Source organism: uncultured Sutterella sp. (assembly GCF_937923675.1).
In the GTDB taxonomy this organism is placed as follows: domain Bacteria; phylum Pseudomonadota; class Gammaproteobacteria; order Burkholderiales; family Burkholderiaceae_F; genus Sutterella.
In genome coordinates this window covers 1-57,289 of the sequence record NZ_CALDXB010000045.1, presented here as the reverse complement: position 1 = coordinate 57,289, position 57,289 = coordinate 1, and the positions used below count along the sequence as shown (strand labels likewise).

General features: G+C 60.0%; 46 protein-coding genes and 1 pseudogene (1 of these 47 cut by a window edge). 19 read left to right on the top strand and 28 right to left on the bottom strand.

Annotated elements, in window-relative coordinates; translation table 11 throughout:
- Together Q0106_RS05735 and Q0106_RS05730 are read right to left on the bottom strand one after the other, a co-directional pair.
- Nucleotides 1-710: the 5' portion of an efflux RND transporter periplasmic adaptor subunit gene (locus Q0106_RS05735; protein WP_297610117.1), read on the bottom strand. It extends 502 nt beyond the left edge of the window; only the first 710 of its 1,212 coding nucleotides appear in the window; the start codon lies at nt 708-710; its stop codon lies off the left edge, out of view.
- On the bottom strand, nt 707-1,384 hold the full coding sequence (locus Q0106_RS05730; RefSeq protein ID WP_297610115.1) for a TetR/AcrR family transcriptional regulator: 678 nt from the start codon (nt 1,382-1,384) through the stop codon (nt 707-709). Before Q0106_RS05730 ends, Q0106_RS05735 begins: the two co-directional genes overlap by 4 nt.
- A gap of 227 nt (nt 1,385-1,611) precedes the next feature.
- Here Q0106_RS05730 and Q0106_RS05725 point away from each other — a divergent pair, with 227 nt between their 5' ends.
- Nucleotides 1,612-2,190, top strand: coding sequence for a GNAT family N-acetyltransferase (locus Q0106_RS05725; protein ID WP_297610110.1), 579 nt, complete (start codon nt 1,612-1,614; stop codon nt 2,188-2,190).
- 151 nt (nt 2,191-2,341) lie between these two features.
- Nucleotides 2,342-2,554: a molybdopterin-binding protein gene (locus tag Q0106_RS05720; RefSeq protein WP_139687121.1), complete on the top strand. Its 213-nt coding sequence runs from the start codon at nt 2,342-2,344 to the stop codon at nt 2,552-2,554.
- 122 nt (nt 2,555-2,676) lie between these two features.
- Here Q0106_RS05720 and Q0106_RS05715 read toward each other — a convergent pair whose 3' ends face one another.
- Both Q0106_RS05715 and Q0106_RS05710 read right to left on the bottom strand, forming a co-directional pair.
- A complete protein-coding gene (locus Q0106_RS05715; protein ID WP_297610107.1) occupies nt 2,677-3,159 on the bottom strand; it encodes a S24 family peptidase in 483 nt (160 codons plus the stop codon).
- Nucleotides 3,160-3,220: 61 nt separating this feature from the next.
- On the bottom strand, nt 3,221-3,871 hold the full coding sequence (locus Q0106_RS05710) for a S24 family peptidase (protein ID WP_297610104.1): 651 nt from the start codon (nt 3,869-3,871) through the stop codon (nt 3,221-3,223).
- Nucleotides 3,872-3,940: 69 nt separating this feature from the next.
- Between Q0106_RS05710 and Q0106_RS05705 the strand changes: the two genes are divergently transcribed.
- Nucleotides 3,941-5,380: a Y-family DNA polymerase gene (locus Q0106_RS05705; protein ID WP_297610101.1), complete on the top strand. Its 1,440-nt coding sequence runs from the start codon at nt 3,941-3,943 to the stop codon at nt 5,378-5,380.
- A gap of 126 nt (nt 5,381-5,506) precedes the next feature.
- Here Q0106_RS05705 and Q0106_RS05700 read toward each other — a convergent pair whose 3' ends face one another.
- From Q0106_RS05700 to Q0106_RS05675, 6 genes are all read right to left on the bottom strand, one after another.
- Complete coding sequence (locus tag Q0106_RS05700) at nt 5,507-6,034, bottom strand: phosphate-starvation-inducible PsiE family protein (protein ID WP_297610099.1); 528 nt, start codon at nt 6,032-6,034, stop codon at nt 5,507-5,509.
- Nucleotides 6,035-6,415: 381 nt separating this feature from the next.
- Nucleotides 6,416-7,909 carry an ATP-binding protein gene (locus tag Q0106_RS05695; RefSeq protein WP_297610096.1) on the bottom strand — a complete coding sequence of 498 codons (1,494 nt, stop codon included), beginning with the start codon at nt 7,907-7,909 and terminating at the stop codon, nt 6,416-6,418.
- 47 nt (nt 7,910-7,956) lie between these two features.
- Entirely contained in the window at nt 7,957-8,634 is a 678-nt protein-coding gene (locus Q0106_RS05690) for a response regulator transcription factor (RefSeq protein WP_297610093.1), read from the bottom strand.
- A gap of 195 nt (nt 8,635-8,829) precedes the next feature.
- On the bottom strand, nt 8,830-9,999 hold the full coding sequence (locus Q0106_RS05685; protein ID WP_297610090.1) for a porin: 1,170 nt from the start codon (nt 9,997-9,999) through the stop codon (nt 8,830-8,832).
- 606 nt (nt 10,000-10,605) lie between these two features.
- A complete protein-coding gene (locus tag Q0106_RS05680) occupies nt 10,606-11,790 on the bottom strand; it encodes a porin (RefSeq protein WP_297610087.1) in 1,185 nt (394 codons plus the stop codon).
- A 250-nt stretch (nt 11,791-12,040) separates the two neighbouring features.
- The gene (locus Q0106_RS05675; RefSeq protein WP_297610084.1) at nt 12,041-15,499 is read right to left on the bottom strand and encodes a hypothetical protein; all 3,459 of its coding nucleotides are present in this window, start codon (nt 15,497-15,499) and stop codon (nt 12,041-12,043) included.
- Between the two features lie 297 nt (nt 15,500-15,796).
- On the opposite strand from Q0106_RS05675, the gene Q0106_RS05670 reads away from it, so the two are divergent.
- Together Q0106_RS05670 and Q0106_RS05665 are read left to right on the top strand one after the other, a co-directional pair.
- Nucleotides 15,797-16,609 (top strand): hypothetical protein, encoded by an 813-nt coding sequence (locus Q0106_RS05670; RefSeq protein WP_297610081.1) that lies wholly within the window; start codon nt 15,797-15,799, stop codon nt 16,607-16,609.
- A gap of 238 nt (nt 16,610-16,847) precedes the next feature.
- Nucleotides 16,848-17,876 carry an alpha/beta hydrolase gene (locus tag Q0106_RS05665; protein WP_297610078.1) on the top strand — a complete coding sequence of 343 codons (1,029 nt, stop codon included), beginning with the start codon at nt 16,848-16,850 and terminating at the stop codon, nt 17,874-17,876.
- 120 nt (nt 17,877-17,996) lie between these two features.
- Here the strand turns inward: Q0106_RS05665 and Q0106_RS05660 are convergent, their stop codons facing one another.
- The 3 genes from Q0106_RS05660 to Q0106_RS05650 form a co-directional block, all read right to left on the bottom strand.
- Nucleotides 17,997-19,673 (bottom strand): putative transporter, encoded by a 1,677-nt coding sequence (locus Q0106_RS05660; RefSeq protein WP_297610075.1) that lies wholly within the window; start codon nt 19,671-19,673, stop codon nt 17,997-17,999.
- Nucleotides 19,674-19,927: 254 nt separating this feature from the next.
- Complete coding sequence (locus Q0106_RS05655; RefSeq protein WP_297610072.1) at nt 19,928-21,289, bottom strand: shikimate kinase; 1,362 nt, start codon at nt 21,287-21,289, stop codon at nt 19,928-19,930.
- Between the two features lie 259 nt (nt 21,290-21,548).
- Nucleotides 21,549-22,133 carry a hypothetical protein gene (locus Q0106_RS05650; protein ID WP_297610070.1) on the bottom strand — a complete coding sequence of 195 codons (585 nt, stop codon included), beginning with the start codon at nt 22,131-22,133 and terminating at the stop codon, nt 21,549-21,551.
- 165 nt (nt 22,134-22,298) lie between these two features.
- Here Q0106_RS05650 and hydE point away from each other — a divergent pair, with 165 nt between their 5' ends.
- Complete coding sequence (gene hydE / locus Q0106_RS05645; protein WP_297610067.1) at nt 22,299-23,498, top strand: [FeFe] hydrogenase H-cluster radical SAM maturase HydE; 1,200 nt, start codon at nt 22,299-22,301, stop codon at nt 23,496-23,498.
- On the opposite strand, the gene Q0106_RS05640 is transcribed toward hydE, so the two are convergent.
- The gene (locus tag Q0106_RS05640; RefSeq protein WP_297610064.1) at nt 23,491-24,453 is read right to left on the bottom strand and encodes an AEC family transporter; all 963 of its coding nucleotides are present in this window, start codon (nt 24,451-24,453) and stop codon (nt 23,491-23,493) included. The two genes, hydE and Q0106_RS05640, sit on opposite strands and share 8 nt — an antisense overlap.
- 108 nt (nt 24,454-24,561) lie before the next feature.
- Here Q0106_RS05640 and Q0106_RS05635 point away from each other — a divergent pair, with 108 nt between their 5' ends.
- On the top strand, nt 24,562-25,722 hold the full coding sequence (locus tag Q0106_RS05635) for an AAA family ATPase (RefSeq protein ID WP_297610061.1): 1,161 nt from the start codon (nt 24,562-24,564) through the stop codon (nt 25,720-25,722).
- Between the two features lie 3 nt (nt 25,723-25,725).
- Here the strand turns inward: Q0106_RS05635 and Q0106_RS05630 are convergent, their stop codons facing one another.
- The 6 genes from Q0106_RS05630 to Q0106_RS05605 all read right to left on the bottom strand — a co-directional run bounded on the left by Q0106_RS05630 (nt 25,726) and on the right by Q0106_RS05605 (nt 32,800).
- The gene (locus Q0106_RS05630; protein WP_297610058.1) at nt 25,726-26,826 is read right to left on the bottom strand and encodes an AMP-binding protein; all 1,101 of its coding nucleotides are present in this window, start codon (nt 26,824-26,826) and stop codon (nt 25,726-25,728) included.
- Nucleotides 26,827-26,860: 34 nt separating this feature from the next.
- Nucleotides 26,861-27,685 (bottom strand): 1,4-dihydroxy-2-naphthoyl-CoA synthase, encoded by an 825-nt coding sequence (menB, locus tag Q0106_RS05625; protein ID WP_139687141.1) that lies wholly within the window; start codon nt 27,683-27,685, stop codon nt 26,861-26,863.
- Between the two features lie 207 nt (nt 27,686-27,892).
- On the bottom strand, nt 27,893-29,995 hold the full coding sequence (locus tag Q0106_RS05620) for a dipeptide ABC transporter ATP-binding protein (protein ID WP_297610055.1): 2,103 nt from the start codon (nt 29,993-29,995) through the stop codon (nt 27,893-27,895).
- 15 nt (nt 29,996-30,010) lie between these two features.
- The gene (locus Q0106_RS05615) at nt 30,011-30,943 is read right to left on the bottom strand and encodes an ABC transporter permease (RefSeq protein WP_297610052.1); all 933 of its coding nucleotides are present in this window, start codon (nt 30,941-30,943) and stop codon (nt 30,011-30,013) included.
- Nucleotides 30,944-30,990: 47 nt separating this feature from the next.
- Entirely contained in the window at nt 30,991-31,968 is a 978-nt protein-coding gene (locus Q0106_RS05610; RefSeq protein WP_297610049.1) for an ABC transporter permease, read from the bottom strand.
- Nucleotides 31,969-32,200: 232 nt separating this feature from the next.
- Nucleotides 32,201-32,800: a Crp/Fnr family transcriptional regulator gene (locus Q0106_RS05605; RefSeq protein WP_297610046.1), complete on the bottom strand. Its 600-nt coding sequence runs from the start codon at nt 32,798-32,800 to the stop codon at nt 32,201-32,203.
- Between the two features lie 105 nt (nt 32,801-32,905).
- On the opposite strand from Q0106_RS05605, the gene Q0106_RS05600 reads away from it, so the two are divergent.
- Nucleotides 32,906-33,277 (top strand): TIGR04076 family protein, encoded by a 372-nt coding sequence (locus Q0106_RS05600; protein WP_297610043.1) that lies wholly within the window; start codon nt 32,906-32,908, stop codon nt 33,275-33,277.
- Between the two features lie 119 nt (nt 33,278-33,396).
- Here Q0106_RS05600 and Q0106_RS05595 read toward each other — a convergent pair whose 3' ends face one another.
- A complete protein-coding gene (locus Q0106_RS05595) occupies nt 33,397-35,223 on the bottom strand; it encodes an aryl-sulfate sulfotransferase (RefSeq protein ID WP_297610040.1) in 1,827 nt (608 codons plus the stop codon).
- A gap of 157 nt (nt 35,224-35,380) precedes the next feature.
- On the opposite strand from Q0106_RS05595, the gene Q0106_RS05590 reads away from it, so the two are divergent.
- Nucleotides 35,381-36,322, top strand: a complete 942-nt coding sequence (locus Q0106_RS05590; RefSeq protein WP_297610037.1) for a LysR family transcriptional regulator — start codon at nt 35,381-35,383, stop codon at nt 36,320-36,322.
- 87 nt (nt 36,323-36,409) lie between these two features.
- On the opposite strand, the gene Q0106_RS05585 is transcribed toward Q0106_RS05590, so the two are convergent.
- From Q0106_RS05585 to Q0106_RS05575, 3 genes are all read right to left on the bottom strand, one after another.
- Nucleotides 36,410-38,017 carry an ABC transporter substrate-binding protein gene (locus Q0106_RS05585; RefSeq protein WP_297610035.1) on the bottom strand — a complete coding sequence of 536 codons (1,608 nt, stop codon included), beginning with the start codon at nt 38,015-38,017 and terminating at the stop codon, nt 36,410-36,412.
- A gap of 309 nt (nt 38,018-38,326) precedes the next feature.
- Nucleotides 38,327-39,100 (bottom strand): basic amino acid ABC transporter substrate-binding protein, encoded by a 774-nt coding sequence (locus Q0106_RS05580; protein ID WP_297610032.1) that lies wholly within the window; start codon nt 39,098-39,100, stop codon nt 38,327-38,329.
- Between the two features lie 186 nt (nt 39,101-39,286).
- Nucleotides 39,287-40,057 carry a basic amino acid ABC transporter substrate-binding protein gene (locus Q0106_RS05575; protein WP_297610030.1) on the bottom strand — a complete coding sequence of 257 codons (771 nt, stop codon included), beginning with the start codon at nt 40,055-40,057 and terminating at the stop codon, nt 39,287-39,289.
- Between the two features lie 372 nt (nt 40,058-40,429).
- Here Q0106_RS05575 and nikR point away from each other — a divergent pair, with 372 nt between their 5' ends.
- A complete protein-coding gene (gene nikR / locus Q0106_RS05570) occupies nt 40,430-40,906 on the top strand; it encodes a nickel-responsive transcriptional regulator NikR (protein WP_297610027.1) in 477 nt (158 codons plus the stop codon).
- Nucleotides 40,907-41,367: 461 nt separating this feature from the next.
- Nucleotides 41,368-42,996: an amidohydrolase gene (locus Q0106_RS05565; protein ID WP_297610024.1), complete on the top strand. Its 1,629-nt coding sequence runs from the start codon at nt 41,368-41,370 to the stop codon at nt 42,994-42,996.
- A 99-nt stretch (nt 42,997-43,095) separates the two neighbouring features.
- Here Q0106_RS05565 and Q0106_RS05560 read toward each other — a convergent pair whose 3' ends face one another.
- Together Q0106_RS05560 and Q0106_RS05555 are read right to left on the bottom strand one after the other, a co-directional pair.
- Nucleotides 43,096-43,701, bottom strand: coding sequence for a hypothetical protein (locus tag Q0106_RS05560; protein WP_297610021.1), 606 nt, complete (start codon nt 43,699-43,701; stop codon nt 43,096-43,098).
- Between the two features lie 267 nt (nt 43,702-43,968).
- On the bottom strand, nt 43,969-45,585 hold the full coding sequence (locus Q0106_RS05555; protein WP_297610020.1) for an ABC transporter substrate-binding protein: 1,617 nt from the start codon (nt 45,583-45,585) through the stop codon (nt 43,969-43,971).
- A 287-nt stretch (nt 45,586-45,872) separates the two neighbouring features.
- Here Q0106_RS05555 and Q0106_RS05550 point away from each other — a divergent pair, with 287 nt between their 5' ends.
- From Q0106_RS05550 to Q0106_RS05520, 7 genes are all read left to right on the top strand, one after another.
- On the top strand, nt 45,873-46,925 hold the full coding sequence (locus tag Q0106_RS05550; protein WP_297610017.1) for an AAA family ATPase: 1,053 nt from the start codon (nt 45,873-45,875) through the stop codon (nt 46,923-46,925).
- Nucleotides 46,918-48,990 carry a hypothetical protein gene (locus Q0106_RS05545; protein ID WP_297610014.1) on the top strand — a complete coding sequence of 691 codons (2,073 nt, stop codon included), beginning with the start codon at nt 46,918-46,920 and terminating at the stop codon, nt 48,988-48,990. Before Q0106_RS05550 ends, Q0106_RS05545 begins: the two co-directional genes overlap by 8 nt.
- Nucleotides 48,991-49,231: 241 nt before the next feature.
- A complete protein-coding gene (locus Q0106_RS05540) occupies nt 49,232-50,917 on the top strand; it encodes a hypothetical protein (protein WP_297610011.1) in 1,686 nt (561 codons plus the stop codon).
- A gap of 20 nt (nt 50,918-50,937) precedes the next feature.
- Nucleotides 50,938-53,061: a conjugative transfer system coupling protein TraD gene (traD, locus tag Q0106_RS05535; RefSeq protein WP_297610007.1), complete on the top strand. Its 2,124-nt coding sequence runs from the start codon at nt 50,938-50,940 to the stop codon at nt 53,059-53,061.
- The gene (locus tag Q0106_RS05530) at nt 53,058-53,690 is read left to right on the top strand and encodes a hypothetical protein (protein ID WP_297610004.1); all 633 of its coding nucleotides are present in this window, start codon (nt 53,058-53,060) and stop codon (nt 53,688-53,690) included. Before traD ends, Q0106_RS05530 begins: the two co-directional genes overlap by 4 nt.
- A gap of 165 nt (nt 53,691-53,855) precedes the next feature.
- Nucleotides 53,856-54,980: a 5-methyltetrahydropteroyltriglutamate--homocysteine S-methyltransferase gene (locus Q0106_RS05525; protein ID WP_297610002.1), complete on the top strand. Its 1,125-nt coding sequence runs from the start codon at nt 53,856-53,858 to the stop codon at nt 54,978-54,980.
- 248 nt (nt 54,981-55,228) lie between these two features.
- The gene (locus Q0106_RS05520) at nt 55,229-55,966 is read left to right on the top strand and encodes an HAD-IB family hydrolase (protein WP_297609999.1); all 738 of its coding nucleotides are present in this window, start codon (nt 55,229-55,231) and stop codon (nt 55,964-55,966) included.
- 114 nt (nt 55,967-56,080) lie between these two features.
- On the opposite strand, the pseudogene Q0106_RS05515 reads toward Q0106_RS05520, so the two are convergent.
- Nucleotides 56,081-56,551, bottom strand: a pseudogene (locus tag Q0106_RS05515) (aryl-sulfate sulfotransferase); the annotation flags it as partial.
- A 72-nt stretch (nt 56,552-56,623) separates the two neighbouring features.
- Between Q0106_RS05515 and Q0106_RS05510 the strand changes: the two are divergent.
- Complete coding sequence (locus tag Q0106_RS05510; protein ID WP_297609997.1) at nt 56,624-56,797, top strand: hypothetical protein; 174 nt, start codon at nt 56,624-56,626, stop codon at nt 56,795-56,797.
- A 149-nt stretch (nt 56,798-56,946) separates the two neighbouring features.
- Here the strand turns inward: Q0106_RS05510 and Q0106_RS05505 are convergent.
- Nucleotides 56,947-57,289: zinc ribbon domain-containing protein (locus tag Q0106_RS05505; RefSeq protein WP_297609994.1), on the bottom strand; the 343-nt coding region annotated here is incomplete at its 5' end.

The following is a 57,289-nucleotide window of genomic DNA, read 5'->3' as shown; positions in this document are numbered from 1 at the left end:
CGCTGGTTCTGCGGGATTGAAAATTCCACCTTGGGGTTCGTTTCCGAATCAACGACGACAATGGGAAGACCGGGAAGCGCAAGATCGCCCTCGCGCTTCAGAACCCGGGCGACCCGGCCGTCGATGGGCGAACGCACGGTGGTGTAGGCGAGCTGCGCCTTCGCGGCAGCGAGCATGGCCTCAGCCTGACGTTTGTCGCTCTGGGCGGCTTCATTTTTGAGCGTGATCTTCCGCCAGTCGTTTTCCGATACGAGGCCTTCTTTGTAGAGCGCGGAGAATTTCTCATGGTCGAGCGCCGCATCCCTGGCGGCTGCTGCAGCCGCCGACACTTTCGCGGCGGCTGTCCGCACGCCTGCCTCCACATCCCGGGAGTCGAGCCGGGCCACCACGTCGCCCGCCTTCACGAGGTCGCCTTCCTTTTTCGGAATGGCCTCGATGTAGGCCGAGAGGCGGCTCGCGGCTTCCACGCGGTGGTCGGGAACAACTTCGCCGAGCGCGGTGATCGACTGAGGGACGCTCAGGGGCGCAATGATCTCAACGGCTTCGACGGGGAGCTCCGTTTGAGGTTTTTGAAGAGGCGCATCAGCCTTCCCGCAGCCGGAGAGGGCAAGAGAGAAGGCGAGTGAAATAGCGAGGGGTATGGCGAGGGAGCGGCTCAAAGCGGAAATCGGGCTCAGAGAGTTTGAAGCGGAGAACTGCATGCGGCTCATCTGGATTCTCCCGGTTCGGACGTTTTGCTTGATCGGCAATTCGTTTGCGACTCCCCGGGCGGCGTGCATGAAAAGCCTTCAGGGAAAAGGATTCTGAGGATGCTTCGCTTGATCCGATCGGGCGTGAAGTTTCCTTCCTCAGCTCCGGGAAGCCACTCGAGGGTTTTTCTCGCTTCAAAGGGCATGAGGCACATGCCGGCGACGAGAAGCGCCCAGTGCTGGCGGTCCTCCGTGATGCCGAGTTTCCCTGCAAGGTCGTAAAGGATCCGGAAGGTTTCGCGATAGGCAATGTCCGAGCATTTCCGGGAGCGCTCCTCGTCCGGATCGAGGATGGAGCGCTGAATGAGAAGCGACAGGTTCGGGTTTTCAAAGAACCGGTCGACGAGAAAGCTCACGAAACGCTTCAGCTTCTCCCGCGGATCGGGGATGCCCGCCACCGCTTCCGTGAGTCCCGTGATGTGGATCCGGGCGAGTCTCTCGCAGACCGCAAGCCAGAGGGCGTCTTTGCCGGGGAAGTGGTAGTAGAGCGCCGCCTTGGTGATGCCGACGTCTTCGGCAATCTCCCGCATGGAGACGCCGTCAATGCCCGCTGCGGCAAAGCGGGTTTCCGCGGCATTGAGGATGGCTTCCCGCGAGTCGCCCTGGTGAGACTCTCTGGATTCGTGTGCTTCCATGACGCTTTCTTTTCTTTCTTGAAGACTTTCTGCCGGCGCTATTGACTAACCGGTCGGTAAGTGAATTCTAGCCAGTGGAGAAACCCTGATATCGACAAAGAGCCAATACTCTCTGACAGGCGTCAAAGCTCTTCTTTACGCGGAGCGGGAAAGCCCTGCCGCGAAGAACCGGCGGCCTATCATGAGCTTTCGTTTTTCTGAGACCCTTTCTCTGAACGAGGTCATTCATGCGCTTTCGCACTGCCCGTCCTGCCGACGCTCCGAAGCTCCTTGAGATTTACCGCGAATACATCGATACGACGATTACGTTCGAGTACGCGCTTCCGTCCGTTGAGGAATTTGCGGGACGCATCCGTTCGATTACCGAATTCTTTCCCTATCTCGTGCTTGAGGACGATGCGGGAACAATCGTGGGCTACGCCTATGCGCATCACCACATGGAGCGGGCGGCTTATCAGTGGAATGCGGAGCTCTCGATTTACCTTTCGCGCGCGCTGGCGGGAAAGGGCTGGGGACGGAAGTCCTACAGTCTCCTGCTTGAACTCCTCGCGCTTCAGGGCATGAAGGCCGCTTACGGGTGCGTCACGTCGCCCAATCCGCCGTCGGAAAAGCTTCATAAGAGCCTGGGATTTGAGCTCGTCGGCACCTATCCGCTCGCGGGCTGGAAGAACGGAGCATGGCACTCGGTGAGCTGGTTCAGAAAGGCGATCGGGAGCTACGAAGGCGAACCCGTGCCGCCCAAAGCCTTCGGAGATTTGCCTTCCGAGCAGGTCGAAGCCGTGCTTGAGCGCTGGGCGAAGGCATAAGCGGACAGCCGGAAGCCTTTTCGAACAGAAAAACACATTTTCTGCCGATTTTTGGGGACGGCTTCAGAGTTTCATCAGCCTTTCCCGGCTAGACTTGCCGCCATTCAACACCCGGAGCCCTGAGCCCCGGGTTTTATTTGAGAGTTCAAAAATGAAGATTTCTGCGCGCAATACCCTTGAAGGCAAGATCCTTTCCATCAAGGAAGGCCCGGTTTCGACCGAGGTCGTGATTGAAACGGCTGCCGGCGAGAAGCTCGTCTCCTCCATCACGACGACCTCCGCCAAGACGCTCGGCCTCAAGGTCGGCGGCAAGGCCTACGCCATCATCAAGGCGTCGAACGTCATGATCGGCGTTGACGACTGAGACGCTCTTTGGGGTTGACCCCAGACGAAAAAATCCCCTGACGGATCTCTCCGCGAGGGGATTTTTTTTCGGGCCGATCCGGGGCTTTCTTCATGAAGCGCGCTGCATGAAGCCCCGTCCATTTATTTGAGTTCCCGCGTGAGCCCGACCGCAACGCCCTCAATGTCGAACTGCTCGCCTTCGCGCGGGCGGATCACCGCAGTGCGGTACTGTGAATTTTCGGCATGGAGCTCGGGCTTTCCCTTCGCGTCGAACCTGAGCCTTCGGACAACAAGTTCGCCCGAATAGGAGGCGAGCACGATGCTCCCGCTTCTCTGTTCGGCAGAGCGGTCGATCACAAGAATGTCGCCCGAAAGAATGCCCGCATCCGCCATGGCGTCGCCCTCGACCTCGATCAGAAAGGACGAGAGCGGCCGGCGCACGAGTATCTGGTCGAGCGTCACGCGCTCGTCCCTGCAGTCGGCCGCGGGCGACGGGAAGCCGCAGCCCGCGGAGAGCGAAAGGCGCACGAGCGGATAGCGCCGGGAGTGACGGCAGACAAGGCCGATCCGCCGGCGGACGGAAGACTGCGGCTTCAATTCCTCGGGCGCGTGGGTGGGATTCATGGCTTATCCGGCTGATTTGGTTTAGACGGGCTGCTGATTGTCCTGAGCTGCGGGATTCAGATCACCGGTAGGAGCGGATCACGTGCCGCACGATGCCTTCGATCACGAACTGTTCGGTTGTCCGCGGTCTGAGGACGGGGTAGCGAACCACTGAGTTTTCGCTCCGAAGCTCCGGCCTTCCGTCGATCACCTTGAGGCGCTTCACGAGGAAGTTTCCGTCGTAGCAGACGAGCACGATCTGGCCGCTCCGGGCTTCCGAAGACACTTCGACAATGAGAAGGTCCCCCTCGAAGATGCCGGCATCCACCATGGAGTCGCCTGAGGCTTCAACGAGAATGGTCTTCCCGGGTTTCGGAACGAGAAGGTCGTAGAGGTCCGTTTCCTCGGTTTCCGCTTCCGAAGCAGGTGCCGGGAACCCGCAGGCCGCGCGGAGGTCGAGCTTGGGGATCGTGCAGTCGGACGTTTTCTCCTTCGGCACCTGAATCGTTTCAGGCTTGATGCCGGGAGAGAGCACGCCGCCGCTTCTCTGAAGGGCGTCGATGAGCGCTTCCCTCGCCCAGCGGGAGCCGCCGCGGTCCTTGACGGCCTGCATGAGGGCTTCGTTCACGCGCATCGTGAGAAACCGCCCCTGAACCTCGTCCTCTGCTTTCCTGGGACGTCCGGGCTGACGCTTGATCGGGGCTTCTTCGGGAACGGGCTTCTTCTCGGTCATGGCAGAAATCCTTTGAGTTAAACTTTCACGTTAGACGGTTATTATAGATAGTGTTTTGGTACTTCTGTCATGGAATTCATCTCTCTCAAATCGCCCGAACGCATGGAAAAGCTGAGGGCGCTCGGGAAACTGCAGGGAACGTCCGACGCCCTGGAAGAGAGTATTCCGGCAAAGACGCCCGCCTCGCGATTCGCGAGGCCGGAGAGGCTCGCGGGGCTCGATCCCCGGCAGGTGATCTGCCTCATCGACGCCAACAAGTTCTACTGTGCCTGCGAGCGCGTGATTGATCCCGCCCTGAGAGGAAAGCCCCTGGTAGTCCTCACGAACAACGACGGGTGCGTGGCGGCGCTCACGCCTGAAGCGAAGGCCCTCGGCATCCGCCGGGGGATGCCGGCATACCAGTTCAGACACCTCGTTGAAGAGGGAAAGGTCGAATGGCGAAGCTCCAACTACGAGCTCTACGGGTCGGTCTCCAAAAACATCGCGGCGATTTTGTCCGGCATGGCGGTGCGGATCGAGCGCTACTCGATCGATGAAAACTTCGCCGACATTACCGGGATCCCGGGAGACCCCACGGCGCTCGGGCGCGCCATGAAGGAGCGGATCTACGCGTGGCAGAGAATCCCGGCCTGCGTGGGCATTGCCAACACGAAGACGCTGGCGAAGCTCGCCAACCACCTCGCCAAGGACTGGCCCGTCTTCGGGGGCGTCATCAACTGGCTCGACCTCGCGCCCCATCGTCAGGAAAAGGCGATGTCGATTACGCCCCTGAAGGAAGTCTGGGGTATCGGAAGCCGGATGGGAGAGGCGCTCAAGGCTCTCGGCGTCCAAACGGTGCTCGACTTCTGGAAGATGGATCCCTCATTCATTCGCGCGCGCTGGGGCGTGGTGCTTGAGCGCACGTGGCGGGAGCTCCACGGCATTCCCTGCATTCCCTTCGACGAGGAAGCCGCTCCACGAGAGCAGATCATCCGGAGCCGCTCCTTCGGCCGACCGGTGAGGGACCTCGCATCGCTCACTGCCGCCGTGTCGCAGCATATGGCCGATGCCGCCATGACGCTCCGGCAGCAAAAGAGCGTTGCGGGCGAGGTCGGGGTCTTCTTTCATACGAATTTCTTCCGGGGCGACCTTCCGCAGCACAATGTCTCGCGGGTCGTGAAGCTCCCGGTTCCCACCTCAGACACGCTCCTTCTCACCCGGGTCGCCGTGGGGCTCGTTGAGCGCTTTCGCCGCGAAGGCTTTGCTTATCAGAAGGCGGGGGTGATTCTTACCGGCATCGCTCCGGACGCGGCTTCAGACATTCCGGAAACGCTCTTCAGCGACGCGCCGGACCCGGAAAAAGAGAGACGGCGGGCGCTGATGGAAACGCTCGACGGACTCGCGAGGATCTACGGCCGCGGCATTGTGACCACCGCAAGCACGCAGCTCGCATCCGGCTGGGAAGCTAGGCACGAGAAGCTTTCCCGGTGCTACCTCACGCGCCGTGAGGAAATCCTGCGCGCGCATTGAAGCGCGGGGGCTCCCGCACGCCTGAGGGAGGGAATCCGGGGTCCAAAAAGACAAGAAGCAGCGCGGTCGTCCCGTGCTGCTTCTGCTGCTGTTTCCGGCAATGACGTGCGCAACAGAACCTGATGATCAGGCGTCGCCCGACCGGAGCGTCTTCTTGAGGATCCAGAGCGCAATCACAAGGAGAAGAATCGCGCCTGCGGTTGAAGCCATCGTGAGCGCGTTGATGTGCTCGACGTCGACCACGATGTAGCGGGCAACCGCGACGATCGCAAGCGCGATCGGCGTATGAATCGGAATTTCGCGCGTGCCAAGCGAAGCGCCCTTCACCATGGAGAGAATCTCAACATAGAGGAAGAGCATCAGGAGGTCGCCGAGGCTGATGCTTCTCGCAGCGATCATTTCCCAGGCTGCCTGGCCGATTCCGCCTACAGCGGCGACGGCGATGGCAATGAGGGCAGCCGCCTGAGCGTAGGTAAGCCAGAGGTTGATGACGAGGCTTGCGGACGTGAGCTTCGGCGACTCAACGGACGTGGCTGCCGTGGGGTCGGTCGAGAAGGAGCACTGGCGGCAGGGACCTTCGGGAAGCTGAGCGCCGGCATCCGTATGGCGATGGGTTTGATCGTTGGGCGGGGTATTGGAACCTGAAGCAGACATTGAAGGATCAGGAAGGGGGAAAAGGGAGAGTAATTATGCGGGAGAGAGGGGATCTCGGGTTAACCCGCGAGGCAGGGGAGGACGTAAGAGAAGGCAGAAAAGAGGTAGCAAATCTTTTCCGGAGGGCATTCAAAGGGATATAGACCTCCGGACGTTCCGGGGAGAGGTTGGAAGGGATGGCGGTGCGGCCAGGAAAATAGAGCCGTCAACGCACTCTTTCCTATGGAAAATGAGAGGAGCGCTGACCAGTGGGAGATGCGTGCTGCAGGGGAGCTGCGCGACTCTCTCCCGGCCGCAGGGAAAAACTATCGGTTCGATTGTTTACAACGTGAGCCCAAAACGGCAGCGAAAGCCCCCGGAAAGATCTGAAGCCTGAGTGAACTAACGCTCCCGGATGGTGACGGCAAGACCCGGAGCTTCACCTTCACCGGGATGGGCTTCATCGAGCTCCACGGAAAGATTCCAGCGGTCGCAGAGGGTCTTCACGATGGCCAGTCCCAGGCCCGTACCCGAGACGCCTGTTCCAAGACGGCGGTAGAAGGGCTCCATCACGCGCTCGCGTTCAGCAGCCGGAATCCCCGGACCGTTGTCGGAAACGCGGATGACGGGGGGATTCATGCTGAGAAGCTGGAGCGTCACGGCAGTGCCGGCCGGGGAATAACGAACGGCGTTTTCGAGGAGGTTTCTCAGAATCGTGAAGAGATCGTCGAAGTTCATCGGCAAGGACGGTTCTGCTCCCGGAGGCAGATCTTCAATGCCCTCGACCTCGAGCGTTAGCCCGAGCTTTTCCGCTTCCCAGTAGACGGACTGGACGGCTTCGTTGAAGGCGCTGATGATGTCGGCTTTCTGGGCGGCTCCGCCCTGACGGCGATCCTGGTCGGAGGATTTGGCAGAGGTCTTTGCCTGCGCGCGCTTCAGAGTGAGAAGCTGACTCACCTGCCGTACCGCGCGGTCGATGCCGGCGCGAAGGGTGGAAAGGCGCTCTCTAGCCGCGGGCGAGAGGTCTTCCTTTTCAAGGCGTTCGGCCTGGAGCGAAAGCGCTGCGAGCGGTGAGCGGAGTTCATGCGCGGCGTCCGCCACAAAACGCGCTTCCTGTTCTCTCAAGGTTTCCACGCGGGCAAGGAGGCCGTTGAAGGCCGTGAGGAGCGGCAGGAGCTCTGACGGCATGCCGGTAAGCGCCATGGGCGAAAGCGAGTCGCCCGAGCGGTGGCCGAGGTCGGCGGCAAGGCGCTTCACGGGCCGCATCATCTGCCAGAGGAAGAACCAGATCCAGAGGGAAAGAAGAACCGAAAGAACGAGGAACGGAATGATGAGGTTGATCGTATCGGCCCAGGCTTCCTTCCAGACGGCGGATGTTCTTTCCGCGGTGACGACGTGTCTTCCGCCCACATTCACCGTCAGAACGAAGACGCGGTAGTTGGCCCCATGAATCTTGAGCGTGTGGTAGCCGTCCTTCAGCGGATGGTCGAGCCTGAGTCTCAATGCGCGGCCCGTGCGGTGAAGGGTCTGAATGAGGATGTCGGCTCCGGCGGGAAGACCTGCGCGAGGATCATCCTCGTCGACGATGTAGCGGTCTTCAAAGTCCTCATCGTCCATGTAGAGGGCTTCGAAAGAGTTCCCCTTCTGGCTGAAGGCAATTCGCGAGCGCGCGAGGATGCCCGCCACTTCCTCGAGTCGGTCTTCCTGAGATTCCGCGGCTTCAAAGTAGGAGACCGCAAAGATGGAGGCTGAAGCGACGAGCGAAAACGCGACGACCGCCCCCGCGCAGCAGAGACTTGCCCTCAGCGTGAAGGACGGGTTTGCAGAATGAGGCGTTCGGAGCGCCGTCCGGATTTCAGAGATCGTTTCCTTGAAACGCTTCAGGATTTCGCTCAAGGCGGGCTCCTCTTGGAAGATGGGGAATGAAAACAGATCAGTTCATATCAGCTTCGGGCAGCCGCATCGCGGCTTGCGACCATCCAGCCCAAGCCTCGCACATTCCGGATGGCGTCAGCACCAAGCTTCTTTCTGAGCGAATGAATGAGGTATTCGACGGCATTGCTTTCGGGTTCTTCGCCGGCTCCATAGATGCGGTCTTCGAGCGCGCGGCGGGAAAGAATGGCTCCCGGACGGGCGAGCAGGGCATTAAGTAGCGCAAATTCACGCTTCGTGAGCGTGAAGTCTTTCCCGTTCATTTCAGCGGTCTTCGTGTCCATGTGGAGCGTGAGGACGCCGTTTGTGAGATTGTTGTCAGATGCGCCGTTTCTCCTTCTCATGACGGCTCTCATGCGGGCAAGGAGCTCGCTCATGTGAAAGGGCTTCACGAGATAGTCGTCAGCCCCGGCATCGAGCCCCTGGAGGCGATCCTCAAGGTCGTCGCGGGCGGTGAGGATGATGACCGGCGTGTCGTTCTTCTCCGCGCGCATGGTGCGGAGCACCGTCATGCCGTCGACTGCAGGGAGGCCCAGGTCGAGGAGCACGAGCTGGAAGGTGTTGACCGAAAGCTGCGCGAGCGCATTCCTGCCGTTGGTTACGAGATGAACCGCGTGGGCTTCATCAGAGAGCGCCGCCTTGACGGCGTCGGCAATCATAGGATCGTCTTCTACAAGGAGGATGCGCATCGGGAATCTCATTCGGGAAAGGTGGGATCTTGAAAGAGATTCTAGGGCGCGGGGAATTAGCTGATGGTTAGGAGTTGAAAACTGTCAGGCAGTAAAAACCCGCTCGGGCGTCCCCGGGCGGGTTTTAATGAGCTTTTGCTCGAATCTCTGCTGCTCAATGAGAAGCGGGAGATTCTTCTGCTTCAGATCAGATGATTAGAAGTTATGAACCATACCGGCGATGACGGTGTAGGCATCAGCATCCGGGGTGTTAGCGGCCTTGTTGTAATCTGCCTTGACGTAGTCGGCGGCCGTGTAAAGCATCGTGCGCTTCGAGAGGTTGTAGGTGTAGCCAGCACCGACCGTGTAGGTCTTGAATTCAGGCTTGTCTTCGCCGGAGGCAACCTTGCTCTGTTCAGCTTCGCTATAGCCGACGCCGAACTTAGCCGTTCCGCCGAAAGCAGGAACGTCAACGCTGGCCATCACGCCGTAGCCGTCCACAGTTGCGCTGTAGTCATTACCGGTAGGCGCTTTACCCTCAAAGGTAAACAGCTTGCCCCACTTCTTGGCATTTTCAGAATATGTACCAGCCAGGTAAGCCTTGACGACGCCAAAATCGTATGAGCCGCCGAGAGCAATGTTCAGGGCATCATCATCGTATTTCTGCTTGCCAGTGGCTTCAACAGGAGTCGAGTCATAGTTGATGGAGTCAACAATCGCAACAGCCTGGAAGGGACCATTCTTGTACTGGGCACCAATGCCGTAGTAACGATCAACGTTTGCCTTATTTTCGTCGCCTTCATCAGCCGTATTGCCATCCTTATCCTTGCCGCTGTCGTTCTTCATGGAGTACTGGACAGTAACAGTGAAGCCGGCAAAGGACGGAGTCTGATACGTAACGAGGTTATCGAAGCGAGCATAGCCCGAAGCGGAAATCTGCGGGAGACCAACGACATCCCCCCAGCCAGTACCAAGGGCGTTCACATTACCCGTGAACATGGCATAACGGCCATTGCCGGACAGGAGCTGACCCGCACGGCCAAAGGAAACTTCACCGAAAGCGCCCTGGACATAGAGGAGAGCTTCACGGCCGAAGAGACGCCCATTGTTGTCCAACGTGCCATCGTCGGCAGCAAAACCGTTTTCGAGGGAGAAGCCAACCTTCATGCCGTTGCCGAGGTCTTCAGTGCCCTTGAGGCCGAAACGGCTGCCGGCGTTCTGGCCGGCTTTCATCTGGAAGGAATTGACGTCATCCTTGCCATCAACAGACGTGCTGGTGAAGCCAAGACCAAGGTCAACCTTACCATAGAGCGTAACGTCAGCAGCAAAAGCGGAGCCGGCAAAAGCGCCGAGGATTGCAGCTGCAGCAAGAGTCTTCTTAAACATTTTTCAGAGCCTTTTTAACAATCGGGAAAATTCCCAAAAGTCGAACGGAGGTTTGCACGCCCGCCGTTCAGCTTTATTAAACAGGCAAGCTCGCAGCAGCTTTATGCACGGTCACCGCCGAAGCCTGAGCAGCCGTTCATGAAGAACAGCCGTGATCCCTGCCTGTCCATGGATCTGTTAGGCGTTTTAACAGAAATTACGAGATTCCGGTTAAGTAAAAACCCAAAAGAGCCGAAAAGCACATAAAAAACAAAGGCGAGTTCCAAAAGGATGACTTCGCGAAGGTTGTTTGTTGTAAGTTCGCCACCAATTTTTATGCCCGGAGTTGCGAACGATTCTTGTTTAAAAACAAAGGAAATGAGTGGAAAAACGGCGTAAACCGTAAGGAAGTCGAGCGGGAAACGGCCAACTTTGCTGCCTGCTGTCAGGAGGAAAAATTTGAAAAGTGAAGAGCAAAAAAAGCCGAAGTTCCTGCGTGAAGAACTCCGGCTTCAGCTTCATCGCTCTGCGGCAGTGAAGAAAGGCTGGGATTTCTGAAACCTCACCTTTCTCACTGTCGAGGGCTCAACTTCAATGGGGCAGTGCAAGTGCCTCATCAAGCTCTGATTAGAAGCGGTGGGTCAGACCAACATAGGCCTGGACGAGCTGGTTCTCGGTGTCGTCCGTTTCGCTGCCGACCTTGTCGCGGGTTTCAACGCCGTAGCCGGCACCTGCGTAGAGCATGGTGCGCTTGCTGAGGTCGTACTCGTAGCGGGCGGCGAGACCGTAGTAGTCGCCTTCCTTCTTATCCTTGCCGGCAACAACGCCGTCCTGTTCAAAGTTCGAGTAGTAGCCGCCGACCGTCATGAGGCCGCCTGCAACAGGAACCTGGGTGCCGACATGGAAGCCGAAGCCCTTGACGCCGTCGGTGGTGTCATCAGAGGTGACGAGCTTGTCATCAACAACAGAGGGAGCCGTCAGGAGACCGTTAAAGTACTGGCCCATGGCAAAGACCTTGGCAACGCCGAAGTCGTAGTTGCCGCCAAGGAAGAAGACGTTGGCGTCCTTGTCAAGCTGGCGATCCGGTGGCGTGCCGGCGGTGGTAGCACCAGCATTGGAACCGTACTTCGTGAGCTCGTAAGCAGCAACAAACTGAGCCGGGCCGTATTCACCCGTCAGGGCAACGCCGGCGTAGCGCTTGGAGCTCGAGAAGTCGCCTTCATCACCGCTGTAGTCTGCGGGCTTCGCATTGCTGTCCTGCTTGAAGGAGTACATCGCAGTGACCTGGAGGCCGGCAAACTTCGGGGTCTGGTAGGCAACCGTATTGTCGTAGCGGGAAGCGCCGTAGAGGCCGAAGACGTCATTGTCGCCGCCGTCGAAGGCGTCAGCGATCGAATAGACGATGTCGTAGCTGCCGGCAGCAGCAGAGAGGGCGCCCATGCGGCCGAAGGTCAGCGTGCCGAAGTCGGAATAAACCGAGAGGGTGGCCTGACGACCGAAGATGCGGTTCTGGTTCTCGTTGTACTTCGAGAGCGTGCCGTCATCGGCATTGAAGCCGCTTTCGAGCTGGAAGCCGACCTTCAGTCCGTTGCCGAGGTCTTCCGTGCCCTTGACGCCCCAGCGGGAGCCGGCATCAACGCCGCTCTGAAGCCTGAGAGTGTTGTCGTCGGCAGACGTACCGTCAGCGGCCTGCTTATCGGTGTAGTTGTAAAGGAAGCCATAGTCGACAACGCCGTAGAGCGTCACGTCAGCGGCAGCAGCGGAACCGGCAAAAGCGCCGAGAACAGCGAGAGCAGCAAGAGTCTTTTTCATGATTGAAAATCCCCAGTAGAAGTAAAGGTCATTCGGAACGAAACCGGGAAATCCCGTTTGACCCGATATGACCTTTGCATTCTTGCGGACTTTCCAACGCTGCCGCGGAACGTTTACAAATCCTTGTAAACACTTCCATAAAAAACAATCCGGCCGACAGAAAATGGTTTTGTATACATTAAGCAACAGGCATTTGAAAGCCTGTAAAAACCTTATCTGCCGGACGAACGATTGCTGCCTGGAGGTTCGTTTACGCCTGCGGAACCTCCTCCTCCTCGCCCTTCCGAGTGAAGAGAAGAACCTCGGTCGCAACATTCCGACCAGGAGCGCGGCGAATGTCGAGTTCCGTCAGGTTTTCGGGGTCGAGCCCGAAACGGATCGTCTGGGCTTCTTCCTCAAACTGATCATTCACGATTCGTTCAAGGAGCGAATAAACGAGCATGCTTGCCGATTCGAAGGGGAGTCCGTCAAGGTCGATTTCGATTTCCGGATGTCCGATCGTCGTTAGGCCGTAGGTCGAGATGTAGGGCGTGCCGAAATCCTCGAGCGTGAAGATGCTCACGACGGAGAGCGTCGGGAAAGCGCCGGCCGAAACAGGCCTCGCGGCGTCGATGCAGTAGTTTGCGGGCTGCAGCACGCCAGCGAGATACACCCCGAGCGGCTCGTTCGAGCGGCAGGCGGAGGCAAGGAGCTGCGCGAAGAGCGAGGCTGCGTCCTTCAGGGGCGTTGTGCCGGCCTCGAGCCGCAGGTTGATGCGCCCGGCGTGGTTCAAAAGGAGCGCCTCGGCGTCCCGGGTATAGATGTTCTTTCTCGCCGCCTGTTCGAGCGACGTGTCGGGAACCTTTCCGGATTCGCATTTAAGCGTGCCCGTGAGGTAGCCGATCCGGAACGTGAAGGTCTCCGGGTCTTCAGGCGTCCTGTCGATGATCGACAGGTTCCAGTTGCTCGAGAGGTCCCTCAGAAAGCGGTCCTTGTTGAGCCGGAGATGCTCGCGCGGCATCAGGAGCGTCGCTGCAAAGACGCCGACGGGGAGCTCGGGAAGAAGCTCCTGCTCGAAGTTCTGTTCCTTCTCAAGGCGCTCCTCGTCGGAGAGAAGGAGCTTATAGGCCGAGGGCTGCTCCCTCTTCACGGCCTCCTTCAGGGCCTTGTATTCGTCGGAGTCGACGCCCTCGCGCTCAAGGATGAGGAGCGCAAGCGGGAAATTCGCGGGCGAATCCGCGGGCGCATAGTTGTGCGACGTACGGAAGTGCTCGACGGCTGCATCCTTGTCGCCGAGGCGCTGTGCATTGAGGCCGAGAATCCATTCCTTCCTTGCGCGCTCCGAGTCGGTCGCGGGCTTCAGCGCTTCGGCAGCTTTGGTCGAGCGTTCGACGTCGGGACCGAGGAAGAGCGCCATAACGAGGTTTTCCTCAACGGCGAAGGTGCGGTTGGCTTCAGGAATGCGCTCGAGGACCTTCTGCGCCTTATGGCGTTCGTGGCGCATGAGCCAGTACTTCCCGAACTGTAGGATGTAGTCCGAGTCATCAGGAGCGGGCTTTTCGGGCATCGGATCCGTGAAGATCTCGCGCAGGAACTTTTCCTTCGCGATTTCGGGGCAGCGCTTTCTGGAGTCCGGCATGAACTTCGCAAGCCATGCGGCATCTTCGGGCGAAACGGCGGGGAGCTTCTTTGCTTCCGGCTTCGCTTCAGCGTCCGTTTCCGCTGCATCAATCTCTTCTCCTGTCATGAGGGAGTTGACGAGGAGCGTGGAGGCGGCTGCGGACTCAGCAATATCCTGGTCGTCTTCGGCTGCTTCCGAAAGTGCCTCGCGGAATTCTCCGACGAGCTTCCTGAGCCGTTGCGAGAATTCTTCGCTATCCATCGGGTCGTCCCCCGCGTCGTCTTCGGGAGTCTCGTCAGCCGCATGAGCAGCAGCGCTCGCCGGAAGAATGACAGTCGACCCTGAAGCAATCTCAGAGAGATCCTTCATGAGTTCCGCATCCGAAACACGTGAGGTCTTCTTTTCATCCGTTTCGGGTTCATCGGCTTCCCCGGACGCATCTTTTTCGAAAACGACGTCGGGTCGATCGATTGTGATGCGACCGACGCCTGAAGCAAATGCAGGGGCTCTCAGGCTTTCGAGCGTGACGGCGGCACCGAGCGCCCTGGCGTCTTCACGGGGAGCGCCGAAGAGGAAAGCGCCCGCGAACTCCTTCTTCTCCTTGTCGTCCAGAAGCGGAATCCCGTAGATCGCGCCTTCAGCCATGTCGACGGCAGGCGACCCCCCGAACCAGATGACGGCATCGGGGCGGTCCTTACCGCGGAAGAGATTTTCAAAACGGGTTTTGAGCGGCATCACGCGATTGCGGATGATGGTTCCGGCCCAGGGGGAGAGGAGCTCGGGCTCGCGGCGCACGAGTTCAACGAAGCGCTTGGTTTGAAGCGGGGTCATGGCGTCAAACCCTGCGAGCTTCACGCGTTCGCTGAGCGTAAGAAGCATGAGGAAGCGGTCGGTGCGGATGGCGGGCGAGAGCGGGAACGCGCGCTCGAAGTAGTTTTCAAGCACGGGTCCGAATTCAGCCCAGGAGAGCCACTCGATCTCAGGGGCTTCTTCCGGGAGGTCGTCAATGTATTCGACCTCTATGCCCTTATCGGCAAAGCCCTTTGAGAGGCGTCGGATTTCCTTTTCGCGTTCAGGCGTCTTCCAGGATTCGCCGACAGCAAAAAGGACGCGCTTGGGCGACACGGGGGTCATGAATTCATGACGCCAGGCGGCCACGCCTTCGGTGCCCATCAGCATCGGACGGTAGCCCGGGAATTCCCAGGGACCGCATCCCGGTTTGTCAGAAACGCCCTCATTGAGGGCGGCAATATTGGAGAAGACCGATGCCGAGACGGCATCCGAGGCGATCGTTCCCCAGCCGGCATAGCGCCAGGAATGCACGAAGCCCTCGGTGGACGTAAAGACGCCGAGGCTCGGGCGGAAGCTCGTCATCCCGCAGCGGATGGCGGCGGAGGCCGCGTCTGAGGCGCGGCCGAGAACGAGCGCCGCGCTCACGGCTCCGACGGCAACGAGCGAAGCGGAAGCGTCAAGGGGCGACATGACCTCAGGCGACGTTTCCGGGTAGCAGGGATTGACCGGAGACCCTGAACGGGCCGTGAAGCCCCGGCACTGGGGCGATAGAAGTCCGAGCATTTCGCCGCAGTTGGCGACCATCGAGAGGGAAGCGCCGGCTTCCATGAGCGAGAGAACGGGGCGGGCCGTATGAAGAAGCTTTTCGTCCCGGAGGTCGCTGCAGGTGAAGGACCTTGTCCCCTCGAGGGAAATGTTCCCCGAGATCGCGAAGGTTGAGCCGGTGAGCGGCTTGAAGGCGGGCTTCACGGGCTTCTTCTCCCCGACCTCTGATGCGTCTTCCGTGTTGGAAGTGCCGAATGATTCAAAGGCGTTTGCGGAGCCCTCAGGGAATTCAAGCGGACGAAGGGCCGCCGCATTCATGGTGCGCGCCGCTTCTCCGGCGAGCTCATCCTCGCCCTCGAGCGCAATGGTCGGAGTGATGCCGAGTTCGCTCGCGGCAGCCTGCCGGTGACGAATCTGAAGCCGGTTGAGGGAGCGCATGAGACGCGCCGCCCGGGAGAGCTTTACTTCATGCCGGCCGAAGTAGATGGTTTCAGGAGTGGTGGAAAGGAAGGCTTCTTCCTCTTCGTGCTTGGTCCCCGATTTGGTATTCATCAGCAGTCGAAAATTCTGTTTGAAGAAAATGAGTTTTCCTGAGCCCGGCAAACTATGCCGTTTATTAATCCTCGCGGCAGACTTCTGCTCTTGTCAAAAGAGAAAGACACCGCACATCAGCAGCTCAGGATGCGGCAGGGAAAAATCCCAAAAAGGCCGCGGCAGAGCGAATTTTCTCAATCCTACACTTTCAGCAGGCGCTGATGAGCCGGAGGATAAATCTCGTTAAGGAATTTTCTTTGCGAACCCTCTCAATTCGGGCTAATCTTTCTCTTTTTTCCCGCTTTTCTAAGAGAAATGACAGACACGCAGCTTGAGGCCCATGCCGGCTCCAACACTGAGACGCCCCTGAGGGCTTCCGACTACCCGATGACCGGACTGGTGCTTCTCTCGGTACCTGCCTGGGAGCCCTCGCATCTGAGGCAGTCTCTTCTTCTTGACTGGCAGATCAATGCGGGCGAGCCTCCGCAGACGCCGCACGAACCGTGGATCTTCCGCGTCAACGGGTCGCTCGTCGTGGTGGGGCTTGAGCCCCGTCCGGTTCCGGACCATGCAGCTGACGAACAGGCAAAGAACTGTCACGACTGGCCTGAGGCCGCGGACGTCGCCCATGCGCACCAGGCGTACCTCGCGGTGGCTGTGATCGCGGAAAGCGCTTCCCTCATTGAAAATGCCCGCACGGCGATGAAGGTGCTCGCCTCCCTCTGCGAGCAGCCCAATGCCCGTGCCGTCAATGCCGCTTCGAGGCTCTTTGCGCCCGATGTCTACCGCAAGGCCGCGCTTGCGATGCAGGATTCCGAGAAGGCCTTCCCGATCTTCAACCTCATCTACTTCGGTCTCTGGCAGCAGAACGATGTCGAGGGACTCTCGGGCTATACCGTCGGGCTCGACCGCTTCGGCGTGCGCGAAGTGGAGATTCAGGGGAGTCTTCTCAAGCCCCTTGAAATCCGTGCGCTCATGGTGGATGCCGCCATGATGCAGATTACGCGCGGGAAGACCTTTGCCGAGGGCGAGGAAGTGAAGCTCGGCGGCAGAACCTACAGGGCGCATATTTCCGCTTCTGCGGCGCTGCCGATTCCGGAAACCACGCACCTCACGCCGATGCCCTGATACGGCTTCGTCGTCAAAGCGTCGAATGAAGAGCGAGGCCCCGGGAAGCCGGGTGAGGCCTCGCTTTTTTATTTCCGGCAGTGAGACTGCACCCAAGTGCTTGTATGGTTGCGGCGCTTTCAAACCGGTATTCTTGACGCCGACCCATCAAAACCAAAAGGTGCGGACGTTTCGGGATTCCCATGCCGGAGGCCGGTTCGTCCGTCTGAAGCCCGCTGACTAAGAAGGAATTGCTCCCATGCTCCAAAAGCCCGTACTCGCGCTTTCCGTTTCGCTTCTCTTTGCTTCATCGATTGCCGCTGCTGAAGGCGCTCCGGCCTCAAACGCATCGCTTCCCGGCTGGACCGAAGGCGCGGAAGTCATTCGCGTTGACGTCACGCGTCCCCAGATCGACATGATTTCGGGCGTTATTTTCAGCCAGGTCAAGAGCACGCGTGCCGTGAAGCAGCTTCGCATGACGCTTGAAATCCCGCGCACGAAGGAAAAGAAGCCCGCGGTCATCTATTTCCCGGGCGGGGGCTTCACCTCTGCCGACCATGAGAAGTTTTCCGAAATGCGCCGCGCGCTCGCGGAAGCCGGCTTCGTTGTGGCTGCTGCTGAATACCGTCCGGTTCCGGCCAAATTCCCGGCGCTCCTCGAGGATGCAAAGGCGGCAGTCCGCTACATCCGCGCGCATGCCGACGAGTACGGCGTGGATCCGAACCGCATCGGCATTCTCGGCGATTCCGCGGGCGGCTATCTCGTCGAGATGGCGGGTGCTACGAACGGCGAAAAGACCTTCGACAAGGGAGACTGGACGGATGTTTCGTCAGACGTGCAGGCCGTCGTTTCGATCTACGGCATCTCGGACCTCATGACGATCGGCGAAGGCTTTGACGCAGCGACGCAGAAGGTTCATGAGTCGCCTGCAGTGACGGAAGCGCTCCTCGTCAACGGGCCGGCCTTCCGCGACTACGCCGGTGCTTCCATCATGGCGGACCCGAAGAAGGCGATGGCCGCGAGCCCGCTCGGCCACATCGACGGCTCGGAGCCTCCTTTCTTCATCCTCCACGGCGCTGAGGACAAGCTTGTCTCCCCCGCGCAGAGCGCAAAGCTCTACCGGGCGCTTCGCGAGAAGAACGTGCCTGCCGACTATCTCCTCGTAGAGAATGCCGGCCACGGCGATTTGCCGTGGTACCAGAAGCCCGTGATCGACCGCGTCGTCGCGTGGTTCGCGAAGACCCTGGGGGCCAAAAAGGGCAATGCTGCTGAAGGCGCGAATCTCTGAGTGCTCTCAGGATTGAAGAGAGTCTGACATCAAAAGAGCAGGGGCCGGCGATTTGCCGGCCCCTGAGTTTTGGAAGAAAGACGAGTCTGATCCGCTGCCGTCAGTCGCCGTCAGTTGTCGTCAGGCGGCGGCCGACCAGAAGATGAGAAGCAGGATCTGGCCCGTGATGATGCGCAGGAACATGGCGAGCGGGTAGACCGTGGAGTAGGCAACGGCGGAGCTGTTCTTTTCCGAGAGCGTCGCCGCATAGGCGAGGGTCGGCGGATCCGTCGTCGCGCCCGCCATCATGCCGACGATCGAGTGGTAGTTGATGCGGAAGATCTTCCGTGCGGCCCAGCCGACGATGAGAAGCGGCACCATCGTGATGATGACGCCGAAGAACATGTAGAGGAAGCCGTTGCCGGAAATGAAGGCGTCCGCAAAGCCGCCGCCCGCAGCGAGACCCACGCTCGCGAGGAAGAAGGCGATCCCGAGCTCTCTGAGCATCAGGCTCGCGGAGTTGGTCGTATAGGTTGCGAGCTTGAGCGACGGCCCGTAGCGGCCGAGGAGAATCGCAACAACGAGGGGACCGCCCGCGAGACCGAGCTTCACCGGAACGGGAACGCCCGGAATGGCGATCGGCAGAATGCCGGCGAGAATGCCGAGCGCGATGCCGACGAAGATCGAGATGATGTTCGGGTGGTCGAGCTTGCCCTGCTGGTTCCCGACGCGCGAGGAGAAGCGCGCAATCGCGCGCTCCGGCCCCACGATCTTGAGGCGGTCGCCCAATTGGAGATGAAGGCTCCGGTACGGAAAGACTTCCATCCCTGCGCGGTAGATGCGGGTGATGTTGAGGCCGTCGTAGTGAGAGAGGTGAAGGTCCTTCACGCGGAGGCCGTTAACCGCAGGATCCGTCACGATGACGGTTTCCGCATGAACGGGAGAGTGCGGCATTGCGAGGTCGACGTCGTTCACTTCCTTCCCGAAGAAGGCAACGATGCCGTCCTTGTTCTCGCTCTGGGAAACGACGCGCAGGATGTCGCCCGTCTTCACCTGAGTCTGAGGCCCCGGGCTCGTGATTTCGTCCGAATCGGCAATCTTCCTTCGCGAGCAGACGAAGGGGCGGCCGATGAATTTGCGGATGGATTCGAGGGTCTGGCCGTTGAGGAAGGCGTTAACCACCTCAACGTGAAAGCAGATCGGCGCATCGCTCTTGTCGGCTTCGTCCGCCTCCCAGGCCTTGTCCTCGTCGGCAAGGTTGATGCGAAAGAGGACGCGGATGAGAATCGCCGAGAGGATGATGCCGACGACGCCCAGGGGATAAGCGCAGGCATAGGCGACGGCAATGTCCTCGCCCTTGTAGCCCATGACGGCGAGCGCCTCCTGCGTTGCGCCGAGACCCGGGGTATTGGTGACCGCGCCATAGTGGACGCCCAGGAACGCAGGGAGGTCGATCGAGCCCCCGAAAAATGCCCAGAGAAGGAGCGTCACGAGGATCGAGAGAAAGATCGCGGCGACGGTGAGGCCGTTCATCACGATGCCGCCCGAACGGAAGCTCGAGAAGAACGAGGGACCGACCTGAAGGCCGATGAAGAAGATGAAGAGAATGAGGCCGAAGTCGCGCAGGAACCCGAGCACATGGGGTTCGATCGCGATGCCGAAGTGACCGACGGCAAGGCCGACGAAGAGAACGAACGTGACGCCTAATGACACGCCGAATATCCGGATGCGGCCGAGCGCAAGTCCGAGGGAAATGACAAAGGCGTAGACGAGCAGAATGTGCGCGATTGAAGACGGCGACGTCAGCGCGGATTCCATGGGTATTCCTTTAGGGTGCGATGAAGCCGCGGGGGAAGCGGATGGGGGAACCTCGCCGGGCGGTGTCAGTATTTTTTATTGTCGGAAGTCTTCTGCCATAGGGCGAAGAAGTCCTTTTATAAAAGGATGAAGTTTAGGGAAGAATGCGGAAAAATCTTTCCTCAAAAGCCCGCGGCTTGAATTCGGTTAAGAAGGAAAGCCGATATTTACGGTGGCTGGGCGCAGACGGCTGTCTTTATGCGCCGTCCGGAAAGTCATGGAGCGACTCGGGAGGCTGACGATTCGCCGATGATCTCGGCTGCAGTCGCATCGACCGACTTCACCGTAATGATCCGTTCGGCGAGGTCCCGGTAGATCGGGGCTCGTTCTTCATAGAGCGCTTCAACGCCCCGGGCCTGCGGGATGGGGCGGTTGTAGGTGGAGAGCTTCGAGAGCGGCCGCTGCATCCAGTAGAAGGTGCCGTTCAGCGCGAGCAGCATGCGGTTTCTCGGTTTCAGGCACGCGCCGCCGCCCGTGGAAATCACGAGGCCGTGCTGGCCGGCAAGCGCTTCAATGACTTCCGTTTCGTGGAGACGGAAGAATTCCTCCCCGTCCTCGCGGTAGATCCGCTGGGAGGACTTTCCGACCCGGTGCTCAACGAGCGTGTCGATGTCGACGAATTCGCGCATCAGTCGGGCGGCGACTACCTTTCCGACCGTGGTCTTGCCGCACCCGGGCATGCCGATCAGGACGATGTTCGAGGCGTCGCGCCGGATGTCGGCAAGGATAGAGCGTGCGGCAGGGAAGGGAAGCGTGCGGCCGGTGAAGCATTCGGTGGCTTCCCGCGCCTCAATGACGCGAAGACCCAGCGTGCTTCGGGCGTGAAGGCCGAGCCTCAGCGCATTCCAGACGAGCCGCGTGCGGATGGGGTCGTCGACGAGGTCGAGAACGGCCGCGAGGGATGGGAAAAGCTTGAGCACTCCGGGCGACTCGATCGGCATGGCCTCCAGATCGGGGGCCTTCCCGAAGGAGGACGCATTGATGAGAAGCGTCGTGTCGGAAATCCCGGGAAGATGAGCGACGTCCTCGGCCGAGAGCGGCCTCGCGATGGCTTTGAGGACGATCCCCGGTGCGCCGAGATAGGTGAGGAGGTTACCGAGTCCCGCCGCAATGGGGGCAGGCTCCGGATCCGTCAGAATGAGCGCCCGGCAGTCCCTGATTTCAACCCCGAGGGAAGGAAGAAGCCTCGAGAGGCCCGTTCCCAGCGTAAAGTCGCCCGAGATCGTGCCGTCTCCCTCGCGCAGAAGGAGATTCACGCGCCTTGCGGCACGCGCTTCCTGCGTGAGATGGCCGCAGATGGAGGCCGCGAGCTCCTGGTACGGGTCTTCAACGCAGACGCCGTCCCAGCGACCGAGCGAAAGAAATTTCGCGGCATCGGAGGGCGTGAGGTGCAGGGTTTCGGCTCCCGAAACTCCGAACTTCATGAGAAGCGCGTCCCCTTCGGGGGCAGCGAGCGATGCTCTTCGACCCGAGAGCCAGCAATAGCGCGGGTCGTCGCCCGGAGCTCCGCAAAGGAGTTCCGGCGTGAGTTCTGAGAACTCGGGCGCTGCCGTGCATTGGTTTTCGGGGAAAAGCATGACTGAAATAAGGTTTATCGGGGAGCTTCAGGGAGAGGCTTAGAGAGGAGCGGAAGCTCATTTGAGTTGAAAGCCTCGTCGCGAATACGCATTTTCCTACTAAAGTGGCATAAATGGGAGATGGAAAATAGGTCTTGAAGCAAAATATTTGTGCGGTCAGGCGGACGACCGAAGCTGAGGCTCATGACGGAAAGACCGGCTTCTCCGCGTCGGGAGAAACCGGTCTGTGGACGGAACGTGAAGCTGTTTTTGAAAAGCTTCAGGCTTCTGCTTTCGGCGTTTTCCGCTTTGTTCGCCGGCGTCGATGCTGCCGGATGGATGCTTTTGCCTCTTCGGGAACAACGTCGGGAGGCGCTGCGGGGGCTTCCGCACCGAGGGGCTTCTCATCGCGTTGAGCCGCTTTCCCGGGCGCTTCCGCTTTCTTCCTCCTTCTCTTCTTTTTGCGGGGCGCAGGCATCGGCGCTTCCAGAATGGCCTTGGCGGCTTCCTCCGTCTTCTCCGGATCCGCATTTGCCTCACCGGCAGCTTCGGGAGCGCGCTTTTCCTCTTCCGGTTCGGGTTCGCGCTTTACATTGAAGCGCAGCCACGACCAGAGCTCGTCCGGCGCATAGCCGCCGTAGGCCGAGACCATCTGAATTACGGCAGGACTCGGCGAGTTCTCCGGCGTCGCCGTTCCGGGAAGGTCGAGAAGCTTCGCGAGATCGAGCGTCGTGCCGTTGAACCAGACGTAGAACCCGGTGTAGTTGGGAAGCGTGTAGCGATTCCTCGGATCGGGAATGGCGCGGGCGATAAGCCTCCCGAGGCGGCGCGGATGCTCAAGTGCGACGATGAGGAAGACGGGCATCTGGAGATTCCTTCGAAATGGGACAAACCCAATCAACAGCATCCTATTTTAGGTAGCTCATGAGACGTAGCGCCCGCGAGTAAACGCTGAGAGCTCGAGAAACTTTCGCTCTCCGGCCCGAAATGATGCAAAATCGCGGCATCAGAAATTCAGACCTCAACAATAATGAACAGAACACAGCTTGCCGGGATTCTTTCCCAGACAACTTTTTCTGACGAAGACATCGTTCAGCTCCTCGGCCTCACGGACCCCGAGGACTGCCGGATGCTGAAGGACGAAGCCTTTCGCCGCACGACGGAGCTGATGGGCCCCTATGTCTATTACCGCGGCCTGATTGAGCTCTCCAACATCTGCACGGCCAACTGCCGCTACTGCGGCATCAGGAAGGCCAATCACGCCGTGAAGCGCTACACCATGACGAAGGAGGAGATTGTCGAGCAGGCAGTCTGGGCCGCGCGTCAGGGCTACGGCTCCGTCTGCCTCCAGTCAGGCGAGCGGCATGATGAGAAGTTCATCGAATTCATCTGCGAGTGCCTGCGCGAAATCCATCAGCAGACGAAGAGCCCGCTCCTGCCGAACGGCGTCGGCGTGACGCTCTCCCTCGGCGACCAGACCGAGGAGGTCTACCGCCGCTGGGCCAAAGCCTGCGGGAATCCGGATTCGATCCGCTATCTCGCGCGCTTTGAAACCTCGAACCCCGAGCTCTTTCACATGCTTCATTCGACCCCGGGGACGAATGAGAAGAATCTCGAGCACCGCTTCGAGTGCCTGAGGGCTCTGAGGCGCGCGGGCTACCAGGTTGGCACCGGCGTCATGATCGGCATCCCGGGGCAGACGCTTAAAGACCTCTGCCGCGACATCCGCACCTTCCAGAAGCTCGACGTCGACATGATCGGGATGGGCCCCTATCTGCGAAGCGAAGGAAACGACCTTGAGGCCTTGGGACAAATGGAGCCAAAGGCCCTCATGCAGCTCGCCCTCAACATGATTGCCGTCACGCGCCTCGTCCTTGGCCCCGTCAACATTGCCGCCGCAACGGCGCTTCAGGCCATTCGCGACGACGGTCGTGAGCTCGGCATCGAATATGGCTGCAACGTCGTGATGCCGAACCTTTCGCCCCAGCGCTTCAGAAAGGGCTACCAGCTCTACGACAACAAGCCCTGTCTCGAGGACGAACCCACGCACTGCGCGTCGTGCCTCGAGAGCCGCATTCAGAGCCGCGGCCGCGAGGTCGGCTGGAACATGAGCGGAAGCTCCCGCAGGTACCTGAGGCGCGTGGGCCGCCCCAACGAAGTGAAGCCCGAACGCGACTTCATGCCGGACGGCAGACGCCTCATCCGCTTGAAGGCCGGCACCGTCAAATAAGCATGAGGGCGAGGATGAGGACGGGGAGGATGATCACGAGGCCGAGGGTTGATGCCCCGATGGCCTCGGACGCAAATTCCTCGTCCGCCCCGTAGCTCTTCGCGAGCACGGCCACGACGGAGGAAACGGGAAGCGCGGCCGATGCAACGAACACCTGCCGCATGATGGGCTCCATGTCGAAGAACCCCGTCACGATGTACATGACGACGGGCCGCAAAATGAAGCAGGAAGCGAGAATGAGCCAGATCTCGCGCGGGAGGTGCTTCAATTTCCCGAACCCGAGCGACTCAATCGTCATGCCGATGAAGATGAGGGCAAGCGGCGACGTGATCTGGCCGATGACCTTGGCAGTGCCCGAAACGAACTGCGGGATGGGGAGAGCCAGGAGCACCACCAGGACGCCCGCCATGAAGGCGAGGAGCGGCGGCGAAAAGAGCATCCGGATCGAGTGAAGCGAAATGAGCTTCGGCTTCTGGTGATGCGCGCGCGACACGCCGTCCAACTGAATGTTGTAGAGACCTATCGTCCAGATGTAGAGGCAGTTCGCGAAGAAATAGACGAGAAGATAGGGGATGCCGACGTCGCCGAAGAGCGCCATCGTCATCGGAACGCCCACAAAGAGAACCGTCGAGGACGTGAAGCATGCAATGAAGATCCCGTGCCATTCCTTTCTCACGAATCCCATGCGCACGAGGAGAACCGACACCGCCCAGTTGATCGCGACCGTGATGAAGGGAATGAAGCCCATCTCAAGAACCCGCAGAAGCTCGCTCTGCGTGAACTTTCCCGTGATGGAATAAAAGAGGAAGCAGGGAATTGAAAAATTGACGAGCTTCGCAACGAAGCCGCGCTGCCTCACGTCAAGGAACCCGCGCCAGGCCAGCCAGAAGCCGAAGCCGCCGACAAAAAGGAGGACGAGCGTATTGGAGAGCGAACTCAGAATGGCGGAGAGCATGGGAGCCTCGGAGAAGTTGAGTGCTTTTGAAGAAAGTGTACGACGGGAGAAATGCCTCCGGCATCGGGACGGGTAGAATCCCGGATGACTTGAAAAGAAAGAAGAATCATGTCGGGCACTTCTCTTCGGCTCTTCTCTGCCGGAACTCCGGATTCCCCCGCGCTGCGGAGCGGGTCTCGAATCTATGTGGATAAAACGAGGCTCATCTTTGATCTCTGCGCCTGCGGCGGCATGGTTCTCTTTACGCGTCCGCCTCGTTTCGGAAAGTCGCTTCTCGTCTCGACGATTGAGTCGCTCTTTCGCTTCGGTCTGAGAGATTTTCAGGGCCTTGCCATTGAAGCGCTCTGGCGCGACAAAACCTATGAGGTCGTCCGGCTCGACTTTTCCGTACTGCAAGGCTTGGAATCGGAAGACGCCTTTGAGACGGCGCTTCACCGCCTCATCCGGGCAAAATTTGCCGCAGCGGGTTTCCGCTTTTCTTCTGTGGACGCCGGCATATCGTTCTTCGACCAATTCGGAGAATGGCTCGGCGGTCTCGAGCCCGGGTCGCTCGTTCTACTTGTGGACGACTTTGATGCTCCGCTCGTTTCTCTCCTGGATGACCGGGCGCTTTTTGAGTCGGCGGGGAATCTCCTGAGCCGCTTCTACTCCGTACTGAAGGCGAATGAAGGAAGGCTCCGCTTCTTCCTCATGACAGGCACCGCCAACTTCCGGGGAAGCAGCCTTTTTTCGGAATTGAACTGCGTCACCGACATCAGTCTCGATGCCCGGTTCGGCGCTTTGCTCGGCTTCACGGACGAAGAGCTTGAAGCCTGTTTTGATCCCGAACTGAAGCGAGCGGAATCTGCGCTGGGCTTATCCCGCCGGGAACTCTTCCGTCTGCTCGAGGCCCATTACGGCGGGTTTTCCTTTGATCGACGGGCGAAGACTAAGGTCTTCTCTCCTGCGTCCATCCTTGAGTTTCTCGCCAGGCCCGAAGCGGACTTCCGTAATTATTGGCTTGAGAGTTCCGGGACGCCTTTGGTTCTCCAAAAGTATGCGGATGCGAAGAGGCTTCGCTTGCCGGAGGATTTGACCGGAGAAATCGCGGTTGAAACCGGGACGCTTGCGTCTCCTTTTCACTATGACGACGCTTCTTCTTACGTGCTCCTCACACAGGCGGGCTGCCTCACGATCCGTCGGGAGCTCATCCCGGGCATTGTGGAACTCTGCGTGCCCAACCGGGAGGCTTCCGGCATTATTGCTGACTTCTGTACCTGCAGCTGCTGAGCATCAAAGCGGCAGCGCGTTCCTGGCAATCATTCGGATCGCCGGGCGATCGGGCTTCATCGTGTGCGTGAGCGGGAGCTTCTCGGTCGCAATGAGGCGCTTGGGGTTCTCATAGCGATCGAGGGCGTTTCTTACCGCCTCGAGATCCACGTCATCGGGCTTCCCTTCAACCACTAGCACTACCTCGTCGCCGTAGAGGTGGCTCGGGCAGGAGCTGATGGCGAAGGGAACCTTGATTACTTTTTTGAGCTTCGCTTCAATCTCTTCGATCTGGAGCTTGATTGCGCCCGAATTGATGACGTTGTCGAGCCTTCCCCGGACGGTAAAGGAGCCGTCAGGGTTGATGCGCGCGATGTCGTTAGTGACGAGCGGGCGCGGAGAGACGGCAGGCGCATGAATGACGAGCGTGCCCTTGGGCGAGAGCGAAATCGCCACTCCGGGAAGCGGCCGGTAGCCGGCTTCACGTTCGGGCCCGTTCAAGCGCCGAAGCGCAATGTGGGAGAGCGTCTCCGTCATGCCGTAGGTCGAATAGACGCGGCCCCTGACGGACTGGAGCTTTCCGAAAAGAAGATCGTCGACCGCGCCGCCGCCGATGAGGATGTTTCCGGAATTTGAAAACACTTCAGCGGACTTCGGATCCGCAAGGATCGAGGTCGCCTGCATGGGCGTCACGGCAACGAGATCGATGGGATCCGTGATGGACTCGAAGGGATTCCGCGAGGGCGTCACGGGAATGAGATCAAGGCCGCACTCGACGGAGCGCACGACCACCATCTTGCCCGCGATGTAGCTCATCGGCATGGCAAGAAGGTTCGTGTCGCCGGGCTTCAATCCAAGATAGCCGATCGTCATGCGGGCGCTCGCGCGCATGCGCGCTTTCTCAGCCTGAAAAGCCTTGGGCGTTCCGGTCGAGCCTGAGGTGTGAACCGTTACGGTCTGGCTCTGATCAAGAAACGCCTCAAGAAAGCGGGCGATGTCGACGTCAAACCCCTGAGGATTCTCCCCGAGCGCCTTCGCGAGTCTCGGGCCGGGGGCGGTCCCCCGGCGCTGAAATTCGCTCAAAGGTATGTTCTCGCCGCGAATGCGGATGGTGTCTGACGGCATGACGATGGAGCTCTCTAATCAATTGTGGGGGGAATCAGGGGTTTGAAGGATCCGTGTTGAACTTGAACTGCGGCGCGCGCTTCTCAAGGAACGCGCGGCCCCCTTCCTGCGCTTCATCGGTCATGTAGTAGAGCATCGTGCAGTCGCCCGCGAGCTCCTGGATGCCCGCCTGGCCGTCGAGCTCGGCGTTGAGGCCCGCTTTGATCATGCGGATCGCAAGGGCGCTGTGCTGCATCATGGTCTTGGCCCAGTCGACGACTTCATCCTCGAGCTTGTCGAACGGGACAACCTTGTTGACGAGGCCCATTTCGAGGGCTTCCTGCGCGGAATACTTGCGGCACATGAACCAGATTTCGCGAGCCTTCTTCTGACCCACGCAGCGGGCGAGGTAGCTCGCGCCGAAGCCGGCGTCAAAGGAGCCGACGCGCGGACCCGTCTGGCCGAAGATTGCGTTTTCGCTCGCAATCGAAAGGTCGCAGACCACCTGAAGCACGTGGCCGCCGCCGATCGCAAAGCCGTTCACCATGGCGATCACGGGCTTCGGAAGCGAGCGGATCTGCTTCTGCACGTCGAGCACGTTGAGGCGCGGCACACCCGTCGGATCGATGTAGCCGCCGATACCCTTCACGTGCATGTCGCCGCCCGAGCAGAAAGCCTTGTCGCCGGCACCCGTGAGAACGACAACGCGGATGTCGTTTCTCTGGCGGCAGATCGTGAGGGCTTCGGACATCTGAGCAACCGTCACAGGCGTAAAGGCATTGCGCACCTGAGGACGGTTGATCGTGATGCGGGCGATGCCCTCAAAGAAGTCAAAGAGAATGTCCGAGTATTCCTTGATCGGCTCCCAGCGTCGTTCCATTTTGCTTGGTCCTTGAGTGGCGCGCCGGGCGAAGGGCTTTTAGAGCCGCTGCTCCCGTTAGCGCAGGCGTGAATAAAAAGATTTGCTGTCCGGAAAGAAAAGAACCCCGGATAAAAATACGGTCCGCTTCTTCTCAGAACAGAAACGAACCGTATATTAGCGGGCGCGCGGGCTTTCGGCCATTGCCGGCCGTTTGCCTCCGGGGCCTCAGAGCGGATGATGGCAGGCGCAGTAGCGCGTCGTCTCTGCTCCCGAAGCCTCACTCCCCGGAACAATATCAATTCCCTTGAACTGGGGCGGCGTTGTCCGGCAGATTTCGGTTGCCCTCGGGCAGCGCGGATGGAAGGCGCAGCCCGACGGCGGGTTGAGCGGGCTCGGAACCTCGCCCTGGACGGGCGTTCTCGCCTTCCCGGTTTCCTTGAGATGCGGAATGGCGTCGAGAAGCATCCGGGAATAGGGGTGCTTCGGATTCTGGAAAAGGTCGTCGCGGCTCGCGAGCTCAACGAGCTTTCCTAAATACATCACGCCTACGCGGTCGCTCATGTGATGAACGACGGCGAGGTTGTGCGAAATGAAGAGATAGGTGATTCCGAACTCGAGCTGAAGCTCCTTCATGAGGTTCAAAACCTGGGCCTGCACCGAGACGTCAAGCGCTGAGGTCGGTTCGTCGCAGATGAGGAACTCGGGCCGTGCGGCAAGAGCGCGCGCAATCGAAATTCTCTGGCGCTGCCCGCCCGAGAACTGATGCGGGAACTTCGCAAGCGCCGATTCAGGGAGGCGCACGAGTTCAGCGGACTCCCGCACGCGCTTTTCCACCGCATCCTTCGTCCAGTCGGGGTGGAGCGTTTCGAGGGGTTCGGCAATGATGTCCGCGATCCGCATGCGCGGGTTGAGGCTCGCGTACGGGTCCTGGAAGATCATGTTGAGGCGGCCGGCAATGTCTCGCTCGAAGTCGGGGCTCCCGGAAGCTTTTTCGACGAACCCTTCGAAATCGATGCTTCCCGCGGTGGGCTTGTAGAGCCCCGCGAGAAGGCGCGCGAGGGTGGATTTGCCGCAGCCCGATTCGCCGACAAGCGCGAGCGTTTCTCCGCGCCTCACGCCGAAGGAAACGCCGCTCACGGCCTTCACTTCCTGCCTGGGGAGCCTTGAGATCAGGCGCGTGAGGAAGGGAGCGGAAACATCAAACGTGCAGGAGAGGTCCTTCAGCCCCAGGATCGGCTTTGCGGTCTTGAGATCCTCCTCGCGCTTTTCGGCCTCCTTCCCGAGGTCGCGGCGCTTCGGGTGGAAGCGGACGAGCGAATCCGGAACGGCGTTCCCCGTCGGGGATGCAAGCCAGCAGGCGGCGTCCGACGTTCCCATGGGGGCGAGCGGCGGCCGGCATTCGCGGCACTTCTCCATTGCCGCACGGCAGCGCGGATGGAAGGGGCACCCCTTCGGCCGGTCGGCAAGGTCGGGCATGGAGCCTTCGATCTGCTCGAGCCAGAGGCCGGGCGCATTGATGTCGGGAATCGAGCCCATGAGCCCTTTGGTATAAGGATGCTGCGGACGGGAAATGACGTCGGCGACTTTCCCGATTTCGACGATTTCGCCCGAATAGAGCACGGCAACGCGGTCGGCGGTTTCGGCAATCACGCCCATGTCGTGCGTGATGAGCATGATGCTCGCGCCATGTTCGTGCGCGAGGCGCTTCAGGAGCGAAATGATCTGCGCCTGAATCGACACGTCGAGCGCCGTTGTCGGCTCGTCGGCAATGATGAGTTTCGGATCCGCGGAGAGCGCGAGCGCAATTACGACGCGCTGGCGCATGCCGCCCGAAAACTGGTGCGGGTACTGTTCCGCACGGACCTCGGGCGAGGGAATCCCGGTTTCGCGAAGAAGTTCAATTGCGCGTGCTTTGGCTTGAGCGCGCGTCATCTCCGGGCGATGGGCCCGGATGGTTTCAACGAGCTGGTCGCCCACCTTCATGAGGGGGTCGAGCGACGTGAGCGGATCCTGGAAGATCGCTCCGATCGACTTCCCGCGCAGACGCTCGCGATCGCTCTCGGGGAGGTTGTCGATGCGCCGGCCTTCGAGCCAGAGTTCGCCGGAAGTGATCCTTGCGCCCGTCGGGAGGAGCCCGATCAGGGCCTGTCCGGTCATGGATTTGCCGGCCCCCGATTCGCCAACCATGCCGAGAATTTCGCCTTCGGCAATGGAAAAGTCGACGCCGTCGAGCGCCCGGAGGGTCTTGCCGCGGGTGGTGATTTCAACCGTGAGGTTTTTGACCTCCAGAATGGGGGTCTTCCGCGAGGTGCTGCTCAATTCAGTCATTTCTGAGCCTCTCTATTACTGCTGAAGCGTCGGATTGAACGCATCGCGGAGCCAGTCGCCCACGAGGTTGACGGAAAGAATGAGCGCAACGAGCGCCGCGCCCGGGAAGATCGTGATCCACCATTCGCCTGAGAAGAGGAAGTCGCTCCCGATGCGGATGAGCGTTCCGAGGGAAGGCGTCGTCGGCGGAACGCCGACCCCGAGGAAGGAGAGCGTCGCTTCCGTCAGAATCGCCGTCGCAACGTGAAGGGTTCCGAGCACAAAGACGGGACCGAGGACGTTGGGAAGAATGTGGCGGTAGAGGATGACGCGGGGCTTCACGCCGATCACGCGGGCGGAAAGGACGTATTCGCGGCCGCGCTCGACGAGGGTCATGCCGCGCACCGTCCTCGCATAGGGCACCCAGCCCGAGAGCGTGATGGCGGCGATGAGAACGACGTAGGGGAGAAGCGTATGTTCGCCCGCGGGAAGCGCCGCGCGAAGAATGCCGTCAATGAGGAGCGCGAGGAGAATCGCCGGGAAGGAAAGCATGATGTCGCAGACGCGCATGATGAGGCTTTCAATCCACCCGCCCGCAAAGCCAGCAAGGAGGCCGAGCGAGACGCCCAGGAGAATCGAAAGGGCAACCGCAATCACGCTGATCGTGAGCGAGAGCCTCATGCCGTAAAGCATTGCAGACCAGAGATCGCGCCCCTGGTCGTCGGTCCCGAAGAGAAACATCGGATCTCCCGATTCGGTCCAGGAGGGCGGGAGGTTCGCGAAGGAAATGTCGATCGACGCGAGGTCGAATGGGTTCTGCGTCGAAAAAATCGGCGCGCCGACGGCAAGCACAACGAGCAGAATTCCCGCCGCGAGCGCGATCTGAGCCGTGAGCGAATTCTTGAGCGACCACCAGACCGGAGAGTCTGAAAGCCGCGCGAGGAAGGTTTTGTCTTTCTGTGCAGTCATGACGAAGTGTCTTTTTGTTTTCTTTTTCCCAAAGTCCTTAAAGGCGGTCAGCCGCGGCGGGCCTGAGCCTTGAGGCGCGGATCCACCATTGCGCAGAGACCGTCAACGGCGAGGTTGATGATCACAAAGAAGAGCGCCATGAGGCAGAGGTAGGCCGTAAGGACCGGAATGTCCGCAAACTGCACGGACTGGAGGAACAAAAGCCCCATGCCGGGCCACTGGAAGACGGTTTCGGTAACGATCGAGAAGGCGATGAGGCCTCCGAGCTGCAGGCCCGTGATGGTGATGACGGGCAGGAGCGTATTTTTGAGCGCATGGCCGAGGTAGACCGTACGGTTCGAGAGACCGCGCGCACGGGCGAATTTGATGAAGTCCTGGCGGATCACTTCAAGCATCTCCGCGCGCACGAGCCTCACAATGAGGGCGAGCTGAAAGATCGCAAGCGTTGCCGCGGGAAGAATGAGGTGCTTCAGGCCATCGGCCGTGAGGAGCCCCGTCGTCCACCAGCCGAGAGACACGGTTTCACCGCGCCCGAAGGACGGGAGCCAGTCGACCTCAACGCTGAAGAGCAGGATGAGGAGAATGCCGATCAGAAAGGTCGGAAGCGACATGCCGAGAACGGACGCGCCCATGATGAGCTGAGACGACCACTTTTTGGGATGGACGGCCGCCCAGACGCCTGCGGGAATGCCGAGGATGAGGGCAATGAGGAGCGCCGCAAAGGCAAGCTCCATCGTGGCGGGAAGGCGATCCGCGAACAGGGACGCCACGGGCGCAGCCTGCCGGAGCGACAGCCCGAAGTCGCCGTGGACGGCATTCTGAAGGAACTTCAGAAACTGCATCCAGCCCGGCTGATCGAGACCGAGCGCAGCGGCAAGTCTGGCGCGGTCCTCAGGGGTCGCATCCATCGGGAGCATCTGAGCGACCGGATCGCCGATGAACTGAAAGAGCACGAAGGCGATGGCGGCGACGGCAAGAAGCACCACAAGGGCTTCGAGAAGCCTTCGCAGAAGAAAAGCTGGCATTTGGAGATCCGTTTTTCGGGCGCTTTGTTTGTCTTTTTGCGCCCGCGTTGGGGAAAAGAAGCGGAGTGCACCATCCTGATGCAGTGCCCCGATTCTCGCTCCCCATTTTGCCTTGACGCGGATGAAGCTGAGACGGAGAAAGTACCGAGAAGGCTCCCGGCTGGATCAGACCGAAGAAGAATCTTCCTGTCTGTGGCGCAAATGCGGCGGAAGAAAAGTGCGCGAACCGCGATTATTGAGCCTCGCGAGCGGCTTCGCGAAGGCGTTCGATGGAAACGAGATTCACAACGCCGCGCGCCGTGGCAATCGCGCCCGCACTTCGCAGGATTGTCATTGCCCGCACAAGGCTTGCGCGGTCGATGCCGAGAAGTTCGGCGAGTTCCGTCTGCGTCACGCGGAGTTCTTCATCGCGCCCGAGCTGAGCCTCCGGCGCATTCTCAAAGAGGAGCAGAAGAACGGCCGCCAAAGCTGAGACCGTTTTCGCAAACGTGAGGCTGCTCGATGTAAAGAGCAGGAGATTTACGTATCTGGAGTAAAAGTCGATGGTAGCAACCGCGAAGTCAGGGTTCCGGCGGATGGCCGAGAGGATCTCGTTGTTCGTGAATTCAAGCGCCCCGACATCGGTGACGGCTTCCGCCGTAATCGCATTTTCAAGTTCGAACTGCTCGGAATGCACGACCGGATACATGGTCCCGGGCCCGTGCCACGAGTTGGTTCGCCGGTCGCGCTTCCCTTCGACGGCGGAGCGAACGAGCCCGGAATCAATATAGAAAACAGCGCTGAAGGGTTCGCCCGGACGCCAGAGGAATTCTCCGCGTCGAAAACGCCTCACGCGCGGGGCGAGCCCGAGAAGGAAAGGCCGGAACGGCGCGAAATCCTGTGAAAAGAAAAATCTTGGAAGCAGCATGGCTTCCATTCTTGCATGGAGACCCCAAAAATGAAAAAAGTCAGAATCACGATCCTCAAAACGACCTTTGACGAGGAACTTGCGAAGGAGTTCGGCATGATCGGTCTCGGACCTTGTCCGCTGATGAAGGCCGGGCAGGTGTTCTACGCCGACTATGCGAGGCCGGAAGGCTTCTGCGACGAAGCCTGGAAGGCGATCTACCAGTACGTCTTCGCGCTCGCGCACGGCGCGGGCGAAAACCTCTTCTACTACGGCGACTGGATCCGGAAGCCCGGCGTCGCGATCGTCTCCTGCAATGACGGCCTGAGGCCCGTCATCATGAAGCTCGAGACCACGGACATCCCGTCTGAGCCGCCCAGGCCGGCGGGAACCCGTCAGAAGACCATCGAATTCAGAAAATAAGTCTGAAGCAAAGTCGCGCTCTGCCTTCCAAACGCCGTCAGACGTTTGAAACATAAGAAAACCGGCGCTGGTTCGGAGTCTGAACCAGCGCCGGTCGGCAGAGATTGGAAAATCCCGGATTACTTCAGGTCAAAGGCCTTTTCGAGGCTCACAGGCATCGCCTGGTAGCCGAGCGAGCTCTTGATCTTGATTTCAACGGAGGGTTCCTTGGCACCCCACTTGAATTCGTTGATGATCGGGTTCGGGGCCTTGGTGTTGAATTCCTTCATGATGAGGCTTGCCGTGGCGGAGTAGACCATCACGGAGTCCTTGTCGGTCTGGTATTCAACAAGCGACGTGATCGGGCTGTACCACTCGAAGCCGCGTTCCTTGCCGTATTCCCAGATCTGCTGGACCGTCATCTTGTTCTGGTCGATCTTGTAGATCACGGCACGGGAGTACTTCATGTCGGGGAGCGGCGGCTGCTCCCTGCCGCGGGCGTCGCCGGTGTCGAAGACGGAGAGATAGAAGACGTTCTTGTCGGACTTCGAGTCGATGCGCCAGCCGGTGTGCTGGGTCCACGTCCAGTCAAAGCCACCTTCGCACTTGCTCCCTTCGCACTTGATCTTGTTGCCGTTCGCGTCAACGGGGGTCAGGACCTTCTTCGCGAGCTCGCCTCTCCAGCCTTCGGGCGAAGCAAGAATCCACTTCACCTGCTTGTCGCGGCCGATCTTGATGACGGCGGACTGATGGCGCGAGGAGATGATGATCGAGTCGTCGCTCGGGTCGTAGTCGACGGAGTTGACGTGCGCCCAGTTGCGGCCCGGACCAACGCCCGCGATGTCGCCGAACTGGTCGTTCTTGTCCATGGCGGCGAGTTCAGCAGCCGAAAGGGTATGGCCGGACTTCGTGGCGTCGATGTTGAGGCAGACCGCGCCCTGGTCCATCGCCTTGATCACGTTGTCGCGATAGGGGTCGAGGATGTCGTAGAGGCGGAAATCGTCCACCACCTGGCCGTTCTGATCGACTTCAGCGATGACGTCGCGGACGGTGTGGACGCGCTTGCCGTCAGGACGACGATAGTCGGCATTCGAAACGCGAAGGAAGAGGTGGCCGTTCTGGGCGGGGTCGAGCGCGTGCGAGAAGTCGGCGTAGCCGTCGGGGAGGCGGCGGTTGAAGATTTCGCGGCCCATGAGGTCGTACTTCGCATAGCGCTGGCCGTAGCCGAACGTGAAGGCGCCGTCGGGGTTCTGATGGAAGCCCATCATGATGCCGGAGCGGTAGATGGTTTCCGGGTCATAGATGGGTTCGACATGCATGTACCAGCGGACTTCGCCCTTCGTGTCGAGAATGGCGTTCTGCGGGTAGTAGTTCCATTCCAGTGCGCCGCCGGTGGGGTTGTTCCAGACCACGCGGCCCTGCTTCGGAGCGGTCGAGAGGAAGTTGTTGATGAGATAGAGGCGGTCCTTGAATTCAGGATCGACCTTCACGACCTCGGTCTCGAACATGTTGTGGTGCTGAGCCATCGAGCCGTTCACCGGGGTGTAGACCGCCGGGGCGTACATCGTGTAGACCTCTTTCTCAACGCGCGTTTCCTTGCCGTTGTAGATGTAGGTGTAGCTCACCTCGACCTTGTTGTTGTAGTCGGGGTAGAGGCCGAACACCGGAATGCCGGCATAGGTGCGAAGAGCCTTGTTGCTCACCTTGTAGGCGATTTCCTGGCCGCCCGCCTTCGGGACGATGCGCACGGAAGCGTCCTTGAGCTCATAACCGCCGTTCTTGATGATGGCCGTAAGCGGTGCGATCTTGTAGGGGTTGACGACGATTTCGCCGATCTTGCCAGGAGCAACGTACTGCACGGCAGGGCCGGAGCCGCCGCCGCCCGCCATGACGGCAGTCGGAAGGCTGAAGCCCGCGACGAGGGCGAGCGAAATGGCAACCGGCGTAAGCTTGGACGAGAAGGACATCAGAGAATTCTCCTTTCAACTCAATGTGGAATAGTCGCTAAACTCATGCAACTAATCTTTTCAATTCGTTCGAAAAGAGTAAAGCGCTTCCTCTTTTTTGGGTATTGGCGGCTTCCTACGGCGAACGATCTGATTTGGAATACTCAATTTTCTGAAAATGAAAAAAGCACTGGACCGCGACGGACTCATCTTCTTCAAGACCCTCTATGAGACGCAGAACCTGGTGAATGCGGCCTATCAGCTGGGGATTCCGCCGGCAACGGCCTCGAGACTCCTCGCGAAGCTCCGGGAAACCTTTAAGGATGAGCTTTTCACGCGATGCGCAGGGGGACTCGCCGCCACCTGGCGCGCGACCGAACTGATGCCCCAGGTGAGGAGGCTCCTTGAGGACTACGAGCGGCTCCTCGAAGAGAACGACTTTGATCCGAAGGCGCTCTCGAGGAACTTTCATATCGGCGGGGTCGACCACGGCGTTCTCTTCCTCGCGCCCGCCATCACCCGGATCACGACGATTGCGCCGGGGGTCTCCGTTGAGATGAGTGAAATCACGAACGACTGGCCCGTGGAGCTTCGCACCGGCGAGCTCGATGCCGTGATCAGCCCCATGGAGAGCGTGCCGGAAGGCTTTCACTATCTGCCGCTCCTAGAAAACTGCGTGCAGAAGCTCGTCTGCCGGCCGGGGCATCCGCTTGAAGAACTTGCGGCCGAAAAAGGGATTCTTTCGGTAGAGGACATCCTGCGTTACGGCTTCGTTGAGGTCACCTGGCGGCCGACCAACTTCTTCCGCGTGCTGAAGAGCCGCGAGGATTCGGAATACGCGAAGCGCCGGGTCGTCTTCCGGACCCCTTACTTCATCGGTGCGACGCGGGTCGTCGCCTCGAGCGACCTCATCATGTTTGCTTCGACGCTTCTTGCCGACTGGTGCGTCAAAAAGGAGATCCTCAACGAACTTCCCGTCGCCGAAGTCCTCTCAACAGGCGGTCGCTTTACGCCGAAGCTCATCTGGCACGACAGAAGCCACAACGACCCGGCAATGCAGTGGCTTCGCGGAATGATCCTTTCGGCCGTTAGAAGCCCGGACTTCCTCGCGGGCGAATAACCCGAAGAAGCACCGGGAAGAGAAAGGAAGAGGCGCAGCGGAACGGATCCTCTCTGCGCCTCTTGTCAATCACCCGATTATTTCAGGTCACTTGACGTTCACCCATTCCATCGTGAGACGGTTGTCGGGGCGGTGAACGACCGCGACCTTGTCGCGCATGGCCCAGGCGATCATGAGTTCATGAACCGGGATGTGAAGGTAGTTTTCGCGCTCAATGCGGAGCGCTTCGCCAAGGAGCGCATTGCGCTTCTCAGGATTCTCTTCAGCGCGGATCTTGTTGAGCGCCTCATCCATGGCGGGAAGCGACACGCGGCCGATGTTCGCAATGCCGTCGCCCGTCTTCGGATTGAAGGTGGCCGAAAGCGACTGGAGCGCATAGAGCGCGTCGAAGGTGGGCGCACCCCAGCCGACAAGGCCCGCTGAGGTATCAAAGCTCAGGACCTTCGGGAAGTACTTCGCGCGCGGCATGGTGTTGACCTCGACCTTGACGCCGATGCGGCCCCACTGGGAAGCAAGCGCCTTGCAGGTCGCCTCGTCGTTGGTCCACCGGTTGTTCGGGCAGTCGAGCGTGAAGCCGAAGCCCTGCGGGTAGCCCGCTTCAGTAAGCAGCTTCTTCGCGCCGGCAATGTCGGTCTTCGGAGGTTCGGCCGCGGTTTTGTCCCAGCCGTTCACGATCGAGGTGACGATCGTTCCGGTCGGAACGGAAAGGCCGCGCATGACGCCGCGCTTAATGCCGTCGCGGTTGACGGAAAGGAAGAGCGCTTCACGGACGCGCTTGTCCTTGAAGGGATTCTGAGCGAGGGGCTTTCCGGACGCATCGCGGACGTAGGGCGAATTGTCTCGGTACTCGTCAAGCGCCACCATGAGCGTGCGGTTTTCAGGGCCTTCAGTAACCTTGACGCCCGGGGAGCGCTTCAGGCGCTGCAGATCCTGAGCAGCCGGGTCGATGACGAAGTCGACTTCGCCCGAAAGGAGCGCCGCCGTGCGGGTTGAGGCCGATGCGATCGGGCGGAAGGTGGCGGTTTCCACATTGCCCGAACGGTTCTTTTCATCCCACCAGTTGTGATTGGCGGCAAAGACCGTCTTCACGTCCTCTTCACGGGTGACGAGCCTGAAGGGGCCCGTTCCGTTCGCGTGGCGGGCGGCATAGGACTCTTCCTTCGCGATGTAGTTCTGGGGTTCGAGCGCGCCGTGCGCCTTCGCCCAGGATTCGCTCATGATCTTGAGGTCGACCAACTGATTGAGGATGACGGGAGAGCCGTTCGTCGTGCGGATGAGCACCTGGTTGGGACCGGCCTTTTCAGCCTTGATGATCCCTTCGCAGAAGCTCTTGAACTGGCTTCTCGGATTCAAGGCACGGTTGATGGAGAAGACGACGTCTTCGGGCGTGAGCGTTTCGCCTTCATGGAATTTGACGCCCTCGCGGATCGTGAAGAGGAACCCTTCGGGGACGCGCTCATAGCGGGTGGCAAGCGCAGGTTCGAGCTTCCTCTCGGGCGACCAGCGCAGAAGCCCCTCATAGACGGCGGAGATCGCCGTGATGTTGAGGTTTTCGTTCTGAGCGTGAATATCGAACGTGAGAATGTCGCCCGCGCTCGACCAGCTGAAGTCCGCAGCGGCAGCGCCGCCGGCGGCGAAGGCGAGGGAAATCGCGGAAAGAGCTGCGCAAAGCTCAGTGCGGACGAAACGCGTCATCTTGGGTAATCCTTCTTGAGAGATGAAGATCGTTCAATTCTGCACTGCCGTGCCGTGCGCGGGCTTTATGCAATATCAGGCATAGTACCTGCAGGACCTCCTCGCGGCGCAAAGGATCGCGAGATTGAAGAGCGATCCGGTTGTCCGGGAAGCTCGGAAAGAAAATCTAATTTGGTCAGCTCAATGACGCCGGCTGAAGCATCTCCGCAGCCATTGACGCTGGGAAGCGCCGATAGAGAAAGACCGGGATCGAAAGAGAAAACTCCCCGCCAGGTCAGGGCCATAGCGGGGAGTTTGTGGTTGTCAGAGTTACGGGAACTCAGGATCAGCAGGAACGCCGAACCACTTCTCATGGAGCTTGTTGAAGGTTCCGTCGGCCTTCAGCGCCTTCAGGGCCTTGTCGGCTTCCGCCTTGAGTTCGGAATTCTTCTTCGCGAATACCATCGCAAAGAGGTCCGCAGTGGCGATGGGCTTCAGATGCGTCGTTTGCTCTGCGATCGATTTCGACTGCACGAGCATGTAGTCCGTGACGGGCTTGTCGTTGATGACGGCATCGGCATTGCCGGCAATCATGTTGAGAACGGCTTCGCCCGCGCTCGCAAATGTCGTCACCTTCGCCCCGGGAATCTTCTTCGCAAAAGTCTGCGAGGTAGTGCCGATCTGTACGGAAATGCGCTTGCCTTCCAGGTCCTTGAAGTCGGCGATGCCGGCTTTGTTCGCTTTCGGAACCAGGATGGTGAGGCCCGACTTATAGAAGGGGAGCGAGAAGAGGACGCGCTTGCCGCGTTCCGGCGTTATCGAGAAGCCCGCAGCGCCCATATCGATGGTGCCCGCAAGGATGCCCGGGATGATGGCGTCGAAGCCGAGGTTTTCGATTTTGACGTCGCGGCCCATTTTTTCACCCATGGCCCTGACGAGATCGATTTCAAAGCCCTGAACGGCACCCGTTTTCGAATCCTGGAATTCAAAGGGCGGAAAGGTCGCGGAGGTGGCGACATTAAGGGTTGCTGCGGAGATCGAACCCGCAATCGACAGGGCGGTTGCAAAAGCTGCGGCGCAGAGCACAAAGTTCTTGATTTTCATGGCGGATATCCCGGAGGCAGTTGAATGAAAGAAGAGTGATGCGGCAGGTATGAGTTTAGAGGAGAAGGCTGGAACTCAAGAGCCGGACCGGCACTTTTTCGCTGAGACAGAGCAGAGAGGCATAAAGAAATGCGCCCAATGGGAATTCCCAACGGGCGCATGCATTCAAGCCTGGGTAAAGCTGAATCAGGGCAGTTCCGGATCAGCCGGAACGCCGAACCACTTCTCGTGGAGCTTATTGAAGGTGCCGTCGGCCTTGAGGTCCTTGAGCGCCTTGTCGATTTCGCCCTTGAGCTTTGTGTTGTCTTTGGCCATGACCATGGCGAAGAGATCTGCCGTGGCAATGGGCTTCAGATGCGTCGTCTGAGCGGCGAGGTTCTTGTTCTGGGCAAGGATGTAGTCCGTCACGGGCTTGTCGTTGATGACGGCATCAGCGTTCCCCGCGAGCATGTTGAGGATGGCGTCGCCCGCGGAATTGAAGGTCGAGACCTTGGCTCCCTTGATCTGCTTGGCATAGCTCATCGAGGTCGTGCCGAGCTGAACGGAGATGCGCTTTCCTTCAAGGTCCTTGAAGTCCGCAATGCCGGTCGACCCCTTCGGGACCACGATCGTAAGGCCCGACTTATAGAAGGGGATCGAGAAGAGGACGCGCTTGCCGCGTTCCGGAGTGATCGAGAAGCCCGCCGCACCCGTATCGAGCGTGCCCGAAAGAATGCCCGGAATGATCGCGTCGAAGCCGAGCGTTTCGAGCTTGAGGTCCTTGCCCATCTTCTGAGCCATGGCCTTCACGAGGTCAACCTCAAAACCCTGGACTTCACCGGTCTGAGAGTTGTAGAACTCAAAGGGCGGGAAGGTGCCTTCAGTGGCGACGCGCCAGGTGTCGGCAGCTGCGGATCCGCAGATCATGAGCGCGGCGACGCCGGCAAGAGCGGTGCGGGTGAAGGTAGAGAATTTCATTGGGACTGCTCCAACAAAAAAGCAGAAGGGCTTGAGGCCCGGGAAACCTGGATTGCCCGGCCGGGGTTTCGCAAACCTGCGGCGCGGTTCGATCAATATAGGGTTCAAACCGCGCTCTGCGGGGCTTGAGCGGACTCGACTGAAAAGAGAAATGCGCATTCTTTTGAGCGCTTCCCGACTGAACTAGGGCCCGCGGCTTAGTTGACGGAAAACTTTTGAGAAAAGCGTCCGAATTGTCGACAAGTTTCGAGCCATCTGAGGCACGCCTCGCGCATCACCGCTCTTCCCGCCGGAGCGGCGTTTTCAAGTTCTGCAGGGAGGCTCCTCAGACGAACGGCTTCCGCTATGCTTGGTGCATGAAGGAGATGAGCCATGCAGCGCATTACGCTTTCGATTGATGACGATCTCGCGGACTTTTTCGTCCGCTATGCAGAGGAACGGGGCTACCGCAACCGCTCCGAAGCGATGCGCGACATTTTGCGCAGTCTCGCTTCAAGGAAGGAACTCGAAGACCCAGCGCCGGGAACGCTCTGCGTGGGCGTTGCGAGCTACATCTACGACCATCATGAGCGGCAGCTCGCGATGCGGCTTACTGAACTTCAGCACGAGCACGGGGATCTCGTGATCTCCCAGATGCATGCGCATGTGAACGGCGACGATTGTCTCGAGACGGTGTTCCTGAGGGGCCCCGTTGAAGCCGTCAGGGGCTTTGCCGATGCGCTCGTTGCCGAACCGGGCGTCCGGCACGGCCACGTCAACATCATTCCGGCCGAGAACCCGGAACATGCCCGTCATGAGCATGGGCACGTTCATCGGCATGCCGACGGAACGGTCCATTCTCACGGATAGCAGAGACAAAAACGGCGCAGAAAAGAACGGCCCCGATTAGTCCGTTCAAGACGAACTTCCGTCCCTTTCTGCGCCGGGATTCATTCTGCCTAAAAATGGAGCGGCTAACGTTTACAAGGAATATTTTTTCTTGCGTAACGTCAAATCCGCCCGATTCTTCTTCAGGCCCTGAGCTCATGAGACATAAGGGATGGGGTGTTTTCCCTAGCGGAAATTTGCCGCTTCGGGCTCGTCCTTGTTTGAAGCTTCAAACAAGGCATCTTCTGCCGGAAAGGATGAAGTGAAGAAGCTTTCCGGAGCACTTCTCCGCTGCCGCGCGGACTTTCCCTTGTGCTCTGGAATTTCTCGGATATTCTGCCGATGCGCACGAGCCGCACGAAACCTACAATTACGCGGCGATTTCCGTGCCCGAAGGACGCTTCGGGCGCAGGAACCCGGAAAAAAGAGGAGAGACTTCATCCATGCCACGCATTCATTACGCCAACGTCTGCGCCTTCTGCGGCCGCACCGGCCGCCCGTTCCTCACGGACTTTACGGTCGAGGACGGCCTTTTCATTGATGCGGATAAGCCGATTGCCGACGGCGACGAAATCCGTACGGTCGACATGCGGGGCGCATTCGTGATGCCGGCATTTCTCGACGTGCATGCGCACCCGGAAGGGCTTGCGATGACGCTTTCCGCCGTTCCCTGCACGCCGCCCGATGTGCGCTCGATCGATGACCTCGTCGCGGCCCTTAAAAAATCTCCCAATGCGCTTTCGGGCGAAGGCTGGATCGACGGCTGGGGATACGACGAGAGCCTCCTCGCGGAGAAGCGCTCTCCCACCCGGACCGACCTCGATCGTGTAAGCACGACGCAGCCCGTCTGGATCCGGCGCTCGGACTACCATTCGGCCGTCGTCAACACGAAGGCGCTCGAGCTCGCCGGGATCGACCGCAATACGCCTGATCCCGAGGGCGGCGCTTTCGGACGCGATGCCGAAGGGAATCCCGACGGACGCCTGATTGAGCTCGGAGCCGTCAACTACGTGGAAGCGAAGGCCCGGCCGCTCAAAACCTTCGAGAAGGATGTCGAGTCCATTCTTAAGCTCGGCGACCATTACCTCAGCCACGGCATTCTCGTGACGGCCGACATGATGGCCCACAGAAGAGCGCCCGGTCAGACGGAGCCGCTTGAGCTCTACCGCGCAGCGGAGCGCCGGGGGCTTCCCGTCGAAATGAATCTATATGCCGTCTGGACAGGAGGAGAGAATCCCGACGGCATGGAAGACTTTTCCGGGGACGAAAAGACGGGCGCGATCCGCTACGCGGGCGTGAAGCTCTTTGCGGACGGCTCCATTTCCGGCCGCACGGCAGCCGTGCGCAACCCCTATGTGCTCCCCGAGGGCGCTCCCGAACCCGAATTCCCCTCGGGGATGATGACCCTCACGGAACCGGTCTTCAGAGCCGCGATGGCCTTCGCGAGAAGAAATGCCGTGCAGTGCTCGATTCACATCATGGGCGACCGTTCGATTGATGCGGTGCTCGACTGGCTTTCAACCGAGTCCCCGTGGCTTACGGATGTGCCTTCGGTGAGGCTCGAGCACGTGAGCATGATGCGGCCCGACCAGCTTGAAAAAATGCTGGCGCTCCCCATCCGTCCCGCGCTCACGACTCAGATCATCTTCCCCTTTGCCGAGTGGAGAAGCTATCACGCAGCGCTGACGCAAAAGGATTTCAACGTCTGCTACGCCGTGAAGACGCTTTCCGACAAGGTTGAGGCGATGGCGCTCTCGTCCGATGCGCCCTGCACGACGTGGAGCGATACGGACGACATCTTCGTGAGCCTTGAGGCGGCCGTGACCCGGCGCGACTCCGACGGCGGCTACTTCAATCCGGCCGAGGCGGTGTCGATCGGCACGGCGCTTTCGCTCTACACGAGCCGTGCGGCGCTCGTGATGCCTGAGCGCGGCATCGTCGGGGCAATTGAGCCGGGAGCCCGCGCCAATTTCATCACGCTCTCGGCGAATCCCTTCATGATTGCGCCCTCCAAGCTGAGGGACCTGCGCGTCACGGGCGTTTGGAAGGACGGAAAGCGCCTTCTCGGGTGATGCCGGGACCCGCTCCTCAACTCCCGGCGGGATATATGGATTCGGGCGTTTGCTGCTGAAAGAGGCTCTGACCTTCAGGCATGCAGACGCCCGAAAGCATTATTTCGCGGGCTTCACGATGTACTGCAGAAGTCCGAGGATGCGCTCGTCCTCTGCGAGAGAGGAACGCGACCGTCTCGCAATGGCGTCTCCCGCTTCGGTCTCAATCAGCATGAGGCGCTCTTCGAGGTGATCAAGTCCCTCGACCAGATCGGGCTGAGCATTGACGACAAGAAGGTCGCCCGCATCAATGCCCGAGTCGCTGAGCGCCTCGTCGGGCGCGAAGAGAAAGAGCGTGTGGCCGGCATTCTTTTCAATGAGGTCGCTCAGCCGCAGCGTTCCCGATTTTGCGCAGTCCTCAAAGGCGGGAGCGGGAGGGCCGGAGCGCACGGGGAAGGATTGGAGCGCGAGGCCGCCGAGTTCAATTCCCGCCCCTCGAGCGGCATCAATGAAGCTTTCGCGCCGATCGCTCAGTTTTCTCAGTTCAAGTTCGGCTCGGAGCCACTTCGGACCGCCGGCAGTCCTGAAGGCCTCAGCCTGGGCGGGCGTCACGCAGACCTGAATCGTTTTCGTTAGCCCTTCGCCCCAGCCGGGCTTTCTTCCTGCTCCCATGCGGTAGCCGCCTCTCCCGGGACGAGCTTTTGGGTTCGTTTTATTCGCAGGCATGACTGAGGAATCTCCACAGGGAGGTTTTGCTTCTGGGTTTAGGGAAGGTGAATCAATTCACTCTCCCTAAATCAAAGTTTAGCAAGGATCTGCCTTTACGAATTGTTTAAAAACCAAATAGAACAAATAGTATCGCTTTGGCCCGGTCTTTGAATAAACCTTATTTAATCAGCCGGATTGTTATGCTGAATAATCCGTCGGGATGACCTGATAATCATTCCAGATTAATGGGATATTTGAAAATGTTATTCAAAAATAAAAGGGCGCTTATTTCGATTCAAGCCATTGAGCGCGAAGAAAATCCAGCCCGCCGTCAGAGGTTGCCGTGAAGCCCGAGAGTTCCCCGCGCCAGGCTGAAGCGGTGTCCTCAAGAATCAGCCAGACGTAGGGCGCATCCCGGCGGATCCGCTCCTGAATGTCGGCATAGATCTTTCGCGATTCGACCTCATCGCTCACGGAGAGCGCCTCGTCGATCAGTTTGTCGACCTGAGGATTCCTGTAGTAGGCGGTGTTGAAGAGGACCGGGGGCATGCTCGGGCCGTAGTAGAGAGGCCGGAGCGACCAGTCGGCGTCGGAAGAGGCGGCCCAGCCCGAGTAGTAGAGCTCGAGCGTGGAATCTTCCGGGCGCTTCACGTTGTGAATGCGCGCGACGCGCTCGCCCGCCTCCAGAACGGTGATTCTGGCGCGCACGCCGACGAGGGCAAGCTGCTGCTGGATGACCTGCACGGCCTTGACGGAGGCCGAGTCGTTGTAGGCGCACCAGAGATTCACGTCGAAGCCGTCGGGGTAGCCGGCTTCCTTCAGAAGCGCTTTTGCCTTCTCCGGATCATAGGGCCAGGAGCCGATCAGAAGCGCATTGGGAATGGATGGGGGGATCACGCCGCCCGCAGGCCTCGCGTACCCGCGATAGGCAGCCTTCACGATCGCATCACGGCTGACGGCATAGTTGAGGGCCTCGCGCACGCGCAGGTCGCTCAAGGGCTTCTTCATCGTGTTCATCGCGATGAAGCGCATGACGGTCGAGGGCTTTCTCGAGATGAAGAGGTTCTTCTGGCGGTTGATTTCGTCTGCCGACTCATAGGGCATGGGGAAGATGAAGTCGGCTTCGCCCGTTCTCAGCATGGCCGCGCGCGTGTGGTTTTCAGGAACCGGCACGAAGCGGATCCCGGAAAGCTTCGGCCACCCGGCATCCCAGTAGTCCTTTCGCCGCTCAACCTCGAGGAGTTCCGCCGGGTTGTAGCTTTTGAGCTGATAGGGACCCGTGCCGCAGGGCTTCAGCGCGAGATTCCAGCCGGGGTTCATGAGGGCCGAAGGGCAGACCATCGAGAGGATGCCGCCCGCCATGCGGCGCTTCATGGGAGCCAGGGGCTTCTTGAGGTGAATCGTGAGTTCATAGAGATCCGTCGCATCCGCGCGCACGATTTCGCCGAACATGGCCGAGCGGCCCAGGCGCGTGGGATCGTGAATGAGGTGGTCGATGTTGGCTTTCGCCGCATGCGCGTCGAAGATTTCGCCGTTTGAGAACCTCACGCCCTCTCGGAGCTTAATGACCCAGGTAAGACCGTTCTTGCTCGGGACTGCATCGAGCGCGAGCGCGGGCTCAATTTCCATTTTGTCGTTGAGCCGGAAGAAGCCCTCATAGAAGGCCTTCATGACCTGGCGCGAAAGCTTGTCCGTCGCGTTGTAGGGGTCAAGCGTCGTAAAGCCCGCCCCAACCGCTGCCGTGACGACTTTTGAGGAGACGCCGGGCGGAAGCGCGGCAGCGTCCTCCTTTTGAAAGTCGAAGAGCTTCAGCGCGTGAGCAGAAAGCGACGTCAGAAGAAGCGCATTCAAAAGTAGCGCTTTAGCGAGGAGCGTCTTCTTTCTCGAGACAGGGAAATGCATGAGAGCGTGTCGGGTCGGGAATGGAGTCTTGTTGTTTGCGGCCATTCTACCGACTGCGCACAGTGCGGCTTGCTGCCTTTGCACAAAAAACCATTTTTTGGCATTATGCGTAGGCATTCAGCCTGACGATCTGCAGCGCCAGGACTCCGGTCAAACATCTGCACATTCACAATTCGAGCCCCTGAGGGCGTTCGCCCTCAGGAGAATCCGGCTTTGCTGCCCAGGATTCATCGGGGGACGTGCGTCTCCCTCATGGACGGCTCCTTCTTTAGAAAGGAACCTTCATCATGATGAATCCCGCTCACGAATCCCGATTTCTCCCCGCCGGCCAATTCGGCAGCCATCTGGCGCATCTTCCTGCCGGGAGGGGCTATCTGAGAAATACGCTCTCAAGGGATGCGGTAAGCCGCATCCCGCGGGAAAATCCCGCTTATCGCTTTACGGCACCGCTCTACCTCGATTTCATCACCTGGTGGAATATGGGGGAAGCCGAGCCGCTCCTCATTACCGGACCTGCGGGTTCGGGAAAGACGAGCGCAGTGCTCGAGTTTGCTGCGCGCCTTTCGGTACCGGTCGTTTCCTATACCGCCCGTCCCCGGATGGACCGCAGGGAGCTCGTCGGCCGCTGGGTGCTTGCACCCGAAGGCGGCATGCGCTGGATCGACGGTCCGGCAGCGCTTGCCTGGAAGCACGGATGGCTTCTTCTCGTCAATGAGTTTTCAGCGGCTCCCGCTGAAACCTGGGTTTCCGCCAATGACCTTCTCGAGGGACTTCCTCTTGAGAACGATCAGACGGGGGAAAGGATCGAACGCCACCCCGATGCGCGCATCGTCTTCACGGACAATACGCGCGGGCATTCGAGCGAAGCCGACGCCGGCTACTTCGGGCGCGAAATGCAGGACCGGTCGGTCATCGACCGGCTCTGGCACATTCGCTTCGAAGGGCTCGCGGAAGACGAGGAGGCGGAAGTCCTCATGGAGGAATTCCCGCCCGAGCTCGTTCATGAGGCCGGGGCCGAGTCCGCAGTGGAAGTCGCCCGCATCCTCGCCCGGGCGGGCGCGGAAACGCGGGCATCCTCAGGCGCGGACGCCCTGGGACTCCGGTCGAAAACGATTGCGCTTTCGCACCGGGTTCTGAGGCGCACGGGAACTCTGATGCTCTCCTACATTGGAGGAAGAGTGCCGGAGCTCCATGATCCCGTCGAATGGTCTCTTGACCGTGCGGCGGGTCATGCGCTCGACCGGCCCGTGAGAAACGCGCTCATTACGTACATGAAGACCGTTCTCGGCACCCGACTTGCCGAGCTTCGGAACCTCCGCAGGGAGGCGAATCATGCGTAATGATGCCGGAACCCTTCCGCTTCTTGAAACCATCGGAGAACCCTCCACGCCCGAAGAAGCAAAGCTCTATGCCGGGATCGGCGAGCTTCTTGCGATTCGGGCGGGGATTCATACGGGGCTTGAGCGGAGAAAAGCCAATGAAATCGACCGGCGCATCAGAGCGCTCGCGAACGATTACCGGCGGCTGAGGGACCGCAACCGCCTCTGGGGAGCGGCTGAGCCGCTGCTCAACCACCGTGCGGAAGCGATGGGCCTCACGCCTGAGGAAGCGCGAAAGTCTTCGCGCCTTGAAGCGCTTCTCGCGCTCCCGGCGCTCTGCCGCCGGGACGGGATCAGGATCCGGTTTTCAGGCACTCCGCGCACGGACGGCCAAACGATCTGGCTCGGAAGCGTTGATCTCTCGCACCCGGCTGCGCCCGTGTACGTTTTCGGACACGGGATCCATGAACGCACGCACGTGCTTCATACGAACTTCCGGGCGGCTGAAGGACTCTCTCCTCGGGCATTCGCTCTCACGAACCTCTTTGAGGACGTGCGGATTGATGCCATCGGGGAGTCCGAATGCCGCGGATACCGGTTCTGGCGGGAAGCGCTCCTCGCGCTCCTCTGCAGGACAGGGGAATCAGTCTTTCTGTCGGACGACCCGATGCGGCCTGCTGCCGACGTCTTCCTCGCGTGGCTTCATGCCGAGCTTCTTAATGAGGAGCTTCAAATGAGGCTTCCCGAGGGGATTCTCGAAGCCGTGAGGCGTGAGGCGGGACGCCGCTTCGGAGAGGCATTCCTCAGGGATGCCCTAGGGCTTGCCCTGAGGCGCTTTCCTCTGGAAAGCACCTTCGATGCCGCCGCTCTTGCGATCGAGTTCGAGGAATTTCTCTCGGACGCGGCGCTCGTAGAAGAGCGCGTCGAAAGAGAGGCGGAGAGAGAACGGAAAAAGAGGGCTTCGGCCAATCGGGGCCGGCAGAGAGAGAAGTCAAGGAACATTCAGAACGGGGAGGGCATCGCGCTCTCCCTTTTTGATGACGGGTCCCTGACTTCTCAGACCGCACCCGTCCGGTCTTCACCCTCGGGGGGAGTGTTCCCGGCAGTTCTTCGTCTCGCCGACGAGAGAAACTGGCGCGGAAGCACTCCGGCCCTTGAATCGGGGAACGCCATGGCGCGTCTTCAGAAGGTGATCAGCCTTCCGGAGAGCGCCATGCCCGATATTGAGGCGATTGAGGCATCGTTCGTTGAAACCCTTCGCCGGCACGACAATGTGCCTGAAGGGAGCGGCAATGCTTCGGGCGGGCTTCTTCCGAGGCTCTCAAAGCTCTCGGAAATCCGGGCCGCCCGGAAGGCCTTCGACGCAGCCTGGGACGAAACCTCGTCCTTCGCGATGCGTCTCGCGGACCTCTTCAAGCGCCGGATTCCTGCCGATGAGGGAGGAGCCCGGACGGGGTTTGAGATCGACGACCGGGAGCTCGACCGTGCGGCGGGCGGCGACGACCGCATCTTCGTGCGGGAGGGGAAAAGAAAGGCGAGAAAAATCGCCTGCGAAATTCTCCTCGACCTCTCAGGGTCTCTCGGAGAGCGGGGCGGCGCAGTGCTTCGCGCTGCTGCCGCGAGGCTCGAAGGAGGAATGAAGCGCCTGCCCGGGACTGCGGCCCGAACGGCCGTCTTCCCGAACGAGCGCGGCACGGGCCCGTTTCTCGCATCCGACTGGAAGTCTTCTTCCGTCGAAACGCGCGAAATCCTCCGGGTCCTGCCTTCAAAGGGACCCACTCCGGTGGGTCAGAGCCTTCTCTGGGCGCTTCAGACGCTCGCTTCCCGCTCAGAACCCGCGAAGCTTCTTTTTCTCCTCACCGACGGCGTCTTTGATGCCGGCGAATACCGGGGAGAAGTTGAGGCGCTCGCGATGGCGGGAATTGAGCTCGCGACGCTCGTGCTCTGCGATCCGGATCTGCCGGAAGCCGAAATCGGTCCGCGGAACACGATCGGAAGCGAAACGAGGTTCGTCCGATCGATCGACGAAATCCCGGAGGCGATTCACGCGCTCCTTCTGGGACTCAAAACCCGGGACGCCTTCTGAGCGGGGATCTTCCCGAAAGCGTATTTCTCTTGCAACTTCTTTAGCGAACGGGGTCTGCTTCCTTTCTCCTTCAGGGTTTCCCATTGATGAACTCAATGGGCCGCCCTGAAGGGAGAGGGAAGAGGCCCCTTCGTTTTTGTGCGGGCCGCAAAGGATGCGGCAACGCTATAGAACACATCGACCAACAGGGACCAACAGGGACTTCGGGGAGGAAAAGCGCCCAATGCACTTCAGGAAGAACATGACTCTCGAGATCCTTGAGATGGAAACGCCGTTGCAGGCGCATCACCGGGTGCGCAACGACCTTCTTCGCATGGAACTCGCTATCGGAAGCAGCGTCTTTGCCGCGGGGCTTCTTCCGGCGCTTCAGGTCTGGAGCGCTTTTTCTGCCGGCATCCCGGAGGACGCCTTTGAAGCGGGCATCCGGCGCGCGAGGCGCATGATGGAATTTATGCTCGAGGAAGCCCTTCCCGAGGGCCTCGACCCGAAGGCGCGCGAAAGGCTCCGGCTCGGGCGGCTCGCGGGAGGAATGCTCCTTGGACTCCTCTCCGCGGCGGACGACATTCTCCGGTTTGAATTCCGACCTCTCGATAACGGGAGAACTTCAGACACGTCCCCGGCATTCGACCCGTCGGGGGAGCTCCTTCTTGAGTTTCAGATTGCTTGTGCGGCAAAAGGACGGAAGCTCGTCGCCGAAGCGCTTCCCGCCATGCTGGCTTCAAGGCGAGTCGAGAAAGAGCGCGCGGGACTTCGCGAATTTCTGCTTCGAAGGCTTATCGACCGCAATATCGCCGCGCTTCTCCGGGAAGCCCGGGAGGGCGGCCTTGAACCGGCACTGCGCCAAGCCGCGGGCGGCTCTCCGGGAGCCGACGAGGAAGCGGTGCGCTTTGAGCGCATCCTGATGAAGGCTTTGTCCGAGGAATGCCGGAAGGCTTCGATTCCGGCGCTTATGCCGCGAGGCCAGTTGCCGGATGCTTCAGACGCCTTCCTCTCCCGGGGAAGTGCGGAACTCATTTCCCGCGCGCTTCTTCTCGCAGTCCGCGAGGAACGTTTTCTTGTTCTCACGCGGGAAAACGACGGCGCGGACATCGTTGAAGAAAAGGCAAAGACTGATCTCCCGCCTCGTCTCTGGATTGCAGCTGACGGCATCTTCCTCGAGTGGCCCAAAGGCGCGGCGGCTCTTGAAGCCATCCTCTGCGGCCGCTTCAGAATGCCCCAGGAAGAGAACCGACAGGGGCTGATCGAAGGGTTAATTAAAGGCCTCATCGCTGCGGGAATGGTTGAGCCTGATTGGAAAGGAGGCCCGCGGGAGGCGGCGCTCCCTCAGGAGGACGCGCTGGTGATGGGGCTTCGAGAGACGCCGGCGCTTCTTGCCGCGCTCTTTGCTCGCCGGGGAGATGGAAGCGCAGGAGAGTCCCCGAAGCTCTCGCGTCTTGACTGGCGGCTTTTCCCGCGCGAACCGCAGACGGGCGACGGCCGGGGAAGCGCCTTCGTCGGCGCGGAAGGCCGGAAGAGCCCAGTCTTCTTCTGGTCGATTGCGATTCCTGACCACGTGCCGCTTCAGATCCGCGAAGCGCTTGAAAACGCCGAAAAGCACCTCTCAAGATTGAGGAGAAGCGAAGCGCGGGGAGCCGAAGCCGGGCTCTTTCTCGGAGAGTCCTTTTTCGCGCCCGGCGACCTCGAGGCGGCGGCAGACATCCTTTCCAACCTCGGGCTTGCCGTTGAAAGGAAAAGCGCGCTCCACGGCGGGGCGCTCCGCCGCATGCGGGGGATCGGTCCCAATGCGGGAAAAAGCGAAGTCGGGATCCTTCTCAAAACAAGCATTGCCGCACCGTGCTCTCTTTGGAGCGACGGGACGGTGACGGAAGCGGACTGGCCGGACGCGGCCTGGGAGCTCGCGGATGAAGAAACGATTGAGGAACCTTAACGAATGAAGGAAACGTGCAGATGAAGATGAAAAGCTTCCCGGGGAAGGGATTTCAGGACCGCGCGCGGGAGACGAGCGGCGTCACGGGGAATGCGCTCGCGCTCTACCGGCCCGCCTGGGAAGTCCGTCCTGCGGTCTGGAATCTGGGGGCGGCTGCCTTTGCGTCGGCTGCGACCCTCGCCGGGAGTCTTCCTGCCTCCTGGGGGATTCTCTGGGGAACCGGTGCGCTCGTCCTTGCCGCCTGGCGATGGAAGGAGGCGCTTGACGTCTGGAAGCGTCGTGCGCCGTTGTCGGGGTTTGAGCCGCTTTTCATGACGATGGAGGATCTCGTCTTCCACATGCGGGAGATGACGGAGAGAACCCTCCCGGAAGCCGCCAGGGGAGGTGCGCGGTTTCCTCATCTCCTGCGGTCCGGAAGCTTCGTGAGGACTGGGCAGGAGGAGGCTTCAGCCGGAATGAGGGAAGAGCGCGCGCTTTTTCTCTCTCATGCGGAATCCCGCGTGGAAAACGTCTGGTTCGGTATGGGCTTCCCCTGGACGCCGGTTGAGGCGCAGAAGCTCGAGGAACTTTCGCGCGTCCCTCGCGACGTAATGACGGTGCCGCCCTCCATCCGACCCCTTGTGACGAAAGACCGGGGGTTGTCCGAAAAGGAAATCGGGAGCCCCGTTCTTCACGGCGTGGGCCCCGGGGAAGCGCCGATCGAGCGGCCGATCCGAAGCCTCGGGGGCGGCACGCTTCTCGTCGGAACCACCCAGGCAGGGAAGGGCGTCATGCTCACGTCTCTCATTGCTCAGGCGATTCTGCGCGGGGATGCGGTGATCGTGATCGACCCCAAATCGAGCAAGCGCCTGAGAGGCGCGATCCATGCCGCCTGCGCCGCTGCCGGGCGGGAGCCTCCTTATGAATTTCATCCGGCCTTCCCTGCACGGGGCGTTCGTCTGGATCCCCTCGGGAGCTGGACGCGCGCGACGGAGATCGCGTCCCGCGTGACGGCGATCCTTCCGCCTGAATCGGACGGGGTCTTCACGTCCTTTGCGTGGGAAGCCGTACACGTGATGACGATGGGGCTCCTTTATGCCGGGGAAAAGCCCTCCCTCGGGAAATTCAGGCGGATTCTCGCCGAGGGGATTGAGCCCCTCTTTGCAAGGTGCCTCGACATTTCCCTTCAAAAACACGTTCCCTATTGGCGGGACCGCGTGAGCGCGATCATGGAAATTGAAGCGGGGACGCTTTCGGCTCCGCCCGGGTCCCGCGCTGGCCTGTCGCTTCTCGCCCGGGCGGCGCTCTGGGAGCGGGCCGTGCCTGAGAATCAAAAGGAACCGGAAGTGGCCGGCCTCTTTTCGGTATTCCGCCACTCGAGGGAGCACTACGCCAAGATCACGGCGTCGCTCGTTCCCGCGCTTTCCATGCTCACGTCGGGGCCGCTGGGAAAGAGCCTCTCTCCGGACCCCGACGATATTGAGGACGACCGCCCGATCGTGACGGTCGACCGCGTTCTCGATGCCGGGGGCGTGCTTTATCTGGGGCTCGACGCGCTCCCTGACCCGCAGGTCGCGGGGTCGCTCGGCGCGTTGATTCTCTCCGACATGGCCGCATCGGCGGGCCGGCGCTACAACCTTGATCGTTCGGGGGATGAAGCGGCGAGGATCAGCCTCTTTGTGGATGAGACCGCAAACGTGATCAACCGTCCGCTCATCGAGATCCTCAACAAAGGCATGGAAGCCGGAATTCAGACGACGTGCGCCATGCAGACGATCGCCGACCTTGAGGCGCGGCTGGGGAGCAGGGCGGCGGCGCGAATGGCGCTCGGGAACCTCAACAACCTGATTGCCCTCAGAACCAAGGATCAGGAAACGCAGAAATTCGTGGCCGAAGCTTTCGGGCGCACGACTGTCTGGGAAACGTCTGCCTCCTTTGCGTCCACGGCTGATTCGAGCCCGATCCCTCGATTCCGGGCGAGCGTCTCGCGCGGACTCTCCGGGCGTCGGGAAAGCGTGGTTCCGACGGACGCTCTCGGGATGCTCCCCAATCTTGAATTCTTTGCGTCTCTCTCGGGCGGGAAGCTCTGGAAGGGGCGCGTGCCGATTCTGCTCCCAGAAGCTCCCGGGAGAAGGCTCTTTAAGAACACGGGAGAACGCCGATGATCAGGACTCTTACTTCGCTATTCACCGCTGTCCTTCTCTTTGAAGTCGCCTTCGGCGCGGCCTACGTGTCGACGGAAGCGCTCCGCGGCATTCTCTATAGAGAATCGATCGAACGGCAGGTGCTTCTTCCGGGGGCTTCTCTCAGGACGGCTCAGTATTTTGAAGGCGCGCTTTCCGAGGCTTTCGGTGAAGTCGTTCTCCCGGGGCGCTTCGCGCACTCGAGCGAACGCCAGCCCGGGATGCTTCGACCGGCGCTTCCTGAGGAAGCGGCGTTCGGTCGTGCTCTCTCCGGAATCCTCTCCGCCCCGTGGGTTGAGAACATGCGGCTGATCGGCCTTCTTTTCCTGAAGCGCCTTGCAGTTCTCATGACTGTTCTTCTCTTCGGCGCTCTCCCCATGGCAGCGCTTGCCGTCGACGGCTGGCACGCGCTTCAGGTTAGAACGCACGTCTTCGGCGCGATGCGACCGAGCGTTTTCGGGAGCATCGGCCTCCTGATGACCTTTGGCGGCTTCGCAACCGTGCTCCTTCTCGCGTACCCCGCAGATCTTCCGTTCGGGCTCTGGGCGCTCTTTCCGGTGATTCTCGGGGGTTCGCTCAGAACCCTGATCCGCTCCTGGCACCGCTTTTAAGATGCGTTCGTCAGACGGATGCTTGAAGTATTACCTTAGAGCTGCGCGATTTTTTCATTGAGAGGTACTCGGGAGAGTCCCGAAGCGGCAATAATCTCTATCCATATGTTTACTTCAGGGGGCGGGAGGATCGCCGCGCCCTCGCTTTATTAGAGAGAACTTTCCATGGCCCGCGTGAATCCCCCGTACCGTGCCGACGTCGTCGGCAGCTTCCTTCGTCCCAAGCGCCTTCTTGAAGCCCGCGAGGCCTTCCATTCGGGCAAGCTTTCCCGTGAGGATCTCACGAAGCTCGAGGACGAATGCATTGCCGACCTCGTCGAAAAGGAAAAGAAGAACGGCCTTCGCGCCGTGACGGACGGCGAATTCCGCCGCGCTTTCTGGCACCTCGACTTCCTCGCGGCTCTAGGCGGCATCCGCCATGTGAAGGCCGAGCACTGGTCGGTTCATTTCGAAGGTCATCAGCCGAAGGCTGAAACGATCGTCATCGAGGACCGCATTCACTTCCCGAAGAATCATCCGTTCCTCGAGGCCTATGACCGCCTGAAGGCGATCGCGGGCGACTATCCGATCAAGTACACGATCCCGTCGCCCTCGATGCTGCATCTGATCTGCGCTGTGCGCGAAGCGAACTACAAGCCCACGGCCTTCTATGAAGCCCACCCGGAGAAGCTCTTTGAAGACCTCGCCGACACGTGGGTCGACGCGATGCTCGCGCACTACGAACGCGGCTGCCGGTACCTGCAGTTCGACGACACGAGCTGGGGCGAATTCTGCTCGCTCGAAAAGCGCGCGGCTTATGCCGCACGCGGCATCGACGTCGACTGGACGGCCCGCCGCTATGTTGAGGTTCTGAACCGCATTCTCGAAAAGAAGCCCGCCGACATGACGGTGACGATGCACATCTGCCGCGGCAACTTCCGCTCGACCTGGTTCTCGTCGGGCGGCTACGAACCGGTGGCTGAAATTCTCTTTGCCCACGCGAAGGTCGACGGCTTCTTCCTCGAATACGACACCGATCGTGCGGGCGGCTTCGAGCCCCTGCGCTTCATCAAGGATCAGACCGTCGTGCTCGGGCTCATCACGTCGAAGTTCCCTGAGCTCGAAAAGAAGGAAGAGGTGAAGGCCCGCATCGAGGAGGCTTCGAAGTACGTTCCCCTCGAACAGCTCTGCCTCTCGCCCCAGTGCGGCTTCTCCTCGACCGAGGAAGGCAACATCATGACCGAGGATGAGGAATGGGCCAAGGTGAGGCTCGTTCGTGAAATCGCCGACGAAGTCTGGGGCGACAAGTAACCGGACGAAAGGCTGTCTTTAAACGCCAATCTTGAGTGATGAGACGCAGCGCCTCCCGGGTTCTGCGTCTCATTTCTATCATGGGCTGCCGCGTTGCGCATCACGGCCCGTATCGGACCGGCGAATCGTTATGAAATTGTCATCACTGCGCGCTAAAGTATGCGGCTGACGAAAACGGGATCCGCAGATGGAACCCGTTTTAAAGAGACCCCTTAATTCTTCACATTCCTTAGGGCCGCTTGAAGGCAATGGCAGCTCAATTTCCGCTTCTTCTTCCCGCTTCAAAGCTTCCTCCGAAGCTGGTGGTTTTTGATCTCGACAAAACGCTGATTGCTGGCGACAGCACGATTCTCTGGACGGAATGGCTTTACGAGAAGGGTCTCGTGAAGGATCCGATCTGGAGACAGATCGACCGCGAGATGATCCGCGAGTACGATCAGGGGCGTCTCGACATGCATGCCTTCATGCGCAAGCACTCGGGCGCATTCAGGAATATTCCCGTTGAGATGCTCGGCAAACTCGCTCTGGAGTTTGCGAAGAAGAGAATCGCTCCCCTTGCATACCCGGATGCGAAGAAGTGGGTGAAGAACGCCCTTCAGGCGAAGATCCCGATGCTCGTTCTCTCGGCGACGACTACCTTCATCGTTGCGCCGATTGCGAGGACGGTTTTCGGCATTGATGAAGCCATCGGCGTCAACCTCGTGGAGGAAAAGGGCTTCTATACAGGGGAAATCCTCGGCACGCCGTCCTTCCAGGAAGGGAAGGTGGTTAGGCTCAAAACCATCCTCAGCGCCCGGGGGATCGACATTTCCGACGTGCTTTTCTTTACCGACAGCAGAAACGACCTGCCGCTCGCCGAAGCTGCGGGCTTTACCTGCTGCGTCAATCCCGACCCGGTGCTTCTTTCTGAAGCCCGCCGGCGCTCGTGGAAGATTCTCCGCTGGGAGCTCCCGCTCAGAACCAAGATTGAGCTCGGGCAGGGGTGAATATAAAAGTGTTTTGAAGCAGCAGACCCTGCTGGCAGCGCTCTGCTCCCCAAAAGTTAAAACCGGACGTCCGCGAGCGGAATCGTCCGGTTTTCTCTCAGAAAGGCGCTTGGATTACTGAGCGAAGGCCTTGTCAAGACTGATCGGCATGGCCTGATAGCCCATGGAGTCGATGATCTGGATTTCGACTGACGGATCCTTTTCGCCCCACTTGAATTCCTCAATGAAGGGCGATGCCTGGCCCGCCTTTTCGCCGGGCTTCAGCTCGGAGGGACGACGGCCCATGCCCGCCGTTGCCGAATAAACCATGATCGAGTCCTTGTCGGCAAAGTACTTCGTGAGCGAGGTGACGGGGCTGTACCACTTGAAGCCGCGGCCCTTGCCGTACTCCCAGACCTGCTCGATGGTCTTCTTGTCTTGGTCGATCCTGTAGATGACGGCGCGCGAATACTTCATTTCAGCGAGCGGCGGCTGATCCATGCCGCGCGCGTCGCCGTTGTCGAACGCCGTGATGTAGATGATGTGCTTGTCGGACTTCTCGTCGATGCGGAAGGCCGTGTGCTGCGTCCAGGTGTAGTCGAAGTCCCGTTAGCTGGAATCCACCAATTTTACCGGGGTGGTTCCTTTGTTCAGCTCTCTGATCCTAGGAATGAGCGAATGGATCATGGCTGTCAGCGCCGCAACGGTCAGCAGCTCTTGCTCAATTTCTTCCTCTGCCCCGCTGAGGGAACAATGTCTGAAATGGCTCGGGCTGCCGCTCTAAAAGCGCATTTATTTCCCGGCGTGCTTCCTGGCGAGCTGAAGAAGCGATCATTACGTGCGCTGCTCTGATCCTGACGCACTCTCAGTTCTTCATGCCTGCTTCGGATCGCATGACCGCCGGGATTGACGGTTTCTTACTGCATATCCGGCGGTTTCCCGGTCTTCAGTATTGTTTCTTCATTCATTTTAGTTTTCGGGTTCTGCTTAAAAACTTAGAGTCAGGCGCCTCGCTTCGCTGCGGCGGTCTCCTTCACTTTCTTTCTGGATTTATGAGGGTCTTCAAGCGGCTCCACGCCTCTCAGACGGCAGCACTCCTCATACTCCCGTCGGGAAAGCTCCCAGGCCTTCTCCTTCGTCATCTTCCTCGGCCAGGTTCCTCTTCCCACGCGGAAAAGCAGATTAAGCGCTCCCACATGGTCCGATTGGTAGTCAGCGCCACAGTGCATGCACTTGAACTTGTCGCCCTTCCGGTTCTCGCGACAGGCGAAGAGACACCTGCAGCATGTTTGCGAGGAGTACCCGGCCGTGACCTTCACAAGCTTCACCTGACGCTCGGCCGCC

Excerpts from the sequence above, each read along its gene's own strand:
- Q0106_RS05705 (WP_297610101.1), top strand. The coding sequence starts at position 3,941 with ATGGAATTCATCTCTCTCAAATCGCCCGAACGCATGGAAAAGCTGAGG.
- Q0106_RS05590 (WP_297610037.1), top strand. The coding sequence starts at position 35,381 with ATGAAAAAAGCACTGGACCGCGACGGACTCATCTTCTTCAAGACCCTC.
- Q0106_RS05725 (WP_297610110.1), top strand. The coding sequence starts at position 1,612 with ATGCGCTTTCGCACTGCCCGTCCTGCCGACGCTCCGAAGCTCCTTGAG.
- Q0106_RS05620 (WP_297610055.1), bottom strand. The coding sequence starts at position 29,995 with ATGACTGAATTGAGCAGCACCTCGCGGAAGACCCCCATTCTGGAGGTC.
- Q0106_RS05555 (WP_297610020.1), bottom strand. The coding sequence starts at position 45,585 with ATGCATTTCCCTGTCTCGAGAAAGAAGACGCTCCTCGCTAAAGCGCTA.
- Q0106_RS05680 (WP_297610087.1), bottom strand. The coding sequence starts at position 11,790 with ATGAAAAAGACTCTTGCTGCTCTCGCTGTTCTCGGCGCTTTTGCCGGT.
- Q0106_RS05650 (WP_297610070.1), bottom strand. The coding sequence starts at position 22,133 with ATGCCCGTCTTCCTCATCGTCGCACTTGAGCATCCGCGCCGCCTCGGG.
- Q0106_RS05540 (WP_297610011.1), top strand. The coding sequence starts at position 49,232 with ATGACTCTCGAGATCCTTGAGATGGAAACGCCGTTGCAGGCGCATCAC.
- Q0106_RS05690 (WP_297610093.1), bottom strand. The coding sequence starts at position 8,634 with ATGCGCATCCTCCTTGTAGAAGACGATCCTATGATTGCCGACGCCGTC.
- Q0106_RS05510 (WP_297609997.1), top strand. The coding sequence starts at position 56,624 with ATGGATCATGGCTGTCAGCGCCGCAACGGTCAGCAGCTCTTGCTCAAT.
- Q0106_RS05730 (WP_297610115.1), bottom strand. The coding sequence starts at position 1,384 with ATGGAAGCACACGAATCCAGAGAGTCTCACCAGGGCGACTCGCGGGAA.
- Q0106_RS05665 (WP_297610078.1), top strand. The coding sequence starts at position 16,848 with ATGCTCCAAAAGCCCGTACTCGCGCTTTCCGTTTCGCTTCTCTTTGCT.
- Q0106_RS05585 (WP_297610035.1), bottom strand. The coding sequence starts at position 38,017 with ATGACGCGTTTCGTCCGCACTGAGCTTTGCGCAGCTCTTTCCGCGATT.
- Q0106_RS05710 (WP_297610104.1), bottom strand. The coding sequence starts at position 3,871 with ATGACCGAGAAGAAGCCCGTTCCCGAAGAAGCCCCGATCAAGCGTCAG.
- Q0106_RS05700 (WP_297610099.1), bottom strand. The coding sequence starts at position 6,034 with ATGTCTGCTTCAGGTTCCAATACCCCGCCCAACGATCAAACCCATCGC.
- Q0106_RS05580 (WP_297610032.1), bottom strand. The coding sequence starts at position 39,100 with ATGAAAATCAAGAACTTTGTGCTCTGCGCCGCAGCTTTTGCAACCGCC.
- Q0106_RS05595 (WP_297610040.1), bottom strand. The coding sequence starts at position 35,223 with ATGTCCTTCTCGTCCAAGCTTACGCCGGTTGCCATTTCGCTCGCCCTC.
- Q0106_RS05655 (WP_297610072.1), bottom strand. The coding sequence starts at position 21,289 with ATGCTTTTCCCCGAAAACCAATGCACGGCAGCGCCCGAGTTCTCAGAA.
- Q0106_RS05560 (WP_297610021.1), bottom strand. The coding sequence starts at position 43,701 with ATGCCTGCGAATAAAACGAACCCAAAAGCTCGTCCCGGGAGAGGCGGC.
- Q0106_RS05715 (WP_297610107.1), bottom strand. The coding sequence starts at position 3,159 with ATGAATCCCACCCACGCGCCCGAGGAATTGAAGCCGCAGTCTTCCGTC.
- Q0106_RS05610 (WP_297610049.1), bottom strand. The coding sequence starts at position 31,968 with ATGCCAGCTTTTCTTCTGCGAAGGCTTCTCGAAGCCCTTGTGGTGCTT.
- Q0106_RS05660 (WP_297610075.1), bottom strand. The coding sequence starts at position 19,673 with ATGGAATCCGCGCTGACGTCGCCGTCTTCAATCGCGCACATTCTGCTC.
- traD (WP_297610007.1), top strand. The coding sequence starts at position 50,938 with ATGAAGATGAAAAGCTTCCCGGGGAAGGGATTTCAGGACCGCGCGCGG.
- Q0106_RS05615 (WP_297610052.1), bottom strand. The coding sequence starts at position 30,943 with ATGACTGCACAGAAAGACAAAACCTTCCTCGCGCGGCTTTCAGACTCT.
- hydE (WP_297610067.1), top strand. The coding sequence starts at position 22,299 with ATGAACAGAACACAGCTTGCCGGGATTCTTTCCCAGACAACTTTTTCT.
- Q0106_RS05720 (WP_139687121.1), top strand. The coding sequence starts at position 2,342 with ATGAAGATTTCTGCGCGCAATACCCTTGAAGGCAAGATCCTTTCCATC.
- Q0106_RS05530 (WP_297610004.1), top strand. The coding sequence starts at position 53,058 with ATGATCAGGACTCTTACTTCGCTATTCACCGCTGTCCTTCTCTTTGAA.
- Q0106_RS05685 (WP_297610090.1), bottom strand. The coding sequence starts at position 9,999 with ATGTTTAAGAAGACTCTTGCTGCAGCTGCAATCCTCGGCGCTTTTGCC.
- Q0106_RS05520 (WP_297609999.1), top strand. The coding sequence starts at position 55,229 with ATGGCAGCTCAATTTCCGCTTCTTCTTCCCGCTTCAAAGCTTCCTCCG.
- Q0106_RS05575 (WP_297610030.1), bottom strand. The coding sequence starts at position 40,057 with ATGAAATTCTCTACCTTCACCCGCACCGCTCTTGCCGGCGTCGCCGCG.
- Q0106_RS05600 (WP_297610043.1), top strand. The coding sequence starts at position 32,906 with ATGAAAAAAGTCAGAATCACGATCCTCAAAACGACCTTTGACGAGGAA.
- nikR (WP_297610027.1), top strand. The coding sequence starts at position 40,430 with ATGCAGCGCATTACGCTTTCGATTGATGACGATCTCGCGGACTTTTTC.
- Q0106_RS05545 (WP_297610014.1), top strand. The coding sequence starts at position 46,918 with ATGCGTAATGATGCCGGAACCCTTCCGCTTCTTGAAACCATCGGAGAA.
- menB (WP_139687141.1), bottom strand. The coding sequence starts at position 27,685 with ATGGAACGACGCTGGGAGCCGATCAAGGAATACTCGGACATTCTCTTT.
- Q0106_RS05670 (WP_297610081.1), top strand. The coding sequence starts at position 15,797 with ATGACAGACACGCAGCTTGAGGCCCATGCCGGCTCCAACACTGAGACG.
- Q0106_RS05675 (WP_297610084.1), bottom strand. The coding sequence starts at position 15,499 with ATGAATACCAAATCGGGGACCAAGCACGAAGAGGAAGAAGCCTTCCTT.
- Q0106_RS05525 (WP_297610002.1), top strand. The coding sequence starts at position 53,856 with ATGGCCCGCGTGAATCCCCCGTACCGTGCCGACGTCGTCGGCAGCTTC.
- Q0106_RS05550 (WP_297610017.1), top strand. The coding sequence starts at position 45,873 with ATGATGAATCCCGCTCACGAATCCCGATTTCTCCCCGCCGGCCAATTC.
- Q0106_RS05635 (WP_297610061.1), top strand. The coding sequence starts at position 24,562 with ATGTCGGGCACTTCTCTTCGGCTCTTCTCTGCCGGAACTCCGGATTCC.
- Q0106_RS05565 (WP_297610024.1), top strand. The coding sequence starts at position 41,368 with ATGCCACGCATTCATTACGCCAACGTCTGCGCCTTCTGCGGCCGCACC.
- Q0106_RS05630 (WP_297610058.1), bottom strand. The coding sequence starts at position 26,826 with ATGCCGTCAGACACCATCCGCATTCGCGGCGAGAACATACCTTTGAGC.
- Q0106_RS05640 (WP_297610064.1), bottom strand. The coding sequence starts at position 24,453 with ATGCTCTCCGCCATTCTGAGTTCGCTCTCCAATACGCTCGTCCTCCTT.